General features: G+C 41.4%; 44 protein-coding genes (1 of these 44 running past the window's edge). 34 read left to right on the top strand and 10 right to left on the bottom strand.

What is annotated here, in order from left to right:
* On the top strand, positions 1 to 312 hold the final stretch of the coding sequence (gene prmC / locus INQ51_RS22225; RefSeq protein WP_233380192.1) for a peptide chain release factor N(5)-glutamine methyltransferase. 528 nt of this gene lie to the left of the window's left edge; the window shows 312 of its 840 coding nt (coding positions 529-840); its start codon lies off the left edge, out of view; the stop codon is at positions 310 to 312.
* A gap of 96 nt (positions 313 to 408) precedes the next feature.
* A complete protein-coding gene (locus INQ51_RS22220; RefSeq protein WP_233380191.1) occupies positions 409 to 1,473 on the top strand; it encodes an endonuclease/exonuclease/phosphatase family protein in 1,065 nt (354 codons plus the stop codon).
* A gap of 81 nt (positions 1,474 to 1,554) precedes the next feature.
* On the opposite strand, the gene INQ51_RS22215 is transcribed toward INQ51_RS22220, so the two are convergent.
* Complete coding sequence (locus INQ51_RS22215) at positions 1,555 to 2,490, bottom strand: bifunctional riboflavin kinase/FAD synthetase (RefSeq protein WP_233380190.1); 936 nt, start codon at positions 2,488 to 2,490, stop codon at positions 1,555 to 1,557.
* Between the two features lie 268 nt (positions 2,491 to 2,758).
* Here INQ51_RS22215 and INQ51_RS22210 point away from each other — a divergent pair, with 268 nt between their 5' ends.
* Genes INQ51_RS22210 through INQ51_RS22200 form a run of 3 tightly spaced genes read left to right on the top strand, consistent with a single transcriptional unit; the run spans position 2,759 to position 5,795 of the window.
* Complete coding sequence (locus tag INQ51_RS22210) at positions 2,759 to 3,919, top strand: TlpA disulfide reductase family protein (protein WP_233380189.1); 1,161 nt, start codon at positions 2,759 to 2,761, stop codon at positions 3,917 to 3,919.
* A 20-nt stretch (positions 3,920 to 3,939) separates the two neighbouring features.
* Entirely contained in the window at positions 3,940 to 4,689 is a 750-nt protein-coding gene (locus INQ51_RS22205) for a UDP-2,3-diacylglucosamine diphosphatase (protein WP_233380188.1), read from the top strand.
* Between the two features lie 23 nt (positions 4,690 to 4,712).
* Complete coding sequence (locus INQ51_RS22200) at positions 4,713 to 5,795, top strand: 3-oxoacyl-ACP synthase III family protein (protein WP_233380187.1); 1,083 nt, start codon at positions 4,713 to 4,715, stop codon at positions 5,793 to 5,795.
* Positions 5,796 to 5,849: 54 nt separating this feature from the next.
* On the opposite strand, the gene INQ51_RS22195 is transcribed toward INQ51_RS22200, so the two are convergent.
* Entirely contained in the window at positions 5,850 to 6,512 is a 663-nt protein-coding gene (locus INQ51_RS22195) for a uracil-DNA glycosylase (protein ID WP_233380186.1), read from the bottom strand.
* Positions 6,513 to 6,691: 179 nt separating this feature from the next.
* Here INQ51_RS22195 and rmuC point away from each other — a divergent pair, with 179 nt between their 5' ends.
* Positions 6,692 to 8,041, top strand: a complete 1,350-nt coding sequence (gene rmuC / locus INQ51_RS22190; RefSeq protein WP_233380185.1) for a DNA recombination protein RmuC — start codon at positions 6,692 to 6,694, stop codon at positions 8,039 to 8,041.
* Between the two features lie 65 nt (positions 8,042 to 8,106).
* Here rmuC and INQ51_RS22185 read toward each other — a convergent pair whose 3' ends face one another.
* The 3 genes from INQ51_RS22185 to INQ51_RS22175 form a co-directional block, all read right to left on the bottom strand.
* Entirely contained in the window at positions 8,107 to 9,450 is a 1,344-nt protein-coding gene (locus tag INQ51_RS22185) for a dihydroorotase (RefSeq protein WP_233380184.1), read from the bottom strand.
* A gap of 112 nt (positions 9,451 to 9,562) precedes the next feature.
* A complete protein-coding gene (locus tag INQ51_RS22180) occupies positions 9,563 to 10,090 on the bottom strand; it encodes an ORF6N domain-containing protein (RefSeq protein WP_233380183.1) in 528 nt (175 codons plus the stop codon).
* 66 nt (positions 10,091 to 10,156) lie between these two features.
* A complete protein-coding gene (locus INQ51_RS22175) occupies positions 10,157 to 10,891 on the bottom strand; it encodes a polyprenol monophosphomannose synthase (protein WP_233380182.1) in 735 nt (244 codons plus the stop codon).
* Between the two features lie 312 nt (positions 10,892 to 11,203).
* Between INQ51_RS22175 and INQ51_RS22170 the strand changes: the two genes are divergently transcribed.
* From INQ51_RS22170 to INQ51_RS22135, 8 genes are all read left to right on the top strand, one after another.
* Complete coding sequence (locus INQ51_RS22170) at positions 11,204 to 11,836, top strand: DUF2490 domain-containing protein (RefSeq protein ID WP_233380181.1); 633 nt, start codon at positions 11,204 to 11,206, stop codon at positions 11,834 to 11,836.
* Between the two features lie 193 nt (positions 11,837 to 12,029).
* Positions 12,030 to 12,491, top strand: coding sequence for a GNAT family N-acetyltransferase (locus INQ51_RS22165; RefSeq protein ID WP_233380180.1), 462 nt, complete (start codon positions 12,030 to 12,032; stop codon positions 12,489 to 12,491).
* Positions 12,492 to 12,505: 14 nt separating this feature from the next.
* Entirely contained in the window at positions 12,506 to 13,114 is a 609-nt protein-coding gene (locus tag INQ51_RS22160; RefSeq protein WP_233380179.1) for an RNA polymerase sigma-70 factor, read from the top strand.
* Positions 13,115 to 13,203: 89 nt separating this feature from the next.
* Positions 13,204 to 14,196: a FecR family protein gene (locus tag INQ51_RS22155; protein WP_233380178.1), complete on the top strand. Its 993-nt coding sequence runs from the start codon at positions 13,204 to 13,206 to the stop codon at positions 14,194 to 14,196.
* A gap of 174 nt (positions 14,197 to 14,370) precedes the next feature.
* Positions 14,371 to 17,697 carry a TonB-dependent receptor gene (locus INQ51_RS22150; RefSeq protein WP_233380177.1) on the top strand — a complete coding sequence of 1,109 codons (3,327 nt, stop codon included), beginning with the start codon at positions 14,371 to 14,373 and terminating at the stop codon, positions 17,695 to 17,697.
* An 11-nt stretch (positions 17,698 to 17,708) separates the two neighbouring features.
* On the top strand, positions 17,709 to 19,382 hold the full coding sequence (locus tag INQ51_RS22145; RefSeq protein ID WP_233380176.1) for a RagB/SusD family nutrient uptake outer membrane protein: 1,674 nt from the start codon (positions 17,709 to 17,711) through the stop codon (positions 19,380 to 19,382).
* A gap of 196 nt (positions 19,383 to 19,578) precedes the next feature.
* Positions 19,579 to 21,363: an FAD-dependent oxidoreductase gene (locus INQ51_RS22140; protein ID WP_233380175.1), complete on the top strand. Its 1,785-nt coding sequence runs from the start codon at positions 19,579 to 19,581 to the stop codon at positions 21,361 to 21,363.
* Positions 21,364 to 21,514: 151 nt separating this feature from the next.
* Positions 21,515 to 22,618 carry a hypothetical protein gene (locus INQ51_RS22135; RefSeq protein ID WP_233380174.1) on the top strand — a complete coding sequence of 368 codons (1,104 nt, stop codon included), beginning with the start codon at positions 21,515 to 21,517 and terminating at the stop codon, positions 22,616 to 22,618.
* Positions 22,619 to 22,670: 52 nt separating this feature from the next.
* On the opposite strand, the gene INQ51_RS22130 is transcribed toward INQ51_RS22135, so the two are convergent.
* Positions 22,671 to 23,150 carry a TolC family protein gene (locus INQ51_RS22130; RefSeq protein WP_233380173.1) on the bottom strand — a complete coding sequence of 160 codons (480 nt, stop codon included), beginning with the start codon at positions 23,148 to 23,150 and terminating at the stop codon, positions 22,671 to 22,673.
* Between the two features lie 289 nt (positions 23,151 to 23,439).
* On the opposite strand from INQ51_RS22130, the gene INQ51_RS22125 reads away from it, so the two are divergent.
* The 17 genes from INQ51_RS22125 to INQ51_RS22780 all read left to right on the top strand — a co-directional run bounded on the left by INQ51_RS22125 (position 23,440) and on the right by INQ51_RS22780 (position 48,038).
* Positions 23,440 to 24,447, top strand: coding sequence for a carbon-nitrogen hydrolase family protein (locus INQ51_RS22125; protein WP_233380172.1), 1,008 nt, complete (start codon positions 23,440 to 23,442; stop codon positions 24,445 to 24,447).
* Between the two features lie 25 nt (positions 24,448 to 24,472).
* Positions 24,473 to 26,722 carry a hypothetical protein gene (locus tag INQ51_RS22120; RefSeq protein ID WP_233380171.1) on the top strand — a complete coding sequence of 750 codons (2,250 nt, stop codon included), beginning with the start codon at positions 24,473 to 24,475 and terminating at the stop codon, positions 26,720 to 26,722.
* Between the two features lie 158 nt (positions 26,723 to 26,880).
* Entirely contained in the window at positions 26,881 to 29,055 is a 2,175-nt protein-coding gene (locus INQ51_RS22115; RefSeq protein ID WP_233380170.1) for a family 20 glycosylhydrolase, read from the top strand.
* Positions 29,056 to 29,065: 10 nt separating this feature from the next.
* Entirely contained in the window at positions 29,066 to 30,283 is a 1,218-nt protein-coding gene (locus INQ51_RS22110) for a glycoside hydrolase family 27 protein (RefSeq protein WP_233380169.1), read from the top strand.
* A 76-nt stretch (positions 30,284 to 30,359) separates the two neighbouring features.
* Positions 30,360 to 31,025, top strand: a complete 666-nt coding sequence (locus tag INQ51_RS22105; RefSeq protein WP_233380168.1) for a GDSL-type esterase/lipase family protein — start codon at positions 30,360 to 30,362, stop codon at positions 31,023 to 31,025.
* Between the two features lie 332 nt (positions 31,026 to 31,357).
* Positions 31,358 to 31,972, top strand: coding sequence for an RNA polymerase sigma factor (locus INQ51_RS22100; protein WP_233380167.1), 615 nt, complete (start codon positions 31,358 to 31,360; stop codon positions 31,970 to 31,972).
* 132 nt (positions 31,973 to 32,104) lie between these two features.
* The gene (locus INQ51_RS22095; protein WP_233380166.1) at positions 32,105 to 34,057 is read left to right on the top strand and encodes a right-handed parallel beta-helix repeat-containing protein; all 1,953 of its coding nucleotides are present in this window, start codon (positions 32,105 to 32,107) and stop codon (positions 34,055 to 34,057) included.
* Positions 34,058 to 34,369: 312 nt separating this feature from the next.
* Entirely contained in the window at positions 34,370 to 35,581 is a 1,212-nt protein-coding gene (locus INQ51_RS22090) for a FecR family protein (protein ID WP_233380165.1), read from the top strand.
* A gap of 80 nt (positions 35,582 to 35,661) precedes the next feature.
* Positions 35,662 to 39,174: a TonB-dependent receptor gene (locus INQ51_RS22085; protein WP_233380164.1), complete on the top strand. Its 3,513-nt coding sequence runs from the start codon at positions 35,662 to 35,664 to the stop codon at positions 39,172 to 39,174.
* 14 nt (positions 39,175 to 39,188) lie between these two features.
* The gene (locus INQ51_RS22080; protein ID WP_233380163.1) at positions 39,189 to 40,919 is read left to right on the top strand and encodes a RagB/SusD family nutrient uptake outer membrane protein; all 1,731 of its coding nucleotides are present in this window, start codon (positions 39,189 to 39,191) and stop codon (positions 40,917 to 40,919) included.
* Positions 40,920 to 41,027: 108 nt separating this feature from the next.
* Positions 41,028 to 42,581 (top strand): Gfo/Idh/MocA family protein, encoded by a 1,554-nt coding sequence (locus tag INQ51_RS22075; RefSeq protein WP_233380162.1) that lies wholly within the window; start codon positions 41,028 to 41,030, stop codon positions 42,579 to 42,581.
* Between the two features lie 21 nt (positions 42,582 to 42,602).
* A complete protein-coding gene (locus INQ51_RS22070; protein WP_233380161.1) occupies positions 42,603 to 43,121 on the top strand; it encodes a DoxX family protein in 519 nt (172 codons plus the stop codon).
* A 36-nt stretch (positions 43,122 to 43,157) separates the two neighbouring features.
* The gene (locus tag INQ51_RS22065; RefSeq protein WP_233380160.1) at positions 43,158 to 44,381 is read left to right on the top strand and encodes an Nramp family divalent metal transporter; all 1,224 of its coding nucleotides are present in this window, start codon (positions 43,158 to 43,160) and stop codon (positions 44,379 to 44,381) included.
* 34 nt (positions 44,382 to 44,415) lie between these two features.
* Complete coding sequence (locus tag INQ51_RS22060; protein WP_233380159.1) at positions 44,416 to 45,534, top strand: M20 family metallopeptidase; 1,119 nt, start codon at positions 44,416 to 44,418, stop codon at positions 45,532 to 45,534.
* An 82-nt stretch (positions 45,535 to 45,616) separates the two neighbouring features.
* Entirely contained in the window at positions 45,617 to 46,654 is a 1,038-nt protein-coding gene (locus INQ51_RS22055) for an NAD-dependent epimerase/dehydratase family protein (protein WP_233380158.1), read from the top strand.
* A gap of 11 nt (positions 46,655 to 46,665) precedes the next feature.
* Complete coding sequence (locus INQ51_RS22050; protein ID WP_233380157.1) at positions 46,666 to 47,733, top strand: dihydrodipicolinate synthase family protein; 1,068 nt, start codon at positions 46,666 to 46,668, stop codon at positions 47,731 to 47,733.
* An 8-nt stretch (positions 47,734 to 47,741) separates the two neighbouring features.
* A complete protein-coding gene (locus INQ51_RS22780) occupies positions 47,742 to 48,038 on the top strand; it encodes a heparan-alpha-glucosaminide N-acetyltransferase domain-containing protein (protein ID WP_410796584.1) in 297 nt (98 codons plus the stop codon).
* A gap of 139 nt (positions 48,039 to 48,177) precedes the next feature.
* Here INQ51_RS22780 and INQ51_RS22045 read toward each other — a convergent pair whose 3' ends face one another.
* Genes INQ51_RS22045 through INQ51_RS22030 form a run of 4 tightly spaced genes read right to left on the bottom strand, consistent with a single transcriptional unit; the run spans position 48,178 to position 54,361 of the window.
* A complete protein-coding gene (locus tag INQ51_RS22045) occupies positions 48,178 to 49,560 on the bottom strand; it encodes an efflux transporter outer membrane subunit (protein WP_233380156.1) in 1,383 nt (460 codons plus the stop codon).
* 25 nt (positions 49,561 to 49,585) lie between these two features.
* Complete coding sequence (locus INQ51_RS22040) at positions 49,586 to 52,735, bottom strand: efflux RND transporter permease subunit (protein WP_233380155.1); 3,150 nt, start codon at positions 52,733 to 52,735, stop codon at positions 49,586 to 49,588.
* 18 nt (positions 52,736 to 52,753) lie between these two features.
* Positions 52,754 to 53,929 carry an efflux RND transporter periplasmic adaptor subunit gene (locus INQ51_RS22035; RefSeq protein WP_233380154.1) on the bottom strand — a complete coding sequence of 392 codons (1,176 nt, stop codon included), beginning with the start codon at positions 53,927 to 53,929 and terminating at the stop codon, positions 52,754 to 52,756.
* A gap of 24 nt (positions 53,930 to 53,953) precedes the next feature.
* Positions 53,954 to 54,361, bottom strand: a complete 408-nt coding sequence (locus INQ51_RS22030; RefSeq protein WP_233380153.1) for a MarR family winged helix-turn-helix transcriptional regulator — start codon at positions 54,359 to 54,361, stop codon at positions 53,954 to 53,956.
* Between the two features lie 424 nt (positions 54,362 to 54,785).
* On the opposite strand from INQ51_RS22030, the gene modA reads away from it, so the two are divergent.
* Genes modA through modC form a run of 3 tightly spaced genes read left to right on the top strand, consistent with a single transcriptional unit; the run spans position 54,786 to position 57,340 of the window.
* Entirely contained in the window at positions 54,786 to 55,550 is a 765-nt protein-coding gene (modA, locus tag INQ51_RS22025; RefSeq protein ID WP_233380227.1) for a molybdate ABC transporter substrate-binding protein, read from the top strand.
* Between the two features lie 6 nt (positions 55,551 to 55,556).
* On the top strand, positions 55,557 to 56,255 hold the full coding sequence (gene modB / locus INQ51_RS22020) for a molybdate ABC transporter permease subunit (protein ID WP_233380152.1): 699 nt from the start codon (positions 55,557 to 55,559) through the stop codon (positions 56,253 to 56,255).
* Entirely contained in the window at positions 56,252 to 57,340 is a 1,089-nt protein-coding gene (modC, locus tag INQ51_RS22015) for a molybdenum ABC transporter ATP-binding protein (protein WP_233380151.1), read from the top strand. Before modB ends, modC begins: the two co-directional genes overlap by 4 nt.
* Positions 57,341 to 57,671 lie beyond the last annotated feature (331 nt).

Here is a 57,671-nt window from a genome sequence, read left to right as displayed (position 1 = left end):
ACGGTTCAGGATGTAATTGTGAGCAATCCACCGTATGTGCGCGAAAGCGAAAAACAACAGATGGAAGCCAATGTGCTGAAATACGAACCGGGAGGAGCACTGTTTGTAAGCGATAACGATGCGCTTGTTTTTTATCGTACGATTGCAGAAATGGCTTTGAGCTATCTGGCTCCGGGAGGATATTTGTTTTTCGAGATCAACGAAAACCTGGGGCAGGAAATGACTGAGATGCTTCATTCGATGGGATTTAGCGAAATTCAGCTGCGAAAAGATATCAACGGCAGAAATCGCATGATGCGTTGCTGTAGGTAAAATTGCCCGAATTGTATTATTTTGGTAGCATGAAAAGACAACGTTTTGCCGCGTTGTGCGTTTTAGAGTAATAATCAAAGCCAACTGAAACAATAGGTGCGAAAGACTGTCAGAAATATCGTGTTGTTATTCAACTTCCTGGCTATTCTGGGACTGGTCGGTTCCTATTTATCCGTTTATGTTTCGCCAACTAAATACTGGATGCCCGCTTTGCTCGGGCTTGCCTATCCGTTTTTATTGCTCGGAAACATTGCTTTTGTGGTGTTTTGGCTGGTCTTCAAAAAGAAATTCTCGCTTTTTTCCTTGCTGGCTATGTTCGCCGGATGTGGTTTTATAGGCCGGTTTTACCAATTCAGCGGAAGAAGTTCGGGGAGCAGCGATATCAAGGTTTTGTCGTACAATGTCAGACACTTTACGGGTGGTGATGATAAAAATACGCGGAAGTTAAATGCCGAAGACTTTGTTTCTTTTTTTGACGAACAAAAAGCCGATATTATTTGTCTGCAGGAATCGCGTTTGCGCAAGAACAAAGTTTTTAACCTGGCTGAAACGGTCAGCAAACTTGAAAACATCAAGCACTACCAGTTTGCCAGCACCAGTTCCACTTTTGGCTCGGTAACCATGACCCGTTTCCCGATTGTGGATATGGGGGAGATCAGGTTCAAAGACACGCGAAACATCAGTATTTACACCGATGTTAAAGTTGCAGAGGATACCATTCGTATTTACAATGTTCATTTGCAGTCGTACCACATCGACCGGAATAATTACGCCATGCTGGAGTCGGTGGAAACCGAAGAGGAACAAAGAAAAGAGGCGGCCAAAGTATTGCTGAAACAAATGCGTGATGGCTGGAAAATGAGAGCTGTGCAGGTGGAGACCATTCGTAAACACATGGATGAATCGCCATACCGGGTAATTGTTTGCGGAGACTTTAACGATACGCCGGCTTCCTATTCGTATGAAACGTTAAGTACGGGGCTGGAAGATGCTTTTGTAAGCTCGGGTAAAGGAGTGGGGCGTACTTATGTGGGAGATTTACCTTCGTTCCGGATCGATTATATTCTTCACAGCCCATCGATGAAAGCGTATAATTTTGAAACCATTGATTTGCCGTATTCCGACCATTTGCCGATAAGCTGCGACCTGGTGATTGAGTAGTCGGGATGTTAAGTGCGTTACTTGAATTGACGAGTGCGGCTGACTCTTCCGGACAATATCTCTTTATCCTTTTGCCTTGCGCTAGTTCCCTTTCAATATTTCAATAGCAGCCTGCTGGTCTTTCTGAAGTTGCTGAACCAAGGCATCCACGCCCGAAAATTTCTGTTCGTCGCGAATTTTATCGATAAAGTTCAGGGTGATTTTTTGTCCGTAGATATCTTCCGAAAAATCAAAAATATTTACTTCGATACTCCGGTTATCGGCATTTTTGTTGAAGGTAGGACGGGTGCCAATGTTGAGCATTCCTTTGTGTTGCCGGCCCCCGATCTCAACCATTACCGCATAAACCCCATAGCCCGGAATAATCTTGTATTTGTCTGACGCCTCAATGTTGGCGGTGGGGAAACCGAGTTTCCTGCCCAGCTGTTTGCCGCTAACAACAGTGCCGTGCAGCGTAAACTCGTGGCCAAAATAATGGTTGGCTTTTCGGATGTCGCCTTCCTGCAGTGCAGCCCTTATTTTGGTAGAGCTGATGTTGTCGTGGTCTACCGCCAGTGCATCCATTCTCTCCACTTTGAAATCATATTTCTCGGCACACCGCTCCAGGTAATCAAAGCTTCCCTGCCGGTCTTTCCCGAATTTGTGATCGTAGCCCACTACCAAACATTTGGTGCCGATCTGTTTCACCAGTATTTTACTCACAAAATCGGAATACTCCATGGCGGCAAATTCCTTGCTAAAAGGGTAAATAATCAGGTGATCGATCCCGTATTTCTCAAACAGTTTGGTTTTTTCTTCTTTCGTAGTCAGAAGCCGAAGGTTCGACTCGTTGGGCGAAGTAATTACCCGCGGGTGCGGATAGAAAGTAAATACCACGGTTTCTCCGTTTATTTCACTGGCCAGTTCTTTTACTTTGTCCAGAATAAGTTGATGCCCCTTATGCAAGCCATCAAAAGTACCGATGGTAACCACCGGTTGGCGGGCAGCAAAGTTTTCAAGAGAATGGTAAATCTTCATTTTACAAACCTATTGAAAAATTTTGACGGATGAATGTTTCAGGGTGAATGAGGCGTTAAAACTTCGGCTAAAAATAAATTTGCCGGACATCTTTTTACCGGTCAATCTACCTGTTTTCTCCCAAAAGTTGCGGCTGTTTGGTCAATTATTGTTGAACGACAGCTAGATAGAGTGAAAAATGGAGAGGTTTTAAAATATGTTATTTTCAGTTGCAGGCTGTTTTTACTGTATTCAAAATTATTAATTTTACGACCTTTAAATAATTGGAATGGTAAACAGAATTTTGTTTTTGCTGATAGCAGTTGTAGTTATTTTGGCAAGCTGCTCGAAAAAGGATAGTCAATTCACGGTAAGTGGAGTGATCACTCATGCCGAAGGTGATACGATTTATTTGGAAGAAGTGCATACTACCACTGTAAAGACAGCCGATAAAGTGAAGATCAACAAGAACGGCGAGTTTAAATTTAAAGGAACCGCCGGTATTCCCACTTTTTATCTGCTAAAACTTAGTGACCGGAATTTTATTACACTTTTGGTTGATTCGGCAGAAAACATTGTGGTAAAAGCGGATGCGATCAACTTTTCGCGTGAATACAATGTAACAGGTTCTCTGGGATCGGAGCAGGTTCAGATGCTCGACAGCCATCTGAAGAAAACACTGTACCGGCTCGATTCGCTGGAATCGTTGAGCAACCTTTATAAAGGAAATCCTGACTACGACGATGTACGGCCCAAGTGGGCTTCGCAATACGACAGCATTGTGCAGGCGCAGGTTGATTTTTCCACCAACTTTGTCCGCGAAAATCCATTCTCAATCGCCAGTGTACTGGCTTTGTACCAGAAATTCCACACCAACGATCCCGGTTATATTATTAACGATCTTCAGGTGATGAAAACGGCTGCTTCGGCCTTAAATGCTGTTTACCCGACATCGGAGCAGGTGCAGGCATTGTACAACAATACCTTGCAATATGTGCGGGAACAGCAGGCGCAACGCATGCGGAAGTTTATCGAAGAACAGGGTACCAACAGCCCCGACCTGGTTTTGCCGGATATGAACGGGAAAGATGTTTCGCTGTTTTCGTTGAGAGGGAAAGTGGTGTTGCTGCAATTCTGGGCAGCGGTCGACAGAGGGTCGCGCATTCAAAACCCGGTTTTGGCTGAATTGTATGAGAAATACCAGCGAAAAGGGTTTGAAATCTACCAGGTGAGTGTGGACGAAAACCGCGCCGAATGGGTGGATGCCATTGATAAGGATAAAATGAAATGGATCAACGTAGGAGATATGAAAGGAAGTGCAACGGCTACTGTTACTTTTAATGTGCCAAGCATTCCGTTTAACTACCTGCTGGATAAAGAAGGCACGGTGGTGGCCAGGAACCTTCAGGGACCTGCGCTCGATAAAGCCATCGGCAACCTGTTAAAATAGAATCACAAAGCTTAAATACCTTGTCTGATAAAGGGTTCATATATTTCGTTTCCGATGTGCATCTCGGGGCTCCGGCTCTGAAAAATAACCGGGAACGTGAGTTGTTGTTTTCCCGTTGGCTCGATGAAATCAAAGACAATGTGGCCGAACTGTATCTGATGGGCGATATTTTTGATTTCTGGTACGAGTACAAAAAAGTCGCACCCCGCGGTTTTACCCGTATTCTGGGACGAATTGCCGATCTAACCGACAAAGGAATCCCTGTACATTTTTTTACCGGGAACCACGATGTTTGGGTGTTTGATTACCTGGCAAAAGAAACGGGAGTGATCGTTCACCGAGACGAGTTTATTACTGAAATTCGCGGGAAGAAATTTTTTCTGGCCCACGGCGATGGCCTCGATGCTTCGGATAAAGGATATTTATTTCTGAAAAAAATATTTACCTCGAAAACCTTGCAGTGGATGTTTTCGCGCATACATCCGAATCTGGCTTTTGCGCTGGCACACAAATGGTCTGCTTCCAGTAGGTTATCAAAAAATGATTATGAAGGCGATTTTATGGTAGTTCAGGATGGAATGTATAAATTTGCCGCTGATTTTTTGAAGACGAACCCGGTGGACTATTTTGTAATGGGACACCGACATCGGCTGGTAAACGAAAAGATGAACGACAACACTCGTTTTGTTTTGCTGGGCGACTGGATTAAAACGTATTCGTACGGGGTTTTTGACGGAGAAAAATTTGAATTGAAAATTTACAAAGGATAGAGCTACGGCTGAGCAGAAGGATTATGGCAAAAGAAAGATATACTCGAATTATTGGTACTGGCAGTTATATTCCGCCCATCATTATCAAAAACAATCATTTTCTGAAAAATGAGTTTTATACTCCGGGCGGACAGAAGATCACGGATAAAACCAACGAAGAAATCATTCAGAAATTTCGGGAGATCACCAATATTGAAGAACGTCGGTATGTGGCCGAAGACCAGGTGACTTCTGATATTGCAGCACTTGCGGTTGAAAATGCCTGCAAATCGGCGGGAATCTCCAAAGAGAGCCTGGAGTTCATCATTGTTTGCCATAATTTTGGCGACGTTGTTGAAGGCAATAACCGTATTGACATATTACCGGGGCTTGCCAATAAAGTGAAGATGAAACTTCACATAAAAAACCCGAAAAGTATTTGTCACGATGTTGTTTCGGGTTGCCCGGGCTGGACGCAGGGAATGATCATTGCCGATGCCTATATCAAAAGTGGTTTCATGAAACGCGGTGTAGTGGTGGGAGCCGATGTGCTGTCACGGATTTCGGATCCGCACGATCGCGATTCCATGATTTATGCCGACGGAGCGGGGGCTACTATTGTAGAGGCCATAGAAAGCGAAGAGCCCATCGGAATCGTCTCTCATTCAAGTCGTTCCGATTCCGTTCAATATGCCAACCTGTTAACGTTTGGAAAATCAAGTAACCCGGACTATAAAAGCGACGAGCTTTTCATAAAAATGGCCGGGCACAAGCTTTATATTTACGCCATTACCACCGTTCCCGGGTTGGTGAAAGAAAGCATTGAAATGGCCGGAATTGAATTGAACGATGTGAAGAAAGTATTCATTCATCAGGCAAATGAAAAAATGGATGAAGTGATTTTGGCTGGTTTATTCAAACTATACGGACAAAAAGAAATTCCGGAAGGAATTATGCCGATGAGTATCCGCAAGCTGGGGAATTCATCAACCGCTACTGTTCCAACTTTGATCGACATTGTTGCCAAAGGGAAAATGGAAGGCCAGGAAATTAACGAAGGCGATTATACCATTTTTTGTTCGGTAGGTGCCGGAATGAATATCAACTCCATTGTTTATAAATGGTAAGTTGGATTTAAAGTTCAGAGTTAAGTGGAAAAAAGCTTTACTCTGAACTTTAAACTACCACCGTATCGGTTGCAGCCCGTTCTGCTGCAGAAATTCGTTTGTTTTACTAAAATGTTTATTCCCGAAAAAACCGCGGCTTGCCGATAATGGCGAGGGATGAACCGAAGTAAGCACGAGGTGCTTGTTTTCGTCAATCAAGCGGCGTTTACTGATGGCATAATTTCCCCACAACAAAAAAACCAGGTGTTCTTTTTGATCGCTGGCGGTTTGAATGGCGGCATCGGTAAATTCTTCCCAGCCTTTTTTCTGATGCGATCCTGCCTGATGTGCCCGCACCGTTAAAGTCGCATTTAACAATAGTACACCTTGTTGTGCCCAATCTGTGAGGTTGCCGCTTTTCGGTATTTCTTTGCCAACATCCTCTTTTAGCTCCTTAAAAATATTCCGGAGGCTGGGAGGAAACGGAATGCCATCGTTTACCGAAAAACACAAACCGTGCGCCTGCCCGGGGCCGTGATAGGGATCCTGTCCGAGGATAACCACTTTTAACTGATCGAATGGACACTCGTCAAAAGCATTGAATATAAGTTTCCCGGGAGGATAGATCCGTTGGGTGTTATACTCTTCTTTAACAAAGCCAATGAGTTGGCTAAAGTATTCTTTTTCGAATTCGGGTTTTAAATGCGCTTTCCAGCCGGCTTCGATTTTTACATCCATAGTAGGTGATTTAAAGAGGAACGAAAATAGTAAATTAAGCTGAAAAGAGCGGAATGCTTGTAAAACAACGCGTTTAGTTTCGCAACGTATGTCTTCTTTTGAAAAGATGCCATCCTTTTTGCATTCCATTCAAAATACACTTAACAATTTTGTACTTTTAGCTTCCAAATACACATTGCATGGAAATCGTTTATTTGTTGGTGGGGCTGGCTGTTGGAGCAGCCGCTGTTTATTTTGTTTTTAACTCGAAGCTTCAGAAAGCACAGTCGGAAGCTGAGAAAAGTTTGCTCGAAAAGGAAAGAGAACTGGGTAATCAGAACATGGAGACGGAAAAACAACGTCTGGTTTGGGAAGAGCGTTACCATGCTTTGAAAAATGAAAGTGACGAATGGAAAAGCGGGCTTGAAAAGATTCGCGAGGAAAACACCGTTTTGGTGGGGCGGCTTGAGAAAGCAAAGGTGGAGTACCTGAATCTGAAAGAAAAACTAGATACGCAGAAAGCCGAACTGGAAGAACTGCAAAAGAAATTTACCACCGAATTTGAGAATATTGCCACCAAAATACTCGAAAAGAACAGCGAGAAGTTTACCGCCGCCAATCAGAAAAACATTGGAGAAGTGCTGAATCCGTTAAAGGAAAAAATTCTGTTGTTCGAGAAAAAAGTGGAAGACACTTACCAGAAAGGACTAAAAGACCAGACCGAACTTCGGGCGGAGCTGCTGAAACTTTACGATCTGAACAACAAAATAAGCGAAGAAGCCAACAACCTGACCAAGGCGCTGAAAGGCGATGTGAAAAAGCAAGGTAACTGGGGCGAGGTGGTGCTGGAACGAATTCTGGAACGCTCGGGATTAAACGAAGGCGAGCAGGGCTACCAGAAGCAATTCAGCGATACGACAGAAGATGGGAAAAGGATTCAGCCCGACGTGGTAATCAATCTGCCTGACAATAAACACATTATTATTGACTCGAAAGTTTCGCTCATTGCCTACGAACGTGCCGTAAATGCCGAAACCGACGAGCAGCGCCTGAAGTTTGTAAAGGAACACCTGCTGAGCCTGAGAACCCATATTAAGGGATTGAGTGAAAAGCATTACCAAACCGCGAGCAAGTTAAATTCGCCCGATTTTGTGTTGTTGTTTATCCCGATTGAAGCTTCGTTTAGTGTAGCTGTTCAGGAAGACCAGGAATTGTTTTCGTTTGCGTGGGACCAAAAAGTGGTGATGGTGAGTCCGTCTACCTTGCTGGCAACTTTGCGCACGATTTCCTCCATCTGGCAGCAGGAAAACCAAACCCGGAATGCCATCGAAATAGCCCGGCAAAGTGGCGCGTTGTATGATAAGTTTGTCGGATTTGTTTCTGACCTGGATAAACTGGGCAATAATCTGAATACCACCCGGAAAACGTATGACGACGCGATGAACAAGCTAAAAGATGGCCGTGGCAACCTGATTCGCTCGGTTGAAAACATTAGAAAGCTGGGGGCCAAAGCCACCAAAGAATTACCCCGTACTATGCTCGACGAGTAAAAGAGATACTGTCTTTTTTTTGATTCGGACGGGTTTAAATCCCGTCCGGAGAACTTGTAACCCGACTAAACGTTGAATCCGACTCGTTTCCCGCGGACTGATTCAATAATGTTTTCCTGTTCGTACACTTTTTGACCGTTCACAAAGGTGGTAACTACCTTGTTCGAAAACTTGGTGCCATCAAAAGGCGACCAGCCGCATTTGTACAGTAAATTCTCCGGCCCAGCGATCCAGCTTTCCTTGGGATCGATCAGTACCAGGTCGGCAAAATACCCCTCGCGTATGTAACCACGTTTGTTGATTCTGAATAAATCGGCCGGAGCATGACACATTTTTTCAATTACCTTTTCAACCGAAATAAAGCCCTTTTTACTCATTTCCAGCATCGCCACCAGCGAGTGTTGTACCAGCGGTCCTCCTGATGGGGCTTTGAAATAGGTGTTTGATTTCTCTTCCAGCGTATGTGGCGCGTGGTCGGTGGCAATCACATCTATTTTATCGTTGAGCAAGGCTTCCCACAAAGCTTCCTTGTCTTTTACACATTTGATTGACGGATTCCATTTGATGCGGGTTCCGTGATCGATGTAATCGCGTTCGTCGAACCAAAGGTGATGAACACAAACTTCGGCGGTTATATTTTTATCGCTTACTTTTCCGCGGTGGAACAAACTCATTTCTTTTGCCGACGACAAGTGTAACACGTGAAGCCGGGTATCAAACTTAGAAGCCAGTTCAACCGCTTTGGATGATGAAATATAGCAAGCTTCGTCGCTTCGGATGTGGCAGTGGCGCGAGATCGGAACATTTTCTCCGTAACGGTGGCGGGCCGTTTCGATGTTTCGCTGAATGGTGCCCTCGTCTTCGCAATGAGTGGCAACCAAAGTGGGCGCGTGCCTGAAAATCTCCGACAATGTTTTCTCATCATCTACCAGCATATTTCCGGTGGATGAACCCATAAAAACCTTGATTCCGCAAACTTTTGTCGGGTCGGTTTTGAGTACTTCGTCGAGGTTGCTGTTGGTAGCCCCCATGTAAAACGAATAGTTGGCTGCCGATACACTCGCAGCCCGGTCGTATTTTTTTTGCAGTTCTTCCTGGGTAACGGTTTGCGGATTGGTATTGGGCATTTCCATGTAGGTAGTTACTCCACCGGCAACGGCTGCGCGGCTTTCGGTAGCAATTTCTCCTTTGTGGGTTAGCCCTGGCTCTCGGAAATGCACCTGGTCGTCGATAACTCCGGGGATGAGCAGCAAGCCCTCTGCGTCAATTACCTCCAGTTGAGTGGTGTCCAAATCCCCCGGAAGGGTATGCGGAAAAACCTTCTCAATCGTTTCTCCACTGATAAGTACACTTCCTTTAAATTTTAACCCTTCGTTTACTATGGTTGCATTTTTGATTAAAGTTTTCATGTTGCCGGCTTTTTTTGAGTACAACAAAGTTAGTGATTTGATGTTTGCTTTTTTAGAATTTTCTTATCGAATCGGGTATTGGGTAGGTTGAAGGTAATGGAATAACGGCTCGTTATATTGATTTGTGTTTTTGCCTGCGTGGACTAATTTCACGGTTTCTTTTGTAGCCGATTGATCTTCTTGGTTGCGGGTTGTCGTGTTTTTCAATTAGCTCATCTAAATAGTTAAAAACGAGTTCGATGTTTTTATCTTGATTGGCCAGTTTCTTTTTAATTTCCTCTATTTCGAGCTTTATACTTAAATTGTTGGTCAGCATTTCACGAATCCGTGTAAATATCCGCATAATCTGGATATTCACTTTGATTGCTCGTTCACTGTTCAAAACGCTTGAAAGCATTAAAACTCCATGTTCAGTAAATACATTGGGGAGTTTACGGCGTCCTCCCCAATTTGATGTCGCAAATTGCGACTTCAAGTTTTTAAATTCAACCTCTGATAGTTGAAACATAAAATCTTTCGGAAATCTTGAGATATTTCTTTTTACCTGTTCGTTTAAGCGTCTTGTTTCCACACCGTACAGTTCTGCAAGATCGCTGTCGAGCATTACTTTTTGTTCCCTGATCAAATATATCTTAGTCATAATAATTTCATCAGGGAGCATCAAGTCGTTTTTTTGTTGTTCAGGCATTAGTTTTTATTTCGGTACTTATTCTTTCCTTTCGTATTTGCGGGTCCAGCTCCTAATTTTCATTTTAAGAACTCCCCAGAGGGCTTCGTTGAAAATTCCTCCGCTCATTTTGGAGGTTCCTTCTTTCCGGTCGGTGAAAACGATGGAAACTTCCTTGATAACAAAGCCAAATTTCCAGGCAGTAAATTTCATTTCAATCTGGAAACCGTATCCGATAAGTTTGATGGCATCAAGATCGATGGTTTCGAGTACTTTTCTGCGGTAGCAAACAAAACCAGCGGTAGTATCGCGAACTTCCATTCCGGTGGCTATGCGTACATACATTGACGCAAAATACGACATAAGTACCCTGCCCAATGGCCAGTTTACCACATTGATCCCGGTAATGTACCGCGAACCAACAGCCACATCGGCACCTTCTTCAATGGCTGCAAAAAGGCGAAGCAGGTCGTCCGGATTGTGCGAGAAATCACAATCCATTTCGCAGATTGCTTCATAATCGCGTTCAAGTGCCCATTTAAATCCCGCAATGTAAGCCGTGCCAAGTCCGAGCTTTCCTTTTCTTTCCAGGATATGAAGTTGTCCGTCAAACTCCTTCATCAGGCGCTTTACGATATCGGCAGTTCCATCGGGCGAATTGTCTTCAACTATTAATAAATGAAAAGGCTTTTCCAGCGAGAAGACCTTGCGGATCATCTTTTCCACATTTTCCTTCTCATTATAAGTGGGAATGATAACCAGATTTTTTGACACAGCTTAAATGTTTGAATTAGACAAGCGAATTTACAATAATTTATTGGTTATACATCAGTCGAAACTCGCAAACCCCTGCAAATATCGTCTGTTCAGAAATAGAGCAGCAAGGTGTAAGAAAAAGCCTGTAGCGATGTATCTACCGGACGGTTTTAGCAGACATAATGAATTTACGCGTATGAAGGAACGAATAGACATTCTTGTAAAACCCATAGAGATCGGGGGAGTCAAATTTGTGCGCGTCATTGCCCGAAAAAGAATATTTCGCGATATTCGCTAATTAACAAGGAAAAAAGGCAAAAGAGGCGACGAATGATCAAGAAACTGTTTTTCGCAGGTATTTTGTTGACAATAACTTCGGTGGAAGCAATGGCTCAGCAAACCTGGTTCGAGTTTGACGTAACAAAGGAGCTGGGTGAGAAATGGGAAATGTACCTGGCTCCTGAACTTCGTTTTAACGAGGATTTCGGTCTGGAAGAGTATTTTGCAGAACCGGGAGTTAAGTATAAATTCAACGATTATTTCTCATTGGAGGCGAGTTACCGGGTTGGCAGCGACCGAAGTAAGGACGGAGAGGACCATTGGTTTGGCCGTTTTGCGTTTGATGCCAAAACCGGGTATGGCTGGAACAACCTATGGACCAAGGTTAGGTTAAGGCAAACAAACTCGGACGATTTTACTGAAGGCGAGAAAGCAAGCTACTTTCGGTTAAAATTCGACCTGGGATACACCATCAGGGAATTGAACCTGGACCCTTACGTTGCTTATGAACTTTACCGTGACCTGGATGAGGGCGAATTTAACAAAGCCAGATGGGAGACAGGACTTCAGTATAAAATAAGCACACAACAACGTATTAGTGCTTATTTCCGGTTAAACGATCATATACATTCTGATAAAGAATCGAAGAAAATCGTCGGCCTCAGTTACAAATTCAAATGGTAGTCTGCTGGTTTTTCGTTGGCGAAAGAAATTGCTACCGAGTCCTGGAATTTAAAAATTGATGAAAGAAAGTTGGGAACCCCACTGAAAAAGTATAATATTGGAGTTTGCGATTTTGAGGTAGGTAACCAATCCGTTGTAATCCTATTCTGTGATTAGCTAACAATGAGTTACCGGAAAACTAATACTAAACTAAATGAAATTTGTTCAGGTAGATTTGCGCAATAAAGTACACAGCAATGCTGTAATCAAGCTGATTAACGATTACATGCTGGATGAAATGGGAATTGGCGAGATGATGCCGGAGACCCTGGGACCCAAAATTATTGAAGGATTGAAGACACATGTGGCTTATGTTGGTTTTCTTGTGGAAATTGACGGTGAATATGCCGCACTAGCCAATTGCAACCTGAATTTTTCGACATGGAAAGCTGAGCCGCTTATCAATATTCACGATTTCATTGTGTCGCCGGATTTCCGGAAAAGAGGAGTCGGACTTTTCTTGTTAAAGGCAATCGAGAATTATGCGCTGGAGAATGGATATTGCCGAATTAACCTGGAAGTTCGCCATGATAACCTCAAAGCACAGAATCTTTATAAAAAAGCCGGATTTAAGGAATGTGATCCTCCAAATTATTTTTGGGAGAGAAGAATATAGCATCAATAGTTTTGATGAGTATAACCCTGAAAAGGTATAAACGCAACATGCCTGAACTAAACCTACTATTTGGGACAAATAAAAACAGTTTTAAGAAACTTTTTAATAGCTACTATCGACCACTTTGTCATTTGGGACGCCATTACCTGGGCGACGAAGACGAGGCAAAAACGGTTGTTCAGGAGGCTTTTGTTAAATTGTGGGAAGTAAGGCATGAGTTAGAATCCGGTTCAAACATTCAAAATTATCTGTTTACGTTGGTAAAGAACAATTGTCTGAATATTCTGAAACGCAGACAAATTCTTTTAAAGCACCATGAAAAAATCCGGGAAAAAGAACTACGGTATCAATACGAAAGTTTAAACCGTATTTCTGACGATTACCTGGAGTTTAAAGAACTCAAAGAAAAAATTGATGCCGCCATAAAAAATCTTCCGGAACATCTTCGTGTCGTTTTTGAATTGAGTCGGTTTAAAGACATGAAAAATAGAGAGATTGCACTTGAACTTGAAATATCGCAAAAAACGGTGGAAGCTCGAATAACAAAGGCACTGAAGATTCTTCGGGAAGAATTAAAAGACTACCTTCCATTGATAATGATTCTTCCAAATTTTTTGGACTAGATTCCAGTCAATTTTTTTTTTGCATAATATTCTCACTTTTTCGATAGGGTATTTCATCCTTGGTTTGTTTATTACGAAACATGTATTGAATGAACGAAAATTTGCTATTGCATATTCTTACCAATGAGGCCAGTGATGAGGAGAAGGAAGTGTTTTACCGGCAGTTGGAAAATAATCATAAAGAAGAAGAACTGTTTTTTGAGTTGAAGAGTTTGTGGTTGCGTACTTCGATGGATGAAACTACGGTGAACCTGGACATAGATTTCGACGATTTGTGGCAGAAAATAAAAGAAGAAAGGCAAGTCCACTCATTGACTTTCGCCGGAAGAATGTTAAAGTATGCAGCTGTTCTTTTGTTTGCTCTTGGTATAGGCGGTACTGCCGGTTATTTTATTTCTAAACAAAACTTTGAGTATCCCGAAACGGGTTTTCAGAAATACACCGCAATGCGTGGGAGTGTTAGTGTTGTTGAGTTTCCCGACGGCACAAAAGTATGGCTGAACTCCGAATCGGAATTGTTGTACAGGGAAGATCTTAAAGGCAATAAGCGTCTCGCTCAATTGTCGGGGGAAGCCTATTTTGAGGTTACCCACCGCGATGATTGCCCCTTAATTATTGAAGTGGGGGACATATTGGTGCGCGATTTAGGAACCACTTTTAATATTAAAGCTTATCCGGAAGATAATTATATCGAAACTTCATTGGTGGAAGGGAAAGCGGATATTCTGACGCAGACAGGTAAAACCATCGTTGAACTTGAACCGGGCGAAAGTGCGATGTATCATTCTACGGAGAAAAGGATGGAGCTTCGTTCGATCACGGATAATGTTTTGTCGGCCTGGCGGGAAGGCAAATTTGTAATTCGCGATCAACGCCTGGAGGATATCTTTAAAGAGCTCAGTCGCTGGTACGGCATTGAATTTCAGTTTGAAAACAATGAGCTCAGGGATTACCGGTTTACCGGAAATATAAAGAAGACCACCAGCGCATTGCATGTGCTGAAAATGTTAAAAGCAACCACCGATTTTAATTACCGGGTCATTGAGAATGTAGATAAACCCGATACAGTAATAGTTTATTAGTTAGAAAAATTAATTAGCCTACGAACTTAAATCTGAAAGCCTATGAAGTAATCTGATCAACTAAATCAAAAAACCGGGATGCTGACAACATCCCGGCTTACTCTTTTTGAAATACCGGCTGAGGTAATTTGCGGTTACCTCAACCAAATTATTAACAAGTAATCAAACAAAACTATGAAGAAAAAACGATTTTTCCGAGGATGCGAATATCCCGGATTAATGAAATTAGTGGTAACAATGAAACTAACAACCTTACTTCTTTTCCTGTCCATGGTAACAATGGCAACAGGAAGCTACTCGCAAAATACTCGCTTTAGCTTAAATGTAAAGGATGCCACTATTCTGCAGGTCTTAGAAGAAATAGAAAGGCAGACCGAATTTGGGTTTTTATTTAAAACCGATCAACTTGACATGAAAGATAGGTACACCGTCAATCTTAAAGAAGCCAAGATCGAGAATGTGATGAACGAGATTCTTGATAATGAACACTATTCTTACCGGGTAATGGATCGTATCATTGTAATTTCGAAGAAGGATGCAAATCCTGATGATATGACGGATCAGAATAACGAAACGGTGTCGGGCAAAGTCAGCGACTCGTCTGGGGTGCCATTACTCGGCGTAACAGTTGTTGTAAAGGGAACCTCAAATGGTACCGTAACTAATGCCGACGGAGAATATTTTCTAAACAATATACCTGACGATGCGGTACTTCAATACTCTTTTGTAGGAATGAGAATGCAGGAAGTAGCTGTTGACGGGAAATCCAATATAGATGTTGTAATGGTAGCGGATGCTATTGGTCTGGAAGAAGTTGTTGCAATTGGTTACGGAACGCAAAAGAAAATTAATTTGACAGGAGCCGTTTCTGCAGTAACAGGAGATAAGCTGACAAATAGGCCCGTTGGGCAAACGTCTATGGCCTTGCAAGGGTTAGCTCCCGGAATTACAGTAACACAACGAAGTGGCCAGCCGGGTAATGATGGTGGTAACATAAGGATTAGAGGTATTGGTACTTTGAATGATGCAAATCCGCTTGTTTTAGTGGATGGAACGGAAATGAACATAAATCATCTTGACCCTAATTTAATTGAATCGGTTTCCGTATTGAAAGATGCTGCTTCTTCTGCAATTTATGGATCGAGAGCTGCCAATGGCGTAATTCTGATAACGACAAAGAGGGCTGAACTCGATGAACTATCCATTTCATACAATCATTATTCAGGTCTTCAAACTTTTACGAACCTACCGGAAAGAGTTGGTGCTATTGATCATATGACACTTTTAAATGAGGCCTACTCCAATAGCGGTCGTACTCCTGTTTTTTCTGAAAGTTATATCAACGAATACCAGTCAAATATGGCCAGTAATCCGGATGAATATCCGAATGTTGACTGGCAAAATGAGGTATACAAAGACTTTGCTTATCAACAAAATCACTACTTGACGATAAAGGGAGGCACCCAAAAGGCGAGGCTTTTGGCCGGAGTAGGATTTTACAAGCAAGACGGATTGATTCCGAACACAGAGTATCAAAGGGTTTCAACAAGACTCAATAGTGATATTCAGTTTTCGGATAAACTTAATGCAAAATTAGATTTAAATGTAATTTACAACGAGCGTCGGGAGCCAGGAAGAGGAGTTAATGATGTAATATACTGGGTTAGTCGGTCTCCCGCGATTTATCCTGCGAAACTAACCAACGGTAAGTGGGCTGTAGGATGGGATGGTGATAATGTTTTGGCATTTGCAAACGATGGTGGTTTTCGGAAATATTTAAGTCCCACATTGTCGATGAATATGGGCTTGAACTATAAATTCACTGATAATATTTCAGCTGATATAGTTTATTCACCGTCCTACAATAATGTTTTTTCTACCGTTTATAACAAAAGTGTTCTAACGTATTATCCCGATGGCGAGCTAGCTTACACAAGGCCTCAAAAAACTTTCTTAAACGAAAATAGAATGTGGGGCCTGAGCCATGACTTTAAAGCGATTGGGAACTTTGACAGATCTTGGGCAAATGCTCACAATGTAAAAATTCTGGCCGGATTTCAGTGGGAAAGTGGAGTTAACGATTATATCGGTGCCTATCGGGATGATTTTATTTTCCCTCAGTATTCAAAACTTGATGCCGGAGGGACAGATAATCAGCAGAATTACGGGTCAGGATCAGAATGGAGTATTGCATCATTTTTTGGCCGGTTGAATTACGATTTTCAGGGAAAATATTTATTTGAGGCAAATCTAAGGTATGACGGTTCATCAAAGTTTGATACTGGATATAAGTGGGGCTTATTTCCTTCATTCTCTTTGGGGTGGCGCTTCTCTGAGGAGAACTTTTGGGAGAGTATGAAAGGGACCATTGAAAATGCGAAGATAAGAGCTTCGTGGGGAAAACTCGGTAATCAGAATATTGGAAATTATGCTTTTGCGTCTGTTGTCAACTCGGGCTCATACATAATTGGAGGTAACCCTGTTACCAGTGGATACATTAACGATATGGCTAATAAAGCGATTTCCTGGGAAGAGACAGAAATGTTTAATGTCGGGATTGATTTAATGGTTTTGTCAAAGCTAAATCTGACGTTTGACTACTATGATAAGCTAACCCGCGGCATTCTTTGGAAGCTAAATGTTCCGCATATAATCGGATTAGCACCTACTTACGAGAATGCTGCCGAGGTTTCAAACAAAGGATGGGATTTGGGAATAACCTGGTCTGATCGATTCAATGATTTCAAGTATGGTGCTTCTTTTATGATTTCGGATGTGAAAAACGAAGTGCTTGACTTGAGAGGTGTTAACATGACCGGATTAACAGTTAACCGGGAAGGATATCCTATTAACTCGTTGTATGGCTATGAGGCTATTGGATATATTTCTCCTGATGATTACGACGGCGATGGTAATTACAAGTATGCAACCCAGTTCGGAAATTTTGGACCTGGCGATATAAAATATAAAAATCAAAATACTGATAACGTAATTAACAATGAAGATGAAGTGATTATAGGCAGCACTATTCCCCGCTATACATACAGTATTGACCTGAATGCAGGTTGGAGAGGTATAGACTTTAGCATGTTTTGGCAAGGCGTAGGAAAAGCTGACGGACTATTACACAGACAGGCTACAATGCCATTCTATTGGGGAGCTACAGCGCTTGAAATTCATAAAGACAGATGGTCAATCGACAATCAGGATGCCCAATTTCCACGAATGGCATTTAATGAACCCAATAACGAGCAGAATTCAAGTTTTTGGGTAAAAGATGCATCTTATCTTAGGCTTAAGAACCTAACAGTGGGCTATACCCTGCCCGGTAGTATAACAAATAAGATCAGGCTTTCGAGGTTGAGGATTTATGCTACAGGACAGAATTTGCTCACCTTTGATAATTTCTGGGAAGGGTACGATCCCGAAGCACCTGTCGGAGCTGGTTCATATTATCCTCAAGTGAAAGTATATACAATTGGTTTAGATGTTACCTTTTAAATAGAAATATCATGAAAGAAAGAATATACATATATATCATAACTCTGTTATTGATGTTAAGCTCGTGCGATGACTTAACTTTGGAAAAGTATCCTTTAGACAGACCCTCATCAAGTACTTTCCCAAGCAATCAAAAAGAACTGGAAGCTGCAGTATGGGGGTGTTATGGTTCCTTGTGGCTAGGAACCAACTATGGTATGGTTACTCCTGCCTTGCTCGACGTTACAACAGATATTGCCTGGGAAAGAGCAGAAACGAATATGCAATCTATTGGTAATGGTACCCACGACATAAATAATCTTTGGGCAGAACAGCTGTGGAAAAATTATTACATAGGAATAGGGCGATGTAATTTTTTACTTGAAAATGCTGAACGTGCCGAGGCTGCCACTTCGCCAGACGTGTTTAAACGAATAATTGCAGAAACCAGATTTATCAGAGCTTACTACTATCTGATGTTAACTGAATTATGGAGCGATGTTCCGCTGGTACTTAATTCGCTCACACTTGCAGAGGCTCAGATGCCCAAAACCGGCAAGAATGAAATTGTAGATTTCATATTAAAGGAATTAACCGAGGCTGCAACGGATCTCCCTGCTCACATTGGTGCTCCGGAGTATGGTCGAATTGGAAAAGGGGCTGCTTTTGCATTGAAAGCAAGAACAGCAATTTACAATAAAAAGTATGATATCGCCCTTGAAGCTTCAAAAGCGGTTATGGATTTAGAGGAATACGAGATTGACGACAATTTTAGTGATATGTTCAAGTCTGCAACTCAAATGAACAGTAATGAGATTATATTTCAAATTCCGTATAAAGAAGGGTATAAAACATCTGGAGTCATAAGGGGATGCACGTCAAGAATGGGGGGCGGCTACAGCAGTAAAATTCCGGTTCAGGTAACCGTCGATTCGTATGATTGTCTGGATGGCTTATCCATTGATAAATCGCCTCTTTATGATCCGGAAAATCCTTATGCAAACAGGGACCCCAGATTAAACCTAACCATTGTAGTTCCCGGTTCGCAATACATGGGTTACCAGTTTGAAACGCATAAAGACAGTGTGGTGTGTTGGAATTATAAGGTTTCGCCAGCTTTAAGAGTTGCCAACCAGGATGCATTAAATCCTTATTCCTCTTTCTCCGGTTTTGTTTGGCGAAAGTACAATGAAGCATCCAAGCCTTCTGAACTGGACAATTCAGAAACCGGTTTTATCTTTATTCGTTATGCCGATGTTTTGCTGATGTATGCAGAAGCAAAAGTTGAATTAGACCAGATTGACGAGTCAGTTTATCAGGCAATAAACAAAGTAAGACAAAGACCGAGTGTAAATATGCCGGCAATTACAGATGATAAAAGCAAGGCTGAACTAAGGAATATCATAAGGAAAGAAAGAAAGGTTGAATTTGCTTGGGAAGGATTGAGATGGTCTGATATTAGAAGATGGGGAATTGTAAATGAGGTAATGAATGGACCATTATATGGACGGCCTCCGAGAGGACGGCTAAATGAAGCCCCAATTGTGAATGAATATGGAACTCCGGATTACTCTCAGGTATCAAATAAAGATGATATGAGGGTGATTGAGCAACGAAAATTCAATCCCAATAGAGATATGGTCTTGCCAATCCCGAGAATTGAAATTGAAACCAATTCGGAATTAACTCAAAATCCTAATTATTGATTATAAGTTAATGCCCTTGATATCAGTCAAGGGCATTAACCTATTAAATTTCACATATAACCTTTTGTCTAAGCATATTTGCAGCAGGCTCGTATCCTGAGTTTTCAAATAGGGAAATACTATTTAGTAGATAATGTGGCAACGGTTAATGCAATACCGGACAGAGGGAGAAATTCATTTATGTTATCCTGAGATCATGAATAAAATATATATCGTATTTATTTTTTGTTGCTTGTTTTTGTTGAGCAATAAGAGCAAGGCAGATGACAAAGTATGGCTGGAGGCCGAGCAGTTTGATCATATCGGAGGCTGGGTGATTGACCCGCAGTTTGTTGATCAGATGGGATCGCCTTATTTATTGGCACATGGATTGGGCGAACCAGTAAAACCTGCAACTACATCCGTAAGATTCCCACAAAAAGGGAAATATCATTTTTGGATTCGAACAAAAGATTGGTCTCCTTATCCGAAAGGTCCCGGAAAATTTCAGGTACAAATCAATCAGGACACGATCAATGAAGTTTTTGGTGGAAACAGAGTTGCGGAATGGCATTGGCAATACGGAGGTACAGTCAATATCCGTGATCTGACAGTTAGTATTTCACTTCTTGATCTCACTGGGTTTGAAGGACGGGTTGATGCCTTGTATTTTTCGAAGAAGAATGAGGAGCCTCCGCTTTCAAAAAAAGATTTGACTGCTTTCAGAAAAAAGATGCTGAATTTACCATCAGAGCCAATTGATGAGGGAACATTTGACTTGGTGGTTGTGGGGGGAGGTATTGCCGGTATTTCTGCTTCAATTCAGTCAGCTAGATTGGGACTAAAAGTAGCATTGATTCAAAACAGACCTGTTTTGGGAGGAAATAACAGCTCCGAAATTCGATTGCCAATGCAGGGGGATATGGATAAAAACTTATTTCCGAAGGTAGGTAGAATTGTTCGGGAGTTGGATACAGGTTTTAAAGGTGAAGCTGGTTCTGCTACCGATTATGGAGATGATTTGAAGATGGCAAAAATCAGTGCAGAGAAAAATATATCTCTGTTTTTGTCAACTCACATTTTTGATGTTAAAACCTCGGGAAACAGAATTACAGCTGTTATTGGAAGAAACATTGTAACTTCCAAAGAACATCAGTTTTCAGGAAAGTATTTTGTTGATTGTACTGGAGACGGAACAGTGGGATATGCTGCGGGGGCGAATTTTAAAATGGGGCGTGAAGGATATAACGAAACCAAAGAGCCCAAGGCACCAATGTTCTCTGATAGCATGACCTTGGGTACAACCATACACTGGTATGCCAATGCACAGGATTATGCTTCATCTTTTCCCGTTTGTGACTGGGCTGTACAGTTCTCCGAAAAATATTATTTGGAGAGTACCCGGGGAGCATGGAATTGGGAAACAGGATTTTTCTGGGACACAGTTGAAAATGCGGAAAAAGTAAGAGATCATAAATTTAGAGTAATCTATGGGCATTGGTCTTATTTAAAAAACAATTTACCGGAAAAGTATAAAAACTGGAAGCTTGAATGGATGGGCTTAGTCGCCGGCAAGCGCGAATCGAGAAGACTGATCGGAGATGTGTTTTTAACTGAACTGGATATTTTAAATAACGTTCAGTATCCGGATGCCTGCATTACTACTACCTGGGGGATTGATCTGCATTATCCGGATCCGGTAAATAGTAAATTCTACCCGGGAGAAGAATTTATTGCAGTGGCAGACCATGATAGGAATTTTACTCCTTATCATTTTCCCTACCGATGCCTTTACTCGAATAATATCGAGAATTTGTTCATGGCCGGAAGAAATATCAGCGTTTCACATATTGCCTTAGGCACAGTAAGAGTAATGAAAACCACCGGGATGATGGGAGAAGTAGTAGGCATTGCAGCTTATTTGTGTAATAAGTTTGATTGCAGTCCAAGAGAAATTTACTTGAATCATTTAACTGATTTTCTGACGATGTTAAAAGAATAGGAAACGTTTCCGAATTGCTATTTACATAGAAAGTGCCACCTGTACGATGGTTTTACAGAAAGTACTAATGCCTTTCTTCATTATGACAGTTTTGTCTCATTTTGACTTTAACATGCAGTTTGTGTTCAAGTCATCCTGAATTAATTTTAATATGATTTTCAAAAAGGAATACAGTCTATATGTTTTTTCAATACTGGTAATTCTTTTAATGACAGGTTTTTCTGAGGGTTATCCGGACATGCCGGAATCAGATTTTTGGTCTATGGAAGGAACCGTGATTAAACATTTCTTTGAAGATAAACGCGACTCGCTATCCGGGCCTGAACTATTTGAATTACAAGATGAAAACGGGCTTCCAATTTGGTTCGGACGACACATTTTTAAAGATGTTTGTATTTCGGGGAAATGTAAAATGATCCGTCTCTGGCTATTTTGGGACGGAGCAGGTAATTACCTTGGTATTGAAACTCTCAATGAAGAACCGCTGACTAAATCGGATCATACAAGATTTGAAGAGAAAGACTACCGAAGGCTCGAAAGTATTTTACGAGATACCACATCCATTTTGAAAGGACTAAAGCAAGAGGAGCTTATTATCGTGCCCGATTCTATTGATCTTTATGAGGTAGATGGATATACAGCAGCCACCCAGCCAACGTTGGGCGAAGTTGTGGTAAAAGATGCTGTTTATACTTGCTATACTTTATGGCATACAGTTTATGGACCGGTTCAAAAAGAAGTGTATAAGATATTGGAAAATCGAACAAGCGAAACGTTCATAAAAAAGATGCTACGGAGTAATAACCAGGAGTATATCTCCTGGGCAATTGAGAGTGTAAGAGCCCATCCTGAATATCACCCTGACTTTTACAGGTGCATTATGTCCAATATTGAGTCAGAGAATTTTGATCTGGCAAATCAGGCACTCAACTATTTTCAACCCGAAATGTTCGTTGATACAGCCATTCAGCTCCAACTGGTTCGGGTAATGGATGTTGTGGATTTGAATTTAAGGAATGAAATTATTTGGAAATTCATTGATTGGGGAAATGCTGATGCCAGAGTTATAAAAAGTATGCTCGAAATGGTTATAGATGGTAAGTTGGGTATTTTCTCGTTCAATTACATTTTGAGACTCATAAAACCAGAGCATTTAAAAGAGGGGGAACCAATTCTCCAGCTGTTAACAGATTTGACTAATCATGACGATATTTACATCCGAAACCTGGCACAGAGAATGATTAATTTTAACTGATAGCGGGGGAAATATCATGAATAAGCTGCTGGATGATACGATGTCAAGTCCTTTAAAATAAAACAGAAGTCTTCCTGTTTTTGGTGAAACATCTTTGTTGATGCAAAACCAATAGCAGGAAGACTTCGTTTTTCAGAGGTGGAATGCCTAGGCAAAAATTATCTGTTATTTCCACCCGCCGCCCAATGCATGAGTAAAGATTTACCACAGCAGTTGGCTGTTGAATGTGCTCGTTTACATTGCTTAGCTGGGCATTTAAAACTTCGGTGTAAGTTGCCGAACCGTAGTTGAGCTGTTCTTTTGTATAATCAACCGATTTTTCAAGTGCTTCCAGTTGTTTTTGGCGAAGCTCGCTTTTTTGTACCGAAGCATCGTAAAGAGAGAGCGCATTGTTCACTTCTTTTCCTGCATTCAGCAAAGTGCTGCTGAAATTTGCCAATGCAGCTGCCTGTTGCGCTTTGGCCACTTCGATACATATTTTCCGTTTTCCTGATCTGTTGTTCAATATCCGGAATGGTAACTTCAGCCGCATAGCGTGCTGCTTCGCTTTGAACAACGGCTGCATCCGTTACCCGCCCGGTTTCTTTCATGCTTTTCATGGCCTCAACCAAATCAGCACAGGTGTTTACCGTTTCGTGTGTAATCGCCGGTTCGCTTTTTTAAAAAAAGAACTGAGGAATGTCCACAAAAAAGAATCTAAAGTCTTTATGACAATAGGAAAACACTCTTTTTAAAAATAAAAAATGAAAAGGGGAGATTGGAAGATCTCTCGAAACGGCAGAATTATAGAATAACTCTAAGCTCTAAAAAATATAAATGCGATGAAAAGTCGAATCTTAATTTTAAGTCTTGTATTGATGGTATTCATGATCGTATCGGTCAATGCAAAGAACAACGTAAAAATAGCAACTATTGGAGTAGTTCCTCATAATTTGGATGTAAAACAAAGTCCACAAAAAATAGTGGAAGATGTAATTCAATTTTGGAGTAAGCAACTAGATCAGGTTCTCCCTGACCAACCTGACTTGATTGTTTTGCCCGAAGCATGTGATCGCCCAAGAGGATTAGGCCCGGAACAGGTGATTGAATATTATCTGGTACGAAAAGAACAGGTGCTAAATTATTTTCGTTCAGTTGCAGCAGAAAATAAGTGTTATGTAGCTTTTGGGATGAAGCATCAATTAGAGGATGGTAGTTGGAGAAACTCATGTTTCCTTATAGATAGGGAAGGGAATACAGCAGGCGTATATCATAAGAATTTTCCTACGATTGGGGAGATGAAAGCAGACATAAAGGCGGGGAGTGATAGCCCCGTATTTCAATGCGATTTTGGGCGTGTGGCTTGTGCTATCTGTTTCGATCTGAATTTTGATGAATTGCTTCAATCATATGTGGCACAAAAGCCTGATATAATCGTTTTTCCATCTATGTATCATGGAGGAATTGTTCAGTCGTATTGGGCTTATTCATGTCGGGCATTTCTTGTTGGGGCTATGGGATTCCGGGAAATTCCATCCGAAATTCGCAACCCATTTGGACAAGTTGTTGCCTCATCTACAAACTATTTCAATTACACAGTAGCAGAGGTAAACCTTGACTATTGTATGGTACACCTTGATAATAACTGGGCTAAATTGAGAATGCTGAAGGAAAAATATGGAGAGGATGTAACAATACATGACCCGGGTAAAATTGGAGCAGTTATGGTTACAAGCGAGTCGGATCGTATCAGTTCGAAAGAAATGATCGAAAAATTTGAAATTATGCTGCTTGATGAATACTTAGATGATTCGAGGGAATTTAGGCATGGTACCGGAGGCAAAGAATAAAAAGGACATATAAAAAAGATACTTAATGAATAATTTAATCAATTGTAGATTGATGCTTTTTCGCACTGTATTATTCAGCCTATTGGCATTCCAACTAACGGGATGTGCAGAAAGAATTAAGGAATCCAAAAGCACGGATATTGTTATTGAAAATTCTGAGATTCGACTTGTATTGGGGAGTGATGGGACTGCACAGAGTCTGGTTTATAAACCAACAGGAGAGGAATGTTTGATGTTAAACACTGAGACTCCTGCGTTTGCTATTGCGCAAGATCGTCCTTATGACAATGAAATTCAGCTTGCTTATCCGGCCAAGTCAAAAACATTTGCCGCAGATTCAATATACCGAGATGGTGATAATCTTGTTGTTGGGTTTGAACTTACAGATTATGAGGCTACTATTGAAATCAATATAACAGATGATTATATTGGCTTTACACTGAAAAAGCTAGAATATCATATGGCTGATTTTGGGATCAAAAGGCGAACCAGGATTGATGAATTTACTCTTTTGCAACTACCTGTTAAAAATAGAGCTCATTTTGGTGAATGGCTTAATGTATCATGGGACGAGAATATTGCAGTAAATCTGTTGGGTTCCGATCCGTTCGTGAAAATCGATGCCGAAGAAAGACAAGGATATAAAATATTTCAGGCAGGTGGTATTGATGACGTGAAAGTTGAAGGTGTTGGCGCGGTACTTATCGTTACTGAAAAATCAAAGCTTCTGAACCGGATTGATCAGGTTGAGCGTGATTTTGGACTTCCGCTTGGTGTTGAGAGTCGTAGAAGCAGGGAATACAAGAATTCGTATTATGAACTCCGCAATGTTACTCCACAGAATATTGATGAGCATATTGCTTTTGCGAAACTTGGTGGGTTCAAGCAAATGGTTGTTTTTTGGATCGACTTTGCCTCTTCGATGGGGCACTTTCCATGGAAGCCTGAATATCCAAATGGAATGGCGGATTTAAAAGAAATTACTCGTAAGATTGAAGCCGCCGGAATGATTGCAGGTTTTCATATTCATTACAGCAAGGCACAAAAGAATGATCCTTATGTGTCCCCGGTGCCTGATTCCCGGTTGAATTTGAGGCAGGTTTTTACACTGGCTGATAAGCTTGAACCAAATGACACCATAATCTCGATAGAAGAAAATCCAGCCGGATGTACACTTGAGGAAGGGAGACGTTTTTTGAAAATTGGGGAGGAATTAGTTACCTATGAAAACTTTACAACAACATGGCCCTATCAGTTTACAGGTTGCCAACGGGGAGCGCTAAATACTTCTGCAACCGGGCTAAACGCCGGAGGACTGATTGGCTTATTGGATGTAGATACATGGCCAAAATTTGTACGGTTTAATCAGAAAACAAATATTCAGAAAGAAGTTGCTGAGAGATTAGCAAGTATAATCAAAGAAGCTGGATTTAAGTTTATTTATTACGACGGAGCAGAAGACGTACCTCCTCCTTATTGGTATAATGTATCAAATGCTCAGCTAATCGTTCATGAAGCTTTGGAAACTAAACCGATATTTTCGGAAGGTGCACTTAAGTCACATTTTAGTTGGCACATAATTACCCGTGGTAATGCTTTTGATATTTTTAGTCCTGAATTCATTAAGGAAGCAACCCGTAAACACCCCATTGCTGAGGCAAAACTTATTTCTAATGATTTTACTTCAATTAATTTTGGATGGATCGGATATGAGGAGCCGGGAGAGAAGACCATTGGTATTCAGCCGGATATGCTTGAATACGTTACAAGTAGAGCCGCTGGGTGGAATTCAGTGATTTCGATGATTGGAGATCTTAAATCCTTGAGAAATCATCCACGAACTCCAGATAATCTAGAGGTGATCCGAAGATGGGAGAAAGCCAGGGAAACCGGGTTTCTCTTACCCGAACAAGTTGAAAGTTTAAAAAGCGAAACGCAGGAGCATATTTTATTGATTAATGAGTCAGGCAATTTTGAGCTTGTTCCCTATGACCAAATTCTCAATGTTGCCAACGGAAGCAAAGAAATTCGTGCTTTCATTTTTAGCCGCAGCGATAAAACCTGGGTTGTTTACTGGCATACTTCAGGAGAAGCAGAGCTTGAGTTACCCATTAATGGCAAAAATGTAAGTTTATTTGAAAGACTCGGAGAAGAAATACGTGTTTCGGGAACTAATGAAAAAACGGTTGTTCCGGTTGGAAACCGTAGGTATCTTCAATTTGATCTGTCATCGCAGGAAGTTATTGATTTATTTTCTCGTGCAAAAATTCTATAAAGTAAACATGATTTTCTCTCGTAAATATGAGTGCTTTTTAAGCTGAGTATTCATAAACTAACAAGCAATTAAGTATTCACAATATAAAGTATTGGTAGCTATAATAACTCATTTATTCGTGTAGCTATCGAATCACTCTATTCTAAATTCTAAATCGTATGAAAAATGTTTTGTTATTCTTTTTGGTGTCAATCCCAATATCATTATTTGCTCAATTGGGTGAAGTTTCAGATAGACTTCCTGATCCTTTTCGAGTAGTACCCAAACCTAAAAATGTTAAGATGTCTTCTGAAAAGGGAATTGAATCTGGAGAACTGAAGACAATCCAGCTTGAAGGTAATATTCAAAAACCTGTGTTGGGTAACATCCTTTCATCGCTACCTTTGAAAACTAAAGATACTGGTGGTAAGTTGATTCTACAAATCTCTGACATGGATGATGTGCCGGAATCAATGGAGGGATATGTGTTAGAAATTTCTGATGGTATTGTGAAGATCGTTTCCCGTGGTAAAGCAGGACTTTTTTATGGTTGTCAGACTCTTGAACAATTGCTTGAAGATGCCCGGGACTTCAATACTCCAGTACCTGCTTGTAAAATAATTGATTATCCTGATTATGCTTATCGTTCTGTCCATTTTGATACAAAGCATCATTTAAATTACACTAATTATTATTATGAAAGTATTGATCGCCTTGCGCGGTACAAAATCAATTCCATCACCTGGGAGTTTGAGGATAAACTTGGTTATCAGAGTCATCCTCTTGTTGGGGCACCGCAAGCCATAAGCATTGATGAGATGGCTGCACTAACAAAATATGCTCGTGAAAGAAATATTGAAATTACTCCGTTGGTACAGGGTCTTGGGCACGCTACATTTATCCTGAAACATCAGAAATATGCCTCCTTGCGCGAGGTTGAAAGCAATCGTTGGGCATTTTGTCCTTTGCACGAAGGTGGCTATCAGCTGTTGTTTGATTTGTATCGTGAAGCGATTGAAGCTACTCCCGGGAGCAAGTATTTCCATATCGGTGGTGATGAGATCGGAAATATTGGTATATGCGAACGTTGTAAACCTACTGCCGATGAAAAAGGTAAGTTTGAATTAAATCTCTACTGGATGAATCGGGTTTGTGAGTTTCTGACAGAACAGGGACGTATTCCTATATTTTGGGGTGATATGCCTTTTCAGTATGCCGGAGTTTGGCAAACAGTTAGGGAGGAAGAAGATTCTCCGGAACTATGGGAAACCGGAATTAAAAAGTTGGATCAAGTGATTGAACGTTTCCCCGGTAACGGAGTTTTTATGCATTGGAATTATACCACATGTCAGCAACCAGGAAATGAACGTGCTTTGGAGTGGCTTACTGACCGCAAGTTAAACACCATGATATCAACGGGTGCCAATAGTGGGGCTGCTGCTCTGTTTCCTTTAGAGGAACAAACTGGTAAAATGTCAGATCGAGGTTTGAGATCAATTCAAAGTTCTATTCAATCAGCATTTAAAAAAGGGATTGATGGTGTGCTGACTACCGGTTGGGACGATCGATCACCTCATATGGAAACATACTGGAGAGGATTTATCGCATCGGCACATTATAGCTGGAATACGAATGGCGGAAATCTTTCTGACTATCATCGGGCATATATGCAACGCGAATTTGGACCTGATGCTTTTTACACTGAATTGTATGTGCAATTGAGAGATGCTGCTTATTTCTGGGAGACTTCTTTAGTAAAAAAAGGAAATAGGATGGAGAATGAAAATGCGCTATTGGAGTTGCCCGGAATAGCTCATTGGGTCCCGGAGGATAGCAGAGAAGATGAGAGAAAACAAAAGAATTTCGAGGATATAGTTATTGACTTACCCAATTTGAATCAACCTGGTCAATGGACTGAAAAATATAAAGAGAGGCTTGAAGAAGCAGAACAACAAGCTGAGATTTACAAAAGCACATCGAAGCAACTTGTTAATTTATATGAGGTTTCTACCCGGAATACGTACCATTGGAGATTGTTTGCAGCTCTGAATGATTTTCAAATTACAGCACCAAGACTTTTGACGGCATTAAAGAGCTGTGATGTTGATGATGAAGCGAAAAGAAATATTGGATTTTCAGAGGTGAGAAAAGCCTTGGCCGAATTCAAAACAGCTTGGGCAAATTTGAATGAAGTATATGGAGAAACCCGGCATGTCGCCTACCCTAAAAACTATGTTGCAGACAGGTATTTCCATTTTGCGAGCCAAAGAGAAGATCTGACATGGCTAATTCAGGTGGAAGAATTGTTGCATCCTCAAGTGGTTGAATGGGTGGAGGCAAATTTGAAGAAATAAGTCTGGCTTTATGAAAAAGCACTATTTATTGCTATTATCCATTTTCTTTTTTGTGAATGGAATGGCGCAGAAGTTTGATATGCTGGCGCAAACACCTCCGATGGGGTGGAACAGTTGGAACAAATTTGGCTGCGATGTTGACGAGAAGCTGATTATGGACATTGCTGATGCTTTGGTTAGCAGTGGGATGAAGGATGTTGGCTATGAGTACGTGGTTATTGATGACTGTTGGCAGGTTGGTCGCGATGAGAATGGGGAAATTGTTATTGATAAGGAACGTTTCCCGAATGGAATTAAGTATCTCGCTGATTATATACACTCGAAAGGATTGAAGTTTGGAATTTATTCATGTGCGGGAGAATTTACCTGTGCGGGGCGGCCGGGAAGTCGCGGGTATGAATTTCAAGATGCACGTACGTATGCCAGTTGGGGAGTAGATTATTTAAAATACGATTGGTGTTACACAACCGATGAAAATGTTCAATGTGCTTCTTCCGCACCAGAACATGCAATAAGTTCTTACACAACAATGAGTGATGCTCTCTTTGCTGCAGGTCGTCCGGTTGTTTTTAGTATTTGTGAATGGGGATTTCAGCAACCTTGGGAATGGGGGGAAAATATTGGTCATTTATGGCGTACCTATCATGATATTAAAGATCGGTGGGATTCAGTGCTGGAGATACTTGACAAGCAGAAAGGATTAGAGCGGCATGCCGGACCAGGGCATTGGAACGATCCGGATATGTTGGAGGTGGGCAATGGTGGCATGACAAACGAAGAGTATAAATCGCATTTTTCGCTTTGGTGCATGTTGGCAGCTCCTCTTATGGCAGGGAATGATATTCAGAATATGACTGCTGAAACAAAGGAAATTCTTACCAATAAAGAACTCATTGCTGTAAATCAGGATGTTTTGGGGATTCAGGCTTTTTGCTACAGAGATAATGGAGACTATGAAATATGGATAAAAAAACTGGCAAATAATGAACGAGTAGTGTGTTTGCTAAATCGAAGCGACGAAAACAAAAAGGTTCAGGTAGATTTTGATTTACTTTTAAAAGTGACAAATAATCATCGAAATTCGGAACCCAATAAATTAGAAGATTACAAGGTGAGAGATTTGTGGGAACATGAGGACTTAAAGATAAATGAGAGTACAAGTTACATCAATATAGCCCCGCACTCCGTCAAAGTGTTTCGGTACATTTCGGAGTTAAGGTCAAAATAGTTTCTCTGGTAATAGAAGCTATTTTTCATTCCCATTTTTTAATGAAAAAGTAATATTAAATTTTTAATAATAGGTTATGAAACAGTGTGTTAGTATTAGGTTGTTTTTATTAGTGATTATTTTACTGGGAGCCTTCAACATAAAAGCACAGGATCCAACCCGTTTTAATGAGAAGATAAATGAGCTTGCTAATGCGGAGTATAATTTTTCCTCAGATAAAAGACTTGTTGTTTTTGCCGGTAGTTCAAGCATTTTAATGTGGAAAGATGTCCAGTCGTATTTTCCCGAATATAATGTCATTAATAACGGTTTTGGAGGTTCGCATTTTAGCGATCTTCTATATTTTTATGATAGGGTAATTCTTGCGCAAAAGCCAGATATCCTTTTTATTTATGAAGGAGATAATGATATTGCAAATCATAAAAAGCCATCTGAAATTTTTAAACAAGCGAAAGATTTATTAAAGGGTATTCAGCAGGAATTGCCCAAGACTAAGGTTGTGTTCATTTCAACAAAACCAAGTTTTGCCCGATCGGAGTTGAAAAATGAATATTGCAAATTCAATAAAAAACTTAGGAATTTTTGTGATAAAAAGGAAAATGTTGAATTCGCCGATGTGTGGAGTATCATGCACGATGAAGAGGGAAAACTTTATTCGCATATTTTTACAAGTGATGGTTTGCATATGAATAAAGAAGGATACGATTTATGGGCAAAGGTACTTTCTGGTTTTCTTGAGTAGTTGGTATTAACTCTGTAAGCAATAATAAATATTTAAAATGGAGTACGTAAAGAGCTGGTGTATTAAGTAATGTTTCTGTCGGATGTTTGACACTTATCGATGCAATATATTTATGTGCCAGAAACACATGCATACATGGGAGACGAATTAGGCAGTAGATATTTTTATACTCCATTTTATCGATTTTAACAGTCTTGAGGCTAAAAGGATAGAAACTTTGTTTTTATCCTTTTAGTGTTTTCGTGATTGAATCAGCCAATTCATGAATTCGATTAAAAAGATAGTTGTTTGTTGGATTCTGAAATTAGGAGATTTGATTATTCTTTATACATTTGGCACCGCTGATGGGTGGGAATAATTCTGATATAAAAATATGGAATGACTTCAGAAATGGAGAAAGCTATGCGCTGTCTCATATTTATTATAAACATGTTTCGCTTCTTTTTCGCTACGGGAAAAAATTTTCTCAGAATGATGAATTAATTAAGGACTCCATTCAGGATTTGTTTTTTGATTTAATACGAACCAGACAAAACCTATGTCAAACAGATAATATTAAATACTATCTGTTTGTAGCGTTTCGGCGAAAATTAGTTAAGAATATTAAGACCCATAACTTATCACTTGATCCTCAGTCTGAATTTCTTTTTGAAGCAAATATTGTCTACTCAATAGAGCAGGAGATAATTGATAAAGAGGTACTAACCCGTCGCGAAAAATTAGTAAGAAAGACTTTAAAAGAGTTAAGTCCTAAGCAGCGGGAAATCCTTTTCTACCGCTTTACATGTGACTTTGAATACGAACAAATTTGCGAAATAATGTCGTTAAAATACGATTCTGCGCGAAAATTGGTCTTTAGGGCACTAAGTTCGTTAAAGAGATGTTTGTCCGATACAGATATCTTTCTCTTGTTTATCAAATTCCTTCCCCGTAAATATTTTTCTTAAAAAAAAAGAAAATTTCTGTCCACAAAATTAGTTTGATCCTCTTTTTATATAAAAAGCAAGTAGTCATTGTTTTGACTGTCTTGGCTCATGACCAACGTATAACTAGAGTTAATTGGAACTAATCTTATGAAAATGAAAAATCTAATCGTAATTAAGTATTTTATTGTATTCGCAGTAATGTTTCTTTCGTGTGAATTAAAGGCTACTGTATATTATGTTGATGCAACATCAGGTTCAGATAGCAACAATGGGACTTCTGCAGCCTCTGCATGGAAAACATTAACAAAAGTAAACAATACTTCTTCTTCCTTTGTCGCAGGAGATTCAATCCTTTTTAAACAAGGCGAAACGTGGAAAGGAGAACGCCTGTTTGCAATAAGTCATCCATCAGGAACCAGTGCTATGCCAATCACTTATTCTTCGTATGGAAGCGGAGCAAAACCAATAATTGACATTGTTGTTGATAAAAGCACAGTTTGGACAGATAATGGCAATAATGTGTGGTCTACACCCACAGCTAATTATCAAAGGTTTTTCAGAAATGGTATTGAAATGCTTAGAGCTGGTGACATCAACTATTTAGGTTCATACGGAACGAAGTGTTTCGTTGGAAGTGGACTGCTATATGTGTATTCTACTACTGATCCGTCAACTGACACTTTTAGTTGGGCTAAATACTCTGAAGCGATAAGTTTTAAGGAGGCAGATTACATAAATATTGTTGGCCTGGATATTCGTGGAGGCTCAAGTACTTCAGTAAAAATTTATAATAATGAAGGGTGGGTAGTCGAGAATTGTAACATCGGCTTTAACGCAGGATATGGTTGTGTCGTAAAATATTCATCCAATATTACCATAAAAAATTGCTCGTTCGACTCAAACCTTGCGGTTGATCAGTCGCAGTTGCCGGGAAGTATTCGAAATACCCAAACTGGATGTACGGATGGTATCCTTGTTTCAGCAGGATCTCATTATATTACCATAGAGCATTGCTTCTTTAAAAATTGGGGACATGCCAGTTTTGGTTCCGATACAGATGACCCGTTAAACAAAATATCTCATATCACTTTTCGCAACAATGAATTAACTTCTCCCGATGTTTTGTATGGCGGAAGAATGGGGTACAGTGGATACTCCGAAGATGGGGAATATTATAACAATTATATTCATGACATCTCTGTTGCAAATCAACTAGGTGGAAGTAGGAATCATTTTCATCATAATATTATTGATGGTGTTCTTGATAGTCCTTTAAAAACAGATAAAATTGGGATTGGCATTTCGGTACAAAATTACAATGTTCAGGTAAGGGATAATATTATTGAGAATAACCTTATTGCGAATACAGAGAGCAAAGGATTTGAGATCTATTCAATCAACTGGGACAAGCCTAATGAGCTTTCGGGGAACATTTTCAGGAATAATATTATTTATAATTGTGGGACTAAAGAAAACAACATTGCAATCCAGTTTCATGAAGATAAAGAAGGTCAGAACATATATAATAATACAGTGACAAATAATCTGATCTACAGCATATCTAGTACCCAAACATGTTTGTATCAATTCAATGGAACATTATGTGATGTAGCTACATTTAATACTCTTAATAGTAACATAAGTAATAATATCGGCGCTTATCCTTTGTTTGTAGCCACTCCTGGTGATTTTCATCTCCAAGCTGGCTCTCCGGCAATCGATGCAGGAACACAAGCATTGGCAACAGTAGATTTTGATGGGAATGATATTCCTGATGGTGTAGCTACTGATATTGGCGTTTACGAGTACCAATTAAATGTAGGGATTAATGATGTTATGCGTCATTCCGATCCAGCGGCCAATAAAATTCTTAATTCATACAAGTTCCTGCTTTTTCCGAATCCGGCAACTAATCAGGTTTTTGTTTCTGATGAGTTTATAAACGAGGATTATCAAATTTTTTCGTTATCAGGTAAAGTCGTAAAAACAGGAAGACTAGATGAAAATAGTATTGCTGTGCCAGGGCTAAAATCAGGTATTTATTTGATAAAGTTTACCGGAGAAAAAGGCAGAAAATCGGAAGTGATGAAATTCGTTAAAAAATAAATTAGCGTACAATGGGTGAATAATAGTATTCAGCCTATTGTGTGCAATTCTAAACCATTTAAATAATGATAGAACTGATTGTCTCAAAATTTGCCTTGAGCCAATCAGTTTTTCCCGGTTTTAATTTTAATTCGTTCGTAACAAATAATTGCAGATTCTCACTTGCTTAAGTTGTTTCGATTTATTGGCTTGTTAAATTAGTTTGAGAGAAGTGTCCTTATCATGGTGTTATGTGTTTATTTTAGACGAAAAATGTCCACAAAAAAGGAAGAGTAGTCTTTACTAAAATAACAGTACACTAATAATATTTGGATGGAGAAGAAATATATAAGATATAGTCTGGAAGAGTTTATTGAGGATAAACAGTTTGTTGCTTGGGCATTAGGCCGAAGCAAGAGTGGCGAATGGGAAGCCATAATGCTTGAAAATGCAGAAATTGGTAAGCGAATTAAAAAAGCCAAAGAAATAGTTTTACTATTACGCGATAGCTATGAAATAATAGATGAAGAATCAGTTTTAAACTTGTGGCAAAACATCGAACGTTTTGATTATCTGCACAAGCAAAAATCCCGAAAGGTAAAACTGCAAAGCCGAATTAGTTGGGCTGCATCCATATTTTTAGTTTTCTCAGTAGGAGTGCTTGCTTACTTATTTTTAAGTGAAAGGGGCGCTAATTCCTATTTCGCAGATTCTGTCAATGTAACTCAAAGCAACGATGCCCGGTTAGTTCTTTCTGATGGTGAGGAGATTGCATTAATTGGTAATAGTTCTACTATTTCTTTGAATGACAATGAATTGACTTTGGATAATGATAGTGTTATTGATCTATTGCAACGAAAACCTAAAGAGGACAAAGAGATTCAGATGAATGAGGTGATTATTCCATATGGGAAGAACTCCAAATTACTTCTGGATGATGGCACAAAAGTGTGGTTAAATGCAGGGAGTAGGTTAGCTTTTCCAACAAAGTTTACAGGGAAGAACAGGGAGGTGTTTTTGGAAGGAGAAGCCTATTTTGAAGTAGCAAAGAATAAAAACCAGAGCTTTATTGTAAATGCATCTGACATTAGCATAAGGGTTTTGGGGACGCACTTCGATATCTCTGCATACCCAGGAGATGAGAATGTTGAAACGGTCCTTTTAGAAGGGAGTGTGGTCGTAAGTGCCCCTAAATTGTTTGGTCTGGGCAAAAATGATGTACTGTTAAAACCATATCAAAAAGCAAATTTTGACAAGGAGGAAAGTAGAATTGAAGTTGTAGACGAACCAAATGCGGAACAATATATTTCATGGACCGATGGTTGGTTTCAGTTCTCGAAAGAGAGTCTACGTTCTGTTTTTAATAAGTTGGAACGGTATTACAATGTTGAAATAATATTACCACCAAATTTCCTTTCCTCTGAATTAATTAGTGGAAAACTGGATTTGAAAGAGTCATTGGAGGAAGTTATGGTAACACTAAAAGATGTGGCTGAAATTGAGTACCGAGTTAGCGGAAATATTATTTACATCGATAAAAAATAAAGCGAAAGCCGATAGGCGTGCAGGCCTGCCGGCTTTCAGATTAAATTAAATAAAGTATCTAATCTTTACATTTCAAAATTATGAAAAAAACGCGAACAATACCATGTCTCGCAAGAGGGAGTATTGCAAAAATTCTATTAAAAATGAAGCTAGTAACTGTTTTAATGCTTTCGGTATTTGCTGTCTCTGCCGGAAACATCTATTCGCAACAAACCAAATTCAATCTGGGGTTGAGCAATACTACGGTGAAAGATGTATTTCAGCAAATTGAAGACAATAGTGAATTTGTTTTGCTATACAACGAAAAGGTTGTTGATGTAAATCGAAAGGTAAATGTTGAGGCAAAAAATGTAACTGTAGAAGCAGTACTGAAGCAGGTTTTTGAAGGGACAAATAATGTTTATAAAATTTACGATAGACAGATCGTTATTCTTGAAGATGAGCATGCTGAATTACCTCTAAATTTTAGGAGTGAAACTGTTCAACCACAATCGAAAACTGTTCGCGGGACTGTTACCGATGCAAAGGGTGAGGCAATCCCCGGTGTTTCAATTGTTGTGAAGGGAACGACTATTGGCGTTATTACTGATATAAACGGTGAGTATTCTCTCGATGTCCCTTCTAATGCAGAGTTTTTGGAGTTCTCATTTGTGGGAATGAAATCGCAAATAGTTTCAATTGTTGATAAAGAACAGGTTTCTGTAGTTCTTGAAGAGGAAACATTTGGAGTAGACGAGGTGATCGTGGTTGGCTACGGCACACAGAAAAAAGTTAATGTTACTGGAGCTGTGTCTTCGGTATCAATGAAAGATTTAGAAAATAGACCTTTGCCCAATGTAGGAGAGGTTTTAAGAGGAGTATCTCCAAACTTAAACATTTCGTTGGGCGCTTTTGGTGGAGAGCCAGGAGCTACGCCTGAGTGGAATATTCGTGGGATGGGATCAATTTCAGGGAATGATTCTCCGCTTATTTTAGTTGATGGAGTGGAAATGAATATTAATAATTTAGATCCCGGAAACATCGAAAGTGTATCTGTTCTAAAAGATGCATCTGCTTCCGCAATTTATGGTGCACGTGCTCCTTTTGGTGTTGTTTTAATAACAACCAAGAAGGGGAATAAGAATGGGAAGATGCAGGTGCAGTACAATAATAACTTTACATTTGGAACGACACTCGGAGTGGGGCACCTAGAAAATTCGCTGACGTATGCAACGGCTTATAACCAGGCATCGGTAAATGCAGGAAGTCCTCCAATATACAATGATGAGTATCTGGCCCGGATAAAAGGATACCTTGATGGTACATACCTTACTGAGTATGATCCTGAAAATCCTCCTCATAATATTTGGGCTGGCAGACGGGTTGGAAATGCAAACTATGACTGGCCATACGAATGGTTAAAGCCTGTAAAAATAGATCAAAGACATAGCGTTAATATAAGCGGTGGAGATGATAGAACTCAGTACTATCTTTCATTAGGATTTTTCGATGAAGACGGTTATTACTCAGCCGGGTATGATGACTACAAACGGTATGATCTTATGGCGAATTTCAATACGAAAGTTACGGACTGGTTAAGTTTTAATTTGAGTACCAAATTTGCGAACTCCAATACAGATCATCCACATGGGATAACTACTGTAGAAAGAAGGTATATATGGCTTAGCCTGTATTCGTGGAGTCCTTTAACTCCAAAATATAATATTAATGGGAGCATTGGTAATCCATGGATAAGGTCCATGGAATCATCTGGTCGCATTAAAACAAAATCGAACGATTTTTTGGTTACTGCTGGTACCGAAATTGAACCAATAAAGGGGTGGAAAACTAATATTGCATATACTTACAACGTTACATTCGAGAACGTTGAGTCAAATCCAAAACCTGTGTGGGTAGAACTTGGAACGGGTGGTTTTGGTAATGTCGGTAAACCAATTGCATCGTATGAATCCAGCTTTTCTTCTGCTCCATACTCTTTAATTAGTGCCACAACTTCTTATGAAAAGTCACTCGGCGATCATTATATCAAGGCGCTGGCGGGTTATGAACAAGAGCAAAAATTTTATTCTTGGTTAGGTGGTGCCGGGGGGCAATTAATCTCCGAAGAGGTTCCGTCAATAAGCACCTCGCTTGGAACCTCAACTGTTGATGATACCAAATGGGACTGGGCGACTCAAGGTATTTTTGGGCGTATTAATTACAATTATAAAGAAAAGTACCTTTTGGAAGTTAGCGCACGCTACAATGGCTCATCCAGGTTTGCGCCTGAATCAAGATGGGGATTTTTCCCTTCAGCTTCTGCAGGTTATCAGGTCTCTAAAGAAAACTTCTGGCAACCCATTAAATCATACGTAAATAGTTTTAAAATAAGGGCTTCATATGGATCACTGGGCAATCAAAACGTTAGCCGGTATTTATATATTCCAAGTGTGCCTGTTGTGACTGAGACTCCTTGGCTCATTGGAGGAGAACGACCTCCATATGCATTAACTCCGAATTTAATTAGCGACGATCTAACTTGGGAGACAATTACGACATTGAATTTGGGGCTTGATGCCGGATTTATTAATAATCGATTAGAATTAAACTTCGACTGGTTCAAGAGAAAGACTACCAATATGTTTGGTCCGGCGGAAACTCTTCCATATACGTTAGGCACAAGTACACCAAAGGCAAACAATGCAGAGATGGAAACGAAGGGTTTTGAATTGATATTGAGTTGGAAAGATCGGATTTCGTCTGATTTTTCATACAATGCACAAATTAGCTTGGGTGATGCAAGGTCAACAATCTTAAAGTATCGGAATGATAACGGATTTATTAATAGCTGGTACGCAGGGAAGAATGTTGGTGAATTATGGGGCTACGAAACTGAGGGCATAATTCAAACACAAGAAGAAGCGGAGACTATGGCGGATCAATCTGCAATTTATTCTCGATGGGGACCTGGCGATATCAGATACAAAGACCTCAACGGTGATGAAAAAATTACAAATGGAGGAAGAACATTGGACGATCATGGAGACTTAAAGGTTATTGGGAATACTTCCCCACGTTATAATCTTGGGATTTCCGGAGGATTTAATTGGAAGGGATTTGATTTCAGCATGCAGTGGTATGGAAATCTAAAGCGTGATTACCACCCCGCGTATAATAATAAAACGTTTAACGGAATAACACATACCTGGAGTAATTCAGGAATAATAAAGGGGTCACCAACGTTGGATTATTGGCGTCCTGCAGATGAAACGAATATGTTTGGTCCCAATACCGATGCTTATTTTCCAAAACCTTATTTCAGCAGCGAAACCTATAAAAACGTAGAAATACAGTCTAGGTATGTACTTAACGCTGCTTATCTACGGTTAAAGAATATTCAGGTGGGGTATACTATTCCAGGGCATATTTCAGAGAAGGTCTATCTTCAAAATGCAAGGATTTATGTCTCAGGTCAGAACCTGATAACAATAAAAAGCTTGCCAAAATCAATAGACCCGGAATCAGTTATTGACGCAGCAACTGGATACACTGACTCAGGTGGTTTCTATCCGATGTCAAGGTCTTTTTCGGTTGGTTTGAATTTAACATTCTAAAAGCATTATTGATTATGAAAAATTTTAAAATAGCTATTCGTTTAATTGTATTGATGCTATTCATTAATGCATGCGATGATAATTTCCTGGACAGGAGTCCGTTAGATCAAGTAGGGTCAGTTGATTTTTTCAAAAGCCCGGCAGATCTAAAAACCTATGTAAATCAATTTTATACCAGTTCCATGTTTCCAATAACACGTGAACATGGTAGCGATTTTGATTCTGATAATGCTGTAACTGGTAATTATGATGTGTGGTTGAATGGTAATAGAACTCTTGATGGTGCCAGAAACATTAATTTCGGCCCTGTAAGAAATATTAACTATTTTTTTGATAACTACAGTCGGGTTAAAGAAAATGCTGCGCTTGAAGAGTATAAGCAATATTTAGGGGAAGCACATTTTTTCAGAGCAATGATTTATTTTGATCTTTTGCAAAACTATGGGGATATACAATGGTTTTCAACTGAGATTGGAACAGAGTCACCTGAACTTTATGCTCCGAGAACTCCCCGGAATATTGTGGCTGATAATATTATTGCTGATCTCGATTCGGCTGCAATTTACCTTACTGCAGATAAAACAGATGGTTGTTCGCGCATAAATAAATGGATGGCACTCTTGATTCAAAGTCGGGTAGCCCTTTTTGAAGGTTCATGGGAAAAATACCACAACGGCACTCCGTTTGGAGTAAGTAATGCAAATCCAAATAAGTTTTTTACGAAAGCAGTTGAGGCAGCAACAGCTGTTATGAATTCAGGAGTATACAACATCTATTCAACAAGTAATCCAACTTCAGATTATCATGATCTGTTCATTTTGCGGGATTACTCTTCGAATGAGGAGGTGATGTTTTGGAAAAAATTTGATAATGTTTTGCAGAAAGGTGAAGAGGTGTTCCGAAATGAGCCAAATCATATGGGAGAGTTCCCTTATAATCATTCATTAACAAAATCACTGGCTGATTCGTATCTGTGTACAGATGGTGATCCAATTGCAGTTAGCCCACTTTTTAAGGGGTATGAAACGCTTGATGTTGAAATGCAAAACCGTGACCCAAGGTTTTATCAAACCATCGCTACACCTGATTTTGAATGGTTAATTTTAGAAGATGGGACCGTCTTTGATTGGCGTCAAACTGTTTTCAATTTGCTAAATTCTTCAGTTCAATATAATTCTCCTGCTGGTTATGTGAATGCTAAAGGTTATAATCCACAAAAGATTTATCACGTTCCTCAAACTGAAGAGACTCCTGCCATTATATACAGGTATGCAGAAGTTTTACTTAATTATATTGAGGCCAAAGCTGAATTAGGCTCAATTTCTCAGGCTGATGTTGATAAAACAATAAAAAAGCTAAGAGCCCGGGCGGGTATGCCAAATTTAGATCTTGCAGGTATAACAGTTGATCCTAATTGGGATTTTCCTAACCTGTCACCTACCATTAATGAAATCAGAAGAGAGCGGCGTGTTGAACTTGTTTCTGAAAGATTACGTGCTTTTGATTTAAAACGTTGGGCGGCAATGGATGAATTAATTGTGGGAAAAAGACCAAAAGGATTTTTATCATCACAGATCTCAATTAATCCTTTTCCTGTTGATGAGAATGGATTTCTGGATCCGTATAAAAATAAAATGCCAAATGGTTACGGGTTTGATGTTGATCGTGACTATTTAAGTGCAATTCCCAAAAATCAGCTTTTGCTAAACGAGAATTTAACTCAGAATCCGGGATGGGATAATTAGTTTTAAGTACTTGTTAAGTGTTTTACCTTGAGGGTATGAGAGACTGTTTGAGTCAAGCTGGACTTGAACGGTCTCTTATACTATTACTTCAATTAAAAATTGCAGAATATGAAAAAACATGGGGCATCTATTTTCAGACGTGATTTTATTAAGGGGTTGGCAGCAGTTCCGCTTCTTGGTTATTTTGCCTTCGAATTCAAAAATAATATTCCGAAAGGAATAGAAGAGAAAAGTAAAGATTACAAGCAGATATTAAAGATTAGGCAACTGGAGGCACCAGGGGCGAAGTTGCAACGCCCAACGGGTAATAGCGGTAACCGGTTGAGGTTTGGTTTGGTTGGGCATGGCTGGCGAGGTGAGCAACTATTGCATTCATTGGGTTATACTCATCCGGAAGAAGTTGAAAAACAAACGGTAAATGGGAAGTATACCAAACGATTTCAAGAATTTTTAGAGCAAGAAGACTTAAATGTTGAATTTGCAGGAGTTTGCGATACGTTTGATTTGCATGCAAAACGCGGGGTCGAAATTTCGTTAAATGATATTCGGCCTGGAGGAGGTAAAGGAAAGCCAAAACCGGCAAAAATTTACACGACTTATCGGGAAATGATTGAAAGTAACGAGATTGATGCTATTGTAATTTCTACGCCAGATCATACGCATGCCCAGATTGCTATAGACGCTGCTAAAGCGGGCAAGCACGTTTATCTTGAAAAGCCAATGACTCACACTATTGAAGAAGCTGTGGAGTTACGAAATACAATTAAATCTACAGGGGTTATTTTTCAGTTGGGGCATGAGAACAGACAGCAAATGAGTTTTAAAATTGCACGCGAATTATACCAAAAAGGTGTGTTGGGTGATGTTTCAATGGTTCAAACGTATACAAATAGGAATAGCTTAAACGGAGCTTGGATAAGACAACGAAGGTTCGATGCTTTAGGAAATGAGAGTAATATTAATTGGAAAGAATTTTTAGGAAATGCTCCATGGTGCGAATTCGACCCCAAACGATATTTTAACTGGCAGCGATACAGTGATTATGGCACAAGTGTTACCGGGAATGATTTTTCACATAAATATGATGGGGTAAATCAGGTTCTCGATCTTGGAATTCCTGAAATGGTTGTTGCGATGGGGGGACAATATTATTATAAGAATCATGGTGATATGCCTGATGTTATCAATGCCATATTCAGTTATCCTCAACGAGGGCTGACAATGACCTACGATGGTACATTAAAAAGTGGTATATACCGGCAGTCTCATATCTTAGGCTCTGAGGCATCAATGGATGTTGACAGGGCAATTATGTTGTATAAAGATGGTTATTCGGAGCGTTATAAAGATATTGAATCAGACAGTGCTGATCCGATGTATTATTATGAACCCAATGCTGATGTTGATGCTGTTTCTACCGCCACATCAAAGGCATACATAAAAGGAGGTTACGGGCCTACCTTTATTGATGGAAAAGTAATTGATGCAACTTTTTTACATCTTAAAGAGTGGATTGATGCTATCCGTGGTCAAGGTGAAACCAGTTGTAATATTGATGTTGGATTTGAGGAAGCAGTGACCTTTAATCTTGCCAATTTGGCCATCAAACACAATAAAGTGGTGCGATGGGATGCAGAAAGAGAGAAAGTAATTATTGGTTAGTACTGAAACAAATCGAATACCATGATAGAAATAAAAAAAAATAGAATAGAAAATAACTATTCAAATTGGCAGATTTTTGGATTGACTTTTCTGAGAGTTTTAATCGGCTGGCATTTTTTGTATGAAGGGCTGATAAAGGTTTTTACCCCCAATTGGACTGCAGAGTTTTATTTGGCGGGGGCAATTGGTCCTTTGGCACCACTGTTTAGAAGTCTGTCCCGGTCTGAATCACTTCTTGCTTTTGTTGACACGTTAAATATGTGGGGCTTGGTTGTCATCGGATTAGGTTTGTTTATCGGATTATTTTCGAAACCATTAAAGATAGCGGGGATAATTCTTTTGTTGCTTTATTATTTTGCATACCCCCCTCTCGTTGGAGCTGGTATCAACACCCATGCGGAGGGAAGTTATTGGATTGTAAATAAAAATTTAATTGAAATAGCATCTCTCTGTGTGTTGTTTTTATTCCCTTCAAGTCATATCTCCGGAATAGACAGGTTTTTGTCTTACAAAAAGAGTGTGTTGTCATCGAGTCGATAAACAAGGAGGATCATACCTGTTATTATAGGAGAAAAAATGCAAATCAAACTACGTGAATCATTACGGATTATTGGCCCTGGTTTTATAATGGCTTCCGTTGTTTTGGGCCCAGGGAGCATTACCGTTGCCTCACGAATTGGCTCCGAACATGGTTATTCTTTTTTGTGGGTGATTGTGCTGGCTGCTGTTTTTATGATGGTTTATGCCTCCATGGGAACACGTTTTGGCGTGGTAAGCGAAAAATCAGTTTTGGAGGTTATTTCGCGAAGCTACGGACGTTGGTTTGCCGTATTGATTGGCCTGTCTACCTTTTTATCCACTTCGAGCTTTCAATTTGGGAATAATTTGGGGATTGGAATTGGAATGCAGGGAATTACCGGCATTGATGAGCGGGTATGGCCATTGATTTTTACGCCTTTGGCGCTCTTGTTGCTGTTTTGGGCTAAAAACCTGTATAAAGTTCTGGAGAAACTGATGGTGGCGATTGTAATGATCATGATTGTTGCCTTTATGGTGAATCTTATTTTGACTAAGCCGAACCTTGTTTCGGTTGGCATGGGGTTTATTCCACGGACTTTTTCGATCGGTCAGGTTGAAGTTATCGTTGCGTTAATGGCGACATCATTTGCCTTGTCTGCAGCAATCTATCAGGCCTACCTGGCACAGGATAAAGGTTGGAAAAAAGAACAGCTGTCCCGTGGATTGAAAGATACTTTCGCCGGAATTGCTTTTCTATCAACCATCTCAGCGATTATCATAATTACATCGGCTACAGCTTTGAAGCCACGAGGCATTGTGGTTCGCTCGGCAGCAGATATGGCACAGCAAATGGATGCCTTGTTTGGAGGTGTTTCTAAAATTATCTTCAGCTTGGGACTGTGTGCTGCGGCTTTTTCCTCTCTCATGGTCAATGCCGTAATTGGCGGAGGCTTACTGTCTGATAGCTTGGGACTCGGTCGTTCCATGAATGAAAAAATGCCGAAGATCTTTACCGCGATCATTCTTTTACTGGGCATGTTTGTGGCAATTTTCTTTCGCGGAAATGTTATTTATGCTCTGGTTATGGCGCAGGCCTCTTCAATGATGGCTGTACCAGCCATTGCAATTGGCTTACTATTGGTGGTGAACCAGCGAAAACTCATGGGGGCACATCGGAATAGACTGTTGCAGAATGCGATTGCTATTATCGGTCTGATCTGTATTATGGTGATGATTTATTTTATGTATCAGAAATTAGTGCAGTTTTTCAATGTCTTATAATACTCAGAAATCAGAGTGCAGGAAACTGCCTGATGTGGTTCTGTTAACTCAGGAGCTGATTCGCTTTAACACGGTTAATCCGCCAGGCAATGAGGCAGATGCAGCCCGTTACATCGGAAATTTACTTTCCGCCCATGGGTTTCAGGTTGAATACCCTGTTTTTTCAGATAACCGGTTGCATGTTGTGGCCGAAAAAGGACTATCTGCAGGTTATGCCCCAATTGTTCTGTCCGGTCATCTGGATGTTGTCCCGGTTGGAAAAGAAAGCTGGAAGTATGATCCTTTTTTAGGGGTAATCGAAGGAGACAAGATTTATGGTCGTGGAGCAAGCGATATGAAAGGAGGTGTTGCTGCTATGATTTGCGCTGCCATCAACTCCTTTAGGGAGACTAAACCGCTTGGAGGAGTCCGGCTTCTGTTTACCGCTGGAGAAGAACTGGGGTGCCAGGGCGCTGTTCAGTTGGCAAAAACGATAACAAGCCCGGGAAAGGCCAGCGCAATTATAGTTGGGGAGCCAACAGCGAACTTCCCCGCCGTTGGACATAAAGGTGGTTTGTATCTGAATGCATCAGCCCAGGGGAAAACAGCCCATTCTTCCATGCCGGAGCTAGGGGACAATGCGATTTATAAAGTTGCCCGGGCAATTCAGAAGATTGAAAAAATGACATTTGATGTTGAGCCGGATCCTTTGCTTGGCCTGCCAACTGTCAATGTTGGTCGAATGAGCGGGGGAATGAATATCAATTCGGTGCCAGACTATGCTGAGTTTTCCATCGACATTCGTTCAACTGGAAAGATAGGGCATAGTGAGATTCTGGACCGGTTACAGCAGGAGTTGGGATCAGCTATTAAACTGGATGTCCTGGTTGATCTCCCAGCTGTTCGTACGAATGAGCAAGATCCTTTTGCGAAATTGGCAAATGCGGTCTGTCGTTCAAAAGTCAAGGGGATCAGTGGCGTAAAGGCATTGCCCTATTTAACGGATGGCTCGGTTCTTCAACAACTCTACGGAGGAGCTCCAACCATTATTTTGGGCCCCGGAGACCCCAAACAGGCCCATCAAACCAATGAGTATTGTCCCATCGACAAGTTAATACAGGCTGTAGCCATTTACCAGGAAATTATAATCAGAAATGGAGAATTAAATCAATGAAACGGCATGGTTGCAGAAGGACAAAATGAGTCTGGTTAAATTGCCCATGCAAGTTTCATAAAATGACATTCAATTTAAACTTATGAAAAAGTACCCGGATTATTATGAAAATGAAGAAGAGTTGGAGACGGCTCTTTCCAGGCCATCCAGGGAAGTTGTGGAAATGATCAAAAAGCTGGATGGCGATTTGATCTTTCTGGGAGTGGCTGGAAAAATGGGAGTTTCCATGGCTCGGATGGCCAGAGAGGCTTGTTTGCAGGCAGGAATCGAGAAACGAATTATCGGAGTTTCACGCTTTAGTGAGGAGTCGCAACGGCAGTTGCTGGAGGAGAGTGGCATTGAAACCTTGAAAGGCGATTTGTTGGATCTGGATTTTGTCAGGAGCCTTCCGGATGTGAAGAATGTTTACTACCTGGCCGGGACAAAATTTGGCACAACCGGGAACGAATCGGCAACCTGGGCCATGAATGCTTACTTGCCCGGGCTAGTGGCCGATAAATACAAAAACTCAAGAATCGTAGCTTTCTCCACGGGCTGTGTTTACTCACATGTTCATCACCAAAGTGGGGGATCAAAAGAAACAGATGTGCCACAACCTATCGGAGAATATGCTCAGTCGTGCTTAGGACGCGAGCGGCTTTTTGAATTTGGAAGTCTGAAGAACCATACATTTGTTTCGCTGATCCGGCTGTTTTATGCAGTTGAAATGCGCTATGGTGTTTTGGTCGATATCGCCACCAAAGTATTGGAAGAAAAACCAATTGATGTTACCATGGGCTATGTAAATGTGATTTGGCAGGGAGACGCCAATGCCATGATCTTACGGGCCATTGAGCATTGTGAGAGTCCTGCGAAAACCTTGAATATAACAGGCCCTGAATTACTCTCCGTTCGCGAAACTGCGTTAAAATTTGGCGAATTGATGAACAAGAAAGTAACACTGAAAGGAGTTGAAGCAGAGACCGCATTGTTGGGCAATGCAGAAGAATCCTTCAAACGATTTGGCAAACCGGAAGTAGGTATTGACAAACTGATTTACTGGACAGCCCAGTGGGTGTCAGGGAAGCATAAACTTTTGGGGAAGCCAACCCATTTTGAAAACAGAGATGGCAATTACTAAACAACAATACGATGAATTATAGCGAAATACCTAAAGATGTCCTAACCCGCTTTCGACAGGGAGTGGTTATACCGGCACTCCCGTTGGCTTTGAATCAATCGCGGAAATTGGATGAACGACGTCAACGTGCTCTGATGAGGTATTACCTGGATGCGGGTGCAGGAGGAGTGGCCGTAGCAGTTCACACAACCCAGTTTGAAATACGACTACCGAAAATTGGCCTTTTTGAGCCAGTTCTGGAGATTGCTCGGGAGGAATTTGATAGTTTTCAGCACCGAACGCAAAAGCCGGTTATCCGAATTGCCGGGGTTATTGGACGAACAGAACAGGCGGTAGCCGAAGCCCGCTTGGCGCTTAAAAACGGTTTTCATGCTGTTCTGCTAAGTGTGGCTGCTTTTGCTGAAGACTCTAACTTTGCTATTCTTGAGCATTGCCGGGCTGTCGCTGAAGTTATCCCGGTAATTGGTTTCTACCTGCAACCGGCAGTTGGCGGGAGGAAACTGGATGTTGAATTTTGGCGTGAATTTGCGCGCATTGAGAACGTGATCGCAATTAAAATGGCTCCGTTCAATCGTTATCATACCCTGGATGTGGTTCGTGGAGTAGTTGAATCCGGTCGTGCTGATCAGGTTGCTCTTTACACCGGGAATGACGATAATATTGTGGTGGATTTACTGTCGGAGTATCAAATTCCGGTGGACTCAACAATACACGCCAAGCGTGTAGTAGGAGGACTATTGGGACATTGGGCCGTGTGGACCCATGCTGCCGTAAACTTACTGGAAAGTGTTCAGGCCGGCAAGCTGGATCGTGATGTGAAAGAAGCTTTGGTGCTGGCTCATGAGGTAACCGATACGAATGCCGCGTTTTTTGATGTTGCCCATAATTTTGCAGGTTGTATCGTAGGCCTTCACGAGGTTTTACGTCGTCAGGGACTGCTGGAAGGCATCTGGACGCTGGATGAACGGGAAGTTCTTTCTCCGTCGCAGAAAGCTGAAATTGACCGGGTTTATGCGGTCTATCCCCATCTAAATGATGATGAGTTTGTTGCTCAAAACAGGGACAAATGGTTGAGCTGAGAAATTGAATAAATCACTCTTATAACTCGACAAGAATATATGAAAAATGCGAAAGAGTAATTGCTCTCGATGTGTTTCGAGGAGTAGCCATTGCCGCCATGATCATGGTGAACCAACCGGGGAGTTGGGACTTCAGGTATGGACAAATGAGTGATTCTGCTTGGCATTGTTGTACTTTAACTGACCTAATTCTTTCGTTCTTCCTTTTTATTGCTGGAGTAGCCCCTTCTGAAATTGAACAGGAAAATCAGGTGAGAATAAAACGGGTACACCTGCTTTACGAAAGATTATTAAAAAGGCGATGAATGCTATAGGAGTCAGTGGAGAAAGAAATACCGGAGCGAATGAATAATAATAGGATATCTATAGCCCACGGATGAGAATAAAATAAAAAATGGAGCCACTGCATATAGTGGCTCCATTTTTTATTCCGGAAAGCAGATGTTACTTCCACCCGCCGCCTAATGCATGATAAAGGTTTACCACAGCAGTTAGCTGTTGAATGTGGTCGTTTACATTGCTTAACTGGGCATTTAGCAAACTTTGCTGGGCATTTAAAACTTCGGTGTAAGTTGCCGAACCGTAGTTGAGCAGTTCTTTTGTATAATCAACCGATTTTTCAAGTGCTTCCAGTTGTTTTTGGCGAAGCTCGCTTTTTTGTACCGATGCTTCGTAAAGAGAGAGCGCATTGTTCACTTCTTTTCCGGCATTCAGCAAAGTACTGCTGAAATTTGCCAATGCAGCCGCTTGTTGCGCTTTCGCCACTTCGAGACGTGTTTTGTTTTGCCGTTTGTTAAAGATCGGTTGCGTAAGTCCCCCTACAATATTGGCGGCAAACGAGGCCGGGTCAAACAAATCCTTAAATTCCAAGGCTTCAAAACCAGCGTTTGCGGTTAAGGTAACCGAAGGATAGAAATAAGCCCTTGCGTTGTTGGTCATTTCATAGGCACTGATTAAGCCAAATTCAGCCTGCATAACATCGGGGCGGTTGTCGAGCAACTCGGCCGGAACTCCGGTACTCAGGAGTTCGTTGGCTTTTTGGTCTTCCAGTTTACCCCGTGCGATCGGCCCCGGAGTTCTTCCCAGTAAAAGACAAAGCGTATTTTCCGTTTCCCTGATCTGTTGTTCAATATCAGGAATGGTAACTTCAGCCGCATAGCGGGCTGCTTCGCTTTGTACAACAGCTGCACCCGTTACCCGCCCGGTTTCTTTCAGGCTTTTCATGGTCTCAACCAAATTAGCACTGGTTTTTACTGTTTCGTGAGTAATCGCCAGTTTGCTGTCGAGTGCCAGCAGGTTGTAATAGGCCAAAGCAATGTTTGAGATCAGCCGGGTTTTAACCGCATTTTTGGCGGCATCGGTTGCCAGGTAGTCGAAATAGGCCGCCTTTTTTGCACTGTTCAACTTTCCCCAGATATCAACTTCCCAGCTACTTTGTACAATCACCTGCGAGGCGTTGTAACTGGCCGGTCCGTTGGGAGAGGTTGACTTAGAAGTATTGACATAGGTGTGTCCGGCCTGGGCCGACAAAGACGGTAGCAGTGCTGCGCGACTTTGGTTAAAATAGGCTTCCGAAGCATTTACCCGCTGAATGGCTGCTTGTAAATCGAAGTTACTTCTTAGCCCTTCAGCAACGAGGCTGTCGAGCAAGGGATCGTTAAACAGGTCCTGCCAGTTTTCGTTGGCAAGGTTCAGGCTGTCGGGGGCTACTTCGCCCAAAAGCTCGTCAGTATTTGTCTGACTGCGTTGGTAGTGGTTGCTGGTACTGCACGAGAATAGTACAAGCGTTGCCGCAATCGTAAGAATTATATTTTTATATGAATTCATATTCGTTTCATTCTTTACCCCGGAATTAAGCCAGGCTGTTCATTTCTGAGATTTCTGTATTTTTCGGTTTTGCTACTTTTTCCTGAAGAATCTGGAAAACCACAAACATGGCCGGAATTACCAGGATCCCGATCATCGTACCGATAAGCATACCTCCGATTGCTCCGGCACCGATAGAGCGGTTTCCGTTGGCACCAACCCCACTTCCAACGATCAATGGCAGCAAGCCTACAATAAATGCAAACGATGTCATCAGAATGGGGCGGAGTCGGGCAGTAGCTCCTTCAATGGCTGCCTGCACAATGGACATTCCTGACTCTCGCCTTTGCCGGGCAAATTCCACAATCAGGATCGCGTTCTTGGCTAGCAGCCCGATAAGCATGATCAAAGAAATTTGCAGGTAAATGTTGTTTTCCACTCCCATTAATCGGGCAAAAATAAATGCACCCGAAATACCGATGGGCAACGATGTCAAAATAGATAATGGGATAATGTAACTTTCGTACTGGGCCGCCAGGAAGAAGTACACGAAAATCAAACTAAGCATAAAAATAAGGATGGTTTGACTGCCTGCGCTGATTTCTTCACGTGTGATTCCGGAGAATTCATAGTCGTATCCGGCAGGCAGGTGTTCGGCTGCCACTTCTCTGATGGCATCGATTGCTGCTCCCGAACTAAAGCCCGGATTTGGTGCACCGTTCACCGAAATAGCTGTATACATGTTAAAACGGTTGATGCTTTCAGGACCATAAACCCGTGTTAATGTGATAAATTCGGAGATCGGTGCCATCTCGCCGCCAGCAGTTCTTATTTTTATGTTGTTCAAATCATCAGGGTTTCCGCGGAATTCAGCTTCCGACTGAACCATTACACGGTATTGTTTTCCGAAGCGGTTAAAATCAGACGCGTAGTAACCTCCAATGTAGCCCTGCATGGCCGAAAGTACCGAACTTACCTGAATTCCCGACCGCATACAGCGTGCCGCATCAACATCAATCCGGTATTGCGGGAACCCGGTGTTAAAGGTAGTACGGGCATACTGTATCTCCGGACGCTGGTTCAGCGCTCCCAAAAATTCATTGGATATTTTCTCAAACTGATGAATGTCTCCACCGGTTTTGTCTTCCAGTTTCAATTCAAAACCACCTGTTACACTAAACCCGGGAACCATTGGTGGCGAGAATATAATAATTCGTGCATCCTTGATCTGGGAAGTGAGCATGTACATTTTCTGAATAACACTGTTCAGGTCTTCCCCTTTTCCTTTTCGTTCTTCAAATGATTTCAGGTTGGCAATCACCATTCCGTACGGACTGCCTGAACCTCCCATAAAAGAGAAGCCGGTTACCACGGTCCGCGATGTTATTTCAGGCACAGTTTCAATAATTCTGTCAATCTCTTTGGCCACTTCAAGTGTTCGTTCGGCAGAAGTGGCAGGAGGCATGGCAATGTCCACAAACATACGTCCAGTGTCTTCGCTTGGCACAAAACCGGTTGGTGTGGTTTTCATTAAGAATACCAGTACCCCAACAAAAACGACAATCATTCCTGAAGCCAGCCATTTATGATGAATAAAGAACCCGGTCACTTTTTTGTATTTCAGGGTCATGGTGTCAAAGGCTGTATTGAAGGATGTGGCAAAGCGTTTTGTCAATCCTTTCTTTCCTTTCATTTCTTCTTCGTGCGGTTTCAGGAAAATAGCACAAAGGGCAGGACTAAGCGTTAGCGCATTAACTGCCGATAAAATGATCGCCACTGTTAACGTGATCCCAAACTGTCGGAAGAAAACACCCGTAGTACCGGTGATAAAGGTTACCGGCACAAACACCGCTCCCATAACCAGGGTAATCGAAATAATGGCAGTGGAAATTTCGCTCATAGCAGAAATAGCTGCTGCTTTGGGTGTCATTTTTCCCTTGTCGAGTTTGGCGTGAACAGCTTCCACCACCACAATGGCATCATCAACTACAATCCCGATGGCAAGTACCAGCGCAAACAGAGTAAGCAGGTTAATACTGAATCCGAAAAGGTTCAGGAAAAAGAAAGTACCAATGATCGATACCGGAACTGCAATCGCCGGAATAAGTGTAGCCCGGAAGTTTTGCAGGAACACAAATACCACAATAAATACCAGGATAAATGCTTCGAGTAAGGTGTGAAGCACTTTTGAAATAGAGGCATCCAGGAAGTCGTTGGTGTTCATTAGTACCACATATTCAATTCCGGGAGGGAAAGTTTCGGAGGCATCTTCCAGCACCTTTTCAACTTCCATAATTACTTCGCGTGCATTGGAACCGGCCGATTGAAAAATGGCCATACCAATACCCGGTTTTCCCTGGGTGTGGGTATCAACATTGTAACTCAGCGAACCCATTTCCACACGGGCTACATCGCGCAGGCGAAGCACATTACCATCGTCGTCGGCTTTGATAACGATGTTTTCAAATTCTTCGGGTTGCGTTAGTTTTCCTTTGTAGCGTATTACGTATTCGTAACTCTGGTCGTTTTGCTGTCCAAAACGTCCGGGAGCTGCTTCCAGGTTTTGTGCATTCAATGCAGCGGTAATGTCCGACGGAATTAAGTTATAACTCGCCATTACATCGGGTTTGAGCCAGACTCTCATCGAGTAATCTTTTGCTCCAAACACCATGGCTTCACCCACTCCGTTTACACGCTGTACCTGTGGCAACAGGTTAATCTTCGAATAATTCTGAAGAAAGGTTTCATCGTATTCGCCATTTGGGCTGTACAACGAGAACACCATTAACATGTTGTTTTGCCGTTTGGCGGTGATCACCCCCGCTCTTGTTACTTCGGCGGGCAAAAGGGCATTGGCCCTGGCCACACGGTTCTGAACGTTTACCGCCGCCATGTCAGGATCGGTACCCTGCTTGAAATAAACTTCGATAGCAGCCATTCCTGAGTTACTGGCAGTAGAGTTCATGTAAATCATGTCTTCCACCCCGTTAATCTGTTCTTCCAGCGGAATAACCACGCTGTTCAAAACGGTTTGGGCATCGGCACCGGTATAGTTGGCCGACACGCGGATGGTTGGCGGAGCAATGTCAGGATATTGCTCAATCGGAAGGGTGACAATTCCCAGTACTCCGAGAATTACCAATATTATTGAAATGACCGTTGATAGTACCGGCCGTTCTATGAATGTTCTAAACATAGTAATCGAGTATTAAGATTAGTTACCTGAAGCCTGATTGTTTGAAGCTGTTGCCTGCTGGTTGTCCAATTTGGGTTTGATTTCCATCCCGTCGCGAAGCGTGGCAACTCCTTCGGTAACAATTTTGTCGCCGGGTTTCAGCCCCGCGGTAACAACGTATTCTTCTTTCAGGTTACCAGCAATGGTTTGAATCGCTGTGTTTACCACTTTGTTCTCGTTGTTCACCACGTAAACAAAATGCGTCCCCTGAATTTCGAAAGTGGCCTTTTGCGGCACAGTAATAACCGAGCGGTGAATTTCGGGTAAACGTACCCGGCCGCTGCCACCCGAGCGGAGATCGCCTTCCGGATTTGAGAATGAAGCACGGATATTTACGGCTCCCGTTTGCTGGTCAACAATACCGCTGGCTGTTTCAATCTTACCTTTAATATTGTATACCGAATTATCGGGTAACACCAGTTCCACCTCAGGCAGTTTTGCCAGTTTCTCGCGGGTGTTGCTTCCTTCCAGGAATTTTGTCATCTGCAGAAAGTCCTTTTCATTCATCGAAAAGTAAGCCTGCATCGATGAGGTATTTGAAACCGTTGTTAAAGGCTGTGAAATACTGCTGCTTACCAGGCTGCCCACACGGTAAGGGAAATTCCCGATGATTCCGTTGGTTGGGCTGGTAATAACGGTGTACTGTAAATTGGCTTTCGAATTGGCCAGGTTGGCTTTTGCTTGTGCCAGTTGTGCTTCGGCCGATTTAAGACTGGTTTCAACCGACTCCAGTTCAAAGCTGCTGATAATGTTCTTTTCTACCAGAGGTTTTGTTTTGTCAACGTTGATTTTAGCGGTAGCTACCAGCGATTCGGCCACTTTTACCTGGGCCTCTGCCGAGCGAACCTGCGCTTGAATGTCGTTGGCGTTGAGTTTGAATAGAACCTGGCCTTTTTTTACATGGTCTCCTTCATCCACCAGGATGCTTTCAATGTATCCGGCTACTCGTGGTCGAATTTCCACGGTTTGTTCCCCTTGCAGTGTGGTGGGGAAATCCTGGAAGAGCGTGATGTCGCGGGGCGAGAGCTCCATTACCTTTAGTTCTCTCACCTGGCCGGCCATCCCGGCTGGCCCTTTTGGGGCGTTCGAACACGAGTATGCTGCGATTAATACTGCCAGGATACTCAAATTTCTAAATTGCTTAATTGTTTTCATGCTTTTGTTGTATAATTTTCTGAGTTACTTTTTACAAACTTCGATATTCGAAAAGAGGTCGATCTGCCCGGTGTTTTTTTGAATTTTCTCGATGACCGTATGGAAAACCTCTTTTTCTTTCTCGGTTATTCCGACCATCAAGTCATCCGACACTTTACGTGCTACTCCTTTTAACTGTTCCAAAACCTCCCTGCCTTTTTCGGTCATAATCAGAATTTTCTTTCGTTTGTCTGCATCGTCGGTTTTGCGATCAACATACGAATCCTCAATCAAGGTATTCACATGGCGCAAAATCAACGATTTGTCTTTCTGAAAATGATTGGCCAGATCTTGCTGTGTCAAATCATCTTTGTGATCGATCAGGTTAAGCACGAAAAATTGTTCCATGCTTACATCTATATGGTTTTCCCTGAAGCTTTCCTTTAGCTTCATTCGCATTAAATTAAATGTTCTACCTAATAAATAGGTAATTGGCTTTTCTGTTTTCATTTCCATTGCTAAATCAGGTCGCAAAATAAAGCAGATGGTTGCAAAAGTCAACTAATTTTGTGTTTTGTTTTGTTAAAAAGTAACTTTTTTTAAATAAGAATTTGTGCATCAGTTATTTGGAATGTTTCTTAAATGTTAAGTAATTCAGACAAGAAGGTGTCTTATTCGTGCCCTGTTTCTATTCACACACAAAAACTTGCAGCAATGTTTTGGGACAAAAACCGGTTTTTTAATGGAAGCTTGCACTCGGTTGTAAATTTTTCGAGGTTGATAACAGGAAAAACACGGAGCCAATCCATACGGACAATTGTTTGATTGCTTAGTTTTACAAGGCAAAAGTTGGTGCAATGTAAATTAGTGACTTGTGATGAAGTATTTAAGCTGGATATTCATATCAGTTGTTCTGTTGGCTTCCTGCGGACATAAAAAAACAAAAGAGAAGAGAGAGCTGGTGGTGTTTTGTGCTTCCAGTTTAACCGATGTGGTTTCTGATATCTGTGCCGAATTTGAGAAGGAAACTGGCCGGGAAGTCAAATTGAATCTGGCATCGTCGGGTACTTTGGCCCGGCAGATCGATCATGGAGCAGCACCTTCCCTTTTTATATCGGCCAATAAAAAATGGCTCGACTACCTGGACGATCTGGGTAAGACCATTCCGGGAACCAGTAAAAAAGTAGCCGCTAATAAGATGGTATTGGTGGCTCCTGTCAATAGCGAAATTGAGCCGTTTGTTTTTACGCCGGATGTGAAACTTCCCGAAGTTTTCAAAGGACGTATTTCCATTGGCGATCCGCAACACGTACCGGCAGGAGCATACGCGGTTCAGATATTTGAGAAGCTGAATTGTGAAAAGGAACTGGAGTCCCGCTTTCTTCCTGCCAAAGATGTCCGTTCGGCATTAATGGTCGTAGAGTTGGGGGAAGTGGAAGCCGGGGTAGTATATAAAACGGATGCGCTGAAATCAGCCAAGGTTAAAATCCTGACCGAGTTTCCCGATTCGCTGCACAAGCCCGTGAATTACTACATGGCTGTTGTAAAAGGCAGCGAAAATGAAAATTCTCTCCAACTATATAATTATATTGTGTCCGAAAAAGCACTCCCGGTTTGGGAGAAATACGGATTTATTCAATAAACAGGATTGAACAACCTTTTTTCATATTCATCATCCGAAATAACAGCCATTGAACTTTCGCTGAAGGTAGCCGTACTTTGTACGATTGCAGTGTTGCCGGTAGCCGTTTTTACAGGTTGGCTGCTGGCTCGCAAAAATTTTGTGGGGAAAGCAGCGGTGGAAGGCTTTCTGCACCTGCCGCTTGTATTACCTCCGGTAACCACCGGTTATCTGTTGTTAGTGCTTTTGGGCAGAAACGGCTGGATCGGATCTTTCTTTTACGAACATTGGGGCATTCAGATTGCTTTTTCTTTCCCCGCGGCAGTAATTGCGGCCGTGGTGGTTTCCTTTCCTTTGGTAACACGTTCAATCCGGCTTTCCATCGAGCTGGTAGATCGAAATTATGAGGAAGCCGCCCGAACGTTAGGAGCTTCCGGTCTCCGAGTTTTTTTCAGTATTACTCTGCCGCTGGCACTTCCGGGTGTGATCAGTGGAGCTATTCTTGCTTTTGCCCGCAGTCTGGGCGAGTTTGGCGCAACCATCTCTTTTGCTGGTAATATATCCGGCGAGACGCAAACCTTGCCGCTGGCCATTTTCTCGGCCATGCAGGTCCCCGGACAGGAATCGTCGACACTGAGGTTGGTTGTTGTTTCGGTACTGTTGTCGCTGGCGGCTATGATTGGTGCAGAGTATTTAAACCGTCGGATTTTAAAAAGAAGGGTATGAGTAAAATGCTGAAATTCGACATAAGGCTGCAGCGAAAAGAATTCCTGCTTGATGTGCAGGCGACGGTGAACAATGGAATCACCGGTGTTTACGGACCTTCGGGGCATGGCAAGTCGAGTTTGCTGAATTCAATAGCCGGCTTGGTAAAACCGGATGCCGGCTGCATAACCATTCGGGATGAAAAGGTTTTTAATTCGGAGCAAAAGATCAATCTCCCGGTGCAAAAGCGAAACGTTGGCTATGTTTTTCAGGATATCAGGTTATTTCCACACCTCACTATTGAAAAGAACCTGAAGTACGGTATTAAAAAAGGAACCAATGCTGAGATCAATTTCAACGAATTGGTGGATATCCTTAATGTAAGCCATCTGCTGGCGAAGAAACCCTCGGAGTGTTCGGGAGGGGAGAAGCAGCGGATAGCCATTGGCCGTGCTTTGTTAAGCGGAGCCCGTATTCTTTTAATGGATGAGCCATTCTCGGCCGTGGATGTAAACCTGCGCAACAATATTATTCCCTTTTTAAAAGCGATCAATCTGCGTTTTCACATACCAATGTTGGTGGTCAGTCACGATTTGCCCGACCTGTTAAGTCTTACCAGCGATCTTTTACTATTAAAAGAAGGCAAGGTAAAAGCACTGGGGCGTTTCCAGGATCTGATTCTGGATGAATCAAATCTCGACATGGTGAAAGGTGCGGGCTTATACAATGTATTTGATTTGTGTGTTGTCGAGACTTTGCCTTTGCGGAGCATGGTTTTGTTGCAAAGCCGTACCAGCGACTTCCAGGTACAGGTATTACAGCAAATGCTGAGTGGGGAAGTGAAGGAAGGCGTGCCGGTAAAAGTCCTGATAAGACCCGAAGACATCTCCATTTCTCTTCACGCTATCCCTCAGATTTCATTGCGCAACCAGATAAAAGGGAGAATTGACAAGATCTTTTCACGTAACGGGCTTTCTTTTTGTATGGTAGATGCGGGGGAGAAAGTGCTGGTGGAGATCACGGAAGCCTCGCGGGAAAACATGGAGCTGGAAGAGGGTACAACGGTTTACTGCCTGTTTAAATCGGCCGCTTTAAAAATCTTCTGAAAAAAGTTGATGGGTTACGGGGCTGAGGTTCAAAAGATTGGTTGTTAAGGGCAAGAAAAGCCTTGATTTTTGAGGTTAAAAAGTTTGGAAAGCCGGAAACCTTGTTTACTTTTGCAGCCGCTTTACGAGCGAGACGTTCACTGAGGGAATGAAAGATTAGGAACAGGTGATGGAGCATCAGTTAAGTTTTGGATAGAATGGGAATACCGATAGGTTGACCCGGGGAATAAAAAACTTTGAAAAAAAAGCTTCAAAAATTTGGAGTAAAAGAAAAGATGTCTACCTTTGCCGCCGCTTTCACAGAAAGCAAAGTTCTTAACGCGACTGAGAG

The sequence above is a fragment of the Maribellus sp. CM-23 genome, assembly GCF_021354595.1.
Taxonomy (GTDB): Bacteria; Bacteroidota; Bacteroidia; order Bacteroidales; family Prolixibacteraceae; genus Draconibacterium.
This window is presented reverse-complemented; position numbering and strand designations above follow the sequence as displayed.

Excerpts from the sequence above, each read along its gene's own strand:
- INQ51_RS22215 (WP_233380190.1), bottom strand. The coding sequence starts at position 2,490 with ATGAAGATTTACCATTCTCTTGAAAACTTTGCTGCCCGCCAACCGGTG.
- INQ51_RS22210 (WP_233380189.1), top strand. The coding sequence starts at position 2,759 with ATGGTAAACAGAATTTTGTTTTTGCTGATAGCAGTTGTAGTTATTTTG.
- INQ51_RS22200 (WP_233380187.1), top strand. The coding sequence starts at position 4,713 with ATGGCAAAAGAAAGATATACTCGAATTATTGGTACTGGCAGTTATATT.
- INQ51_RS22195 (WP_233380186.1), bottom strand. The coding sequence starts at position 6,512 with ATGGATGTAAAAATCGAAGCCGGCTGGAAAGCGCATTTAAAACCCGAA.
- rmuC (WP_233380185.1), top strand. The coding sequence starts at position 6,692 with ATGGAAATCGTTTATTTGTTGGTGGGGCTGGCTGTTGGAGCAGCCGCT.
- INQ51_RS22185 (WP_233380184.1), bottom strand. The coding sequence starts at position 9,450 with ATGAAAACTTTAATCAAAAATGCAACCATAGTAAACGAAGGGTTAAAA.
- INQ51_RS22180 (WP_233380183.1), bottom strand. The coding sequence starts at position 10,090 with ATGACTAAGATATATTTGATCAGGGAACAAAAAGTAATGCTCGACAGC.
- INQ51_RS22170 (WP_233380181.1), top strand. The coding sequence starts at position 11,204 with ATGATCAAGAAACTGTTTTTCGCAGGTATTTTGTTGACAATAACTTCG.
- INQ51_RS22165 (WP_233380180.1), top strand. The coding sequence starts at position 12,030 with ATGAAATTTGTTCAGGTAGATTTGCGCAATAAAGTACACAGCAATGCT.
- INQ51_RS22160 (WP_233380179.1), top strand. The coding sequence starts at position 12,506 with ATGAGTATAACCCTGAAAAGGTATAAACGCAACATGCCTGAACTAAAC.
- INQ51_RS22155 (WP_233380178.1), top strand. The coding sequence starts at position 13,204 with ATGAACGAAAATTTGCTATTGCATATTCTTACCAATGAGGCCAGTGAT.
- INQ51_RS22150 (WP_233380177.1), top strand. The coding sequence starts at position 14,371 with ATGAAGAAAAAACGATTTTTCCGAGGATGCGAATATCCCGGATTAATG.
- INQ51_RS22145 (WP_233380176.1), top strand. The coding sequence starts at position 17,709 with ATGAAAGAAAGAATATACATATATATCATAACTCTGTTATTGATGTTA.
- INQ51_RS22140 (WP_233380175.1), top strand. The coding sequence starts at position 19,579 with ATGAATAAAATATATATCGTATTTATTTTTTGTTGCTTGTTTTTGTTG.
- INQ51_RS22135 (WP_233380174.1), top strand. The coding sequence starts at position 21,515 with ATGATTTTCAAAAAGGAATACAGTCTATATGTTTTTTCAATACTGGTA.
- INQ51_RS22130 (WP_233380173.1), bottom strand. The coding sequence starts at position 23,150 with ATGCGGCTGAAGTTACCATTCCGGATATTGAACAACAGATCAGGAAAA.
- INQ51_RS22125 (WP_233380172.1), top strand. The coding sequence starts at position 23,440 with ATGAAAAGTCGAATCTTAATTTTAAGTCTTGTATTGATGGTATTCATG.
- INQ51_RS22120 (WP_233380171.1), top strand. The coding sequence starts at position 24,473 with ATGAATAATTTAATCAATTGTAGATTGATGCTTTTTCGCACTGTATTA.
- INQ51_RS22115 (WP_233380170.1), top strand. The coding sequence starts at position 26,881 with ATGAAAAATGTTTTGTTATTCTTTTTGGTGTCAATCCCAATATCATTA.
- INQ51_RS22110 (WP_233380169.1), top strand. The coding sequence starts at position 29,066 with ATGAAAAAGCACTATTTATTGCTATTATCCATTTTCTTTTTTGTGAAT.
- INQ51_RS22105 (WP_233380168.1), top strand. The coding sequence starts at position 30,360 with ATGAAACAGTGTGTTAGTATTAGGTTGTTTTTATTAGTGATTATTTTA.
- INQ51_RS22095 (WP_233380166.1), top strand. The coding sequence starts at position 32,105 with ATGAAAAATCTAATCGTAATTAAGTATTTTATTGTATTCGCAGTAATG.
- INQ51_RS22090 (WP_233380165.1), top strand. The coding sequence starts at position 34,370 with ATGGAGAAGAAATATATAAGATATAGTCTGGAAGAGTTTATTGAGGAT.
- INQ51_RS22085 (WP_233380164.1), top strand. The coding sequence starts at position 35,662 with ATGAAAAAAACGCGAACAATACCATGTCTCGCAAGAGGGAGTATTGCA.
- INQ51_RS22080 (WP_233380163.1), top strand. The coding sequence starts at position 39,189 with ATGAAAAATTTTAAAATAGCTATTCGTTTAATTGTATTGATGCTATTC.
- INQ51_RS22075 (WP_233380162.1), top strand. The coding sequence starts at position 41,028 with ATGAAAAAACATGGGGCATCTATTTTCAGACGTGATTTTATTAAGGGG.
- INQ51_RS22070 (WP_233380161.1), top strand. The coding sequence starts at position 42,603 with ATGATAGAAATAAAAAAAAATAGAATAGAAAATAACTATTCAAATTGG.
- INQ51_RS22065 (WP_233380160.1), top strand. The coding sequence starts at position 43,158 with ATGCAAATCAAACTACGTGAATCATTACGGATTATTGGCCCTGGTTTT.
- INQ51_RS22055 (WP_233380158.1), top strand. The coding sequence starts at position 45,617 with ATGAAAAAGTACCCGGATTATTATGAAAATGAAGAAGAGTTGGAGACG.
- INQ51_RS22050 (WP_233380157.1), top strand. The coding sequence starts at position 46,666 with ATGAATTATAGCGAAATACCTAAAGATGTCCTAACCCGCTTTCGACAG.
- INQ51_RS22045 (WP_233380156.1), bottom strand. The coding sequence starts at position 49,560 with ATGAATTCATATAAAAATATAATTCTTACGATTGCGGCAACGCTTGTA.
- INQ51_RS22040 (WP_233380155.1), bottom strand. The coding sequence starts at position 52,735 with ATGTTTAGAACATTCATAGAACGGCCGGTACTATCAACGGTCATTTCA.
- INQ51_RS22035 (WP_233380154.1), bottom strand. The coding sequence starts at position 53,929 with ATGAAAACAATTAAGCAATTTAGAAATTTGAGTATCCTGGCAGTATTA.
- INQ51_RS22030 (WP_233380153.1), bottom strand. The coding sequence starts at position 54,361 with ATGAAGCTAAAGGAAAGCTTCAGGGAAAACCATATAGATGTAAGCATG.
- modA (WP_233380227.1), top strand. The coding sequence starts at position 54,786 with ATGAAGTATTTAAGCTGGATATTCATATCAGTTGTTCTGTTGGCTTCC.
- modC (WP_233380151.1), top strand. The coding sequence starts at position 56,252 with ATGAGTAAAATGCTGAAATTCGACATAAGGCTGCAGCGAAAAGAATTC.